A 57,671-nucleotide genomic window follows, 5' to 3' on the forward strand; every position below is an offset into this window, starting at 1 on the left:
ATGAATGTGGGAGGTGTTCGGATAAAGTCGATAATCAAGGTTTGACTAGTCATTTAAGAACGTCCCCAATGACTAGTTCCGTTTGCGGGGGAGGCGTGGGACAATACCGAGCGAACGTGATGGGGCATCTGGAAAAGGGGTCGCGATGAACAAGTTGAGGACGCTTGCCGACGTGTTGCGCCAGGCTGGCTTTGCGCGCATCACCGGCCTGTTCCTTATCTTCTACCTGCTGTGCTCGACGGCCGTCTGGCTGTCCGACCCTGCGACCCTTACGTTTGGCGATGGCCTCTGGTTTAGCTTTGAGACGGTCTCGACGATCGGCTTTGGCGATATCCCTGCCGAAACGCCGGTCGCCCGCGCTATCACCGTCGTTTTGAGCGTCATCAGCATCTTCTACATCGCCATGCTCACGGGCGTGGCGGTGAATTACTGCAATACGCTCATCAAGATGCGTCAAAAGGACACCATGGCGCGCTTTATGGACGATCTTGAGCACCTGGAAGAGCTCGACCGCGATGAGCTCGCCGACTTGTCGCGCCGCGTGCGCGAATATCGCCGACGCCAACGCTAGAACGGGCGCCGCGCGTCACGACGAGGGGGACCGAATATGAATATCACCGTGTATCTGGGCGCCAGCGTCGGTAACGACCCGGCGTTTCTGCCTGCGGTGTGCCAGCTCGGCGCATGGATTGGCTCCAACGGCCACGCGCTGGTATACGGCGGATCCAAGTTGGGGCTGATGGGCGCGCTTGCCGATAGCGTGCTCGATGCCGGTGGACGCGTGACCGGCGTGGAGCCAAGCTTTTTTATCGAGGCGGAGTATCAGCACGACGGTATCAATGACCTTATCGTGACGAGCGACATGGCCGAGCGTAAGGCCAAGATGATCGAGCTCGGTGATGCGTTTATCGCCTTTCCGGGCGGCACGGGCACGCTCGAGGAGATTGCCGAGGTCATGTCGGCCGTGTCGTTGGGACATCTGAGCGCGCCGTGCATTCTGTACAACCTGAACGGTTACTACAACGACCTCAAGGCGCTGCTCGAGCACATGATCGATAAAGGCCTATCGAGCTCGCAACGTCAGGCCGGCATCTACTTTGCCGACGACCTGCACCAAATTGTATCGATTATCGACAACTAGGCCTTGGGGCCATCGCGTGTGCGGCGCCCAACGGTGCCGTTTGAGGCGTAGATGGCTGGCCCGTCCGCGCTGTGCCCGTCCTACAATAAAACGTATCTTTGTCGATTTAGACCACGGGAGGCCCCGATGGATAACCTTGCAAAACCCAAAAACCGTGCGCTGTTTTTAGTGAGCGTAGCCGTGACCGGTGCGTTTGCAGGCGCCGCGGTCTGGCTGTTTTTCTTTGCGATGGAGCACGGCATCGACTATCTATGGACCGAGATCCCGCATATGCTGGGCGTCGCTTCGCCCGAGCTCGCGAGCGGTCCGTTCGGTTTTTTGCCCTACCCGTTTTTCGTCTGCCTCCTGGGCGGCCTGCTGATCGGTCTGTACGAAAAGATGACAGGCACCAAGACCGATGACCTCAACCAGGTGATGGCTAAGGTTAAGCAAGACGGACGCTACCCGTACGACAACCTCGGCAAGCTTTCGCTCGCGGCGTTGCTGCCCCTGCTGTTTGGCGGAAGTATTGGACCGGAGGCCGGCCTGACCGGCGTTATCGCGGGCCTGTGCAGCTGGGTCGGCGACCGCATGCGTCGCTTTGGCGCCGAGTTCAGGCAGCTCACGCTGCTGGGTACCCAGGCAGCGCTGGCGGCGCTCTTTACCGCGCCCGTGTTTGGCTTTGTGGCGCCGCTCGCCGGTAGCGCCGACGGCCAGGGCGCTGGCGAGGACTCCGCGTCCGATGAGATCACCATCAAGCTGCCCAAGGCGCAAAAGACCGTGGTCTACGGCATCGCGATTGCCGGCGGTCTGGGCACCTATCTGCTGCTCGGCCAGCTTATGGGCGGCGGCATGGGCATGCCCAGGTTCGAGGCCGCCCAGGTGGGTAACCTGGAACTTGTCTGGCTCATTCCGCTGGCGTTGGTCGGCACCGTATGCGGTTGGCTGTACTTTGTCTCTGAGCATGCAAGCGAGGCACTGTCCCATGCAATAGGGGAGCGCCCGGTCGTCAAGGCCATGCTGGCCGGCCTGGCGCTCGCCATCTGTGGCACGGTCCTGCCCTACACCATGTTTGCCGGCGAGACCCAGGCCGATGTGCTCATGGAAACCTATCTGACCATTCCCGCTGGCGTGCTTATCGCGACCGGTCTTGTTAAGGCCATGCTGACGCCCGCCCTCATCAACCTTGGTTGGCGCGGCGGCCACTTCTTCCCGGTTATCTTCTCGGGTGTGAGCCTGGGCTATGGCCTTGCCATCCTCACCGGCGCAGATCCGGTCTTTTGCGTCGCCGTCTGCACCGCCTCGACGATGGGCGCCGTCATGCGTCAGCCCGTCATGGTCGTGGGCCTGCTGCTCATGTGCTTCCCGCTCAAGGGCATCGTCTGCATGATCATCGCCGCTGTTATCGCCGCCGGCATTCCGCTTCCCAAGCCGCTGCGCAAGTAGTACGGTGGCGCACGCCGGGGACATGCCGTTTGCCATGGATTTGCGGATGGGCGATTGCGACCGATTGCGGCCCGCGTGGGTCGAGATTTGCTTGCCTACAGGTCGCGTGCCCGATAGACCTTGGTGCTGACGGTGCAGCTGATTGCACATAGCGTGAGGGCCAGTACGGCAATTCCTGCGCACAGGCAGCCGAGGACGGCGGGATCGGGATTCGCCCCAGCAATCGACATGAGCCAGTTGCTGATGGGGTTGGAGGAGCTCAGCGTGGCCATGGCAAGGCATCCGAGCAGGGCAAACAGGCCGACGGAAAGGCGCAGCGCCTCCATGTGTCCAAATCGAAAGAACAGCGGCTGTGCCAGAAACACCATCATGAGGGAGATGAGCATCGATGCGGCGGAGGCTATTGTGGTCTCAAAGACGATCTGTCCCGTCGAGGGCATGCCCGTGTGATCGAAGAACGGAAGAGTGATGGTGCTCAAAAGCACGGTCGCGCACGCCATGATGGCCGAGAAGGCAACAATGCAGAGGTAACGTGCGCAGATGATGTCTTTGCGCGAGAGGGGCAGCGTTGCCCGATAGCGCTCCCATCCGTTTTGATTGTCGTAGCCGGCCAGCGAGCTCATGACCATGATGGGCGACATGGCACTGACCGCGCAGGCGCCGGCACTCATGCCAGAGTCACCGTCCGATGCGTTGGCGAGGGTCAGTACGACGAAGATGAACAGGCCGACGCCCGCGATGCTCGGGACAAGCGTGCGGACGATGGCAAGCTCAGACATAAAGGCGCGTTTCATTTCGAAACCCCTTTCAGTATGAGGCGAAGATAGTCATCAATGGTTGCCCGGTCGCAGGGAATCTCGGGGAAGGCCTCGAGCGCCTCGCGACGGTTGGGTACGAGCACGTCCACGCTATAGGCGTGGTGGGCGGCACGGGCACCTTCGACGCAAGCCATAAGCTCTGCGGCCTGTGCTTGGGTGCAGTGGGCGATGCCGGCTCGGTCGGTAATGTCCTCGCGCGGCAGGTCAAACACAATCGAGCCGTTATCGATGCAGATGACGCGGTCGGCAGTGCGATCGAGGTCGGATGTAATGTGGCTCGAGAGCAGCACGCTGTGCTGGCCGTCGGCGACAAAGGCAAGCAACTCGTCGAGCAGTTCCTCGCGCGCCATGGGATCGAGGCCCGCGGTGGCTTCGTCCAAAACGAGCAGCTTGGCATTGTGGCTGAGCGCACAGGCGAGCTGCAGCTTCATGCCCATGCCGCGGGAGAGGTCCTTGACCTTCGTCTTGGGATCGAGGCCAAATCGGTCGATGAATCCGGCGAACGTTTCGCAGCTCCACGTGGGGTATGCCGGGCCTACGAGCTTCTCGACCTGGCCCACCTTGAGCGTGGAGGGGAAGGGGCACGTGTCCAGGACAAGGCCGACGCGGGAGCGCAGGTGGCGCTGCGTCTCGTCGGGCGCGTTGGCGTCGCAGCGCTGTCCAAGCAGATGCACCTCGCCGGCATCGGGCTTTATAAGCCCAAGCGCGGCGCGAATGGTCGTCGTCTTGCCGGCGCCATTTGCGCCCACAAAGCCAACGATCTGGCCGGGCTCCACGGCAAGCGTGACGTCGCGCAGTGAAAAGCGGTCGCTCACGCGGCGCGATACACCTTTGAGTTCTAGCAACTTTTGCATGGTATAGCCTTTCTTGCAGATGGCTACTGCATGGTTTCGGGGGCTACGAGGTCGAGCATCTCGTGCAGCTTGTCGCGCGTGACGCCCAAGGCTTCGGCTTGGCTCGCCGCTTTCGCAAGCAGCTCTTCGATATGGCAGAGCTGATTTTCGCGCAAGAGTTCTTGGTTGCCCTCGGCGACAAAACAGCCCTTGCCCTGCACGGTGCAGATAAAGCCGAGTTGCTCCAGGTCGGCGTAGGCGCGCTTGGTGGTGATGACACTCACGCCAAGATCGCTCGCGAGTGCACGGATGCTGGGGAGTTTGGCTCCCGAAGCGAGCGCGCCCGAAAGGATCTGAGCTTTGACTTGCGAGGCTATTTGCTCGTAGATGGGCTTGTCGCTCGAATTGGATAGGATGATGTCCACAGCGGCTCCTTAGCTGTTGGGCTACACGTGTATATAACCGGTAAGCACAGTATATATACACTATGTACAGTTACGCAAGAGACAAATTCGGATTGGGCCGGCTACCCAGGCCCCAACTGATGAATTTGTCCTGATAGGCGCCCTAGAGCGGGATTTCGCGGCTACAATAGTGCGGTTACATCGACGTAATGCACTCAATGCAAGAAAGGATCCGCATGGCAAGCCTGTCGGATGAAATCTCGTCGCGCCGCACATTCGCGATCATCAGCCACCCGGACGCCGGTAAGACCACGCTTACCGAGAAGCTGCTGCTCTATACCGGCAGCATCCAGACTGCCGGTTCGGTCAAGGGCAAGAGCTCGGCCAAGCACGCCGTCTCGGACTGGATGGACATCGAGAAGGAGCGCGGCATTTCCGTTACCTCCTCGGTGCTGCAGTTCACCTATAATGGCGCCTGCGTCAACATCCTCGATACCCCCGGCCACCAGGACTTCTCGGAGGATACCTACCGTACCCTTATGGCCGCCGACGCCGCAGTCATGGTCATCGACGGCGCTAAGGGCGTCGAGGCCCAGACCAAAAAGCTCTTTAAGGTCTGTACGCTGCGCCACATTCCCATCTTCACCTTTGTGAATAAGCTCGACCACGAGGCTCGCGATCCGTTTGAGCTCATGGAAGAGATCGAGAACGTCCTGGGTATCAATACGTATCCCATGAACTGGCCGATTGGCAGCGGCCGCAACTTCCGCGGCGTGTTCGACCGTCAGACCCGTCGCGTCATTGCCTTTGAGGGCGACGGTCACGCCAATGCCACCAAGAAGGTCGCCGAGGTCGAGGCCGAGCTGGGCGATCCTTCCATGGATGAGCTTATTGGCGAGGAGAACCACAAGAACCTGATGGACGACATCGAGCTGCTCGATGGCGCCGGCGACGAGCTCGACTTGGATGCTGTGGCCTGCGGCAAGCTGAGCCCGGCGTTCTTTGGCTCGGCGCTCACCAACTTTGGTGTGGAGCCCTTCCTCAAGGAGTTCCTGCGCCTGGCCCCGACGCCGCGCGCCTATACCGATACGCTCACCAGTGAGCCGGTCGATCCCTGCCGCGACGACTTTAGCGGCTTTGTGTTTAAGATCCAGGCCAATATGGACAAGAACCACCGAGACCGTATCGCCTTTGTGCGCATTTGCTCGGGCAAGTTCGAGCGTGGCATGGACGCCTTCCACGTGCAGGGCAACCGTAAACTCAAGCTTGCTACGGGCACGTCGATGATGGCCGATGACCGCGCCATCGTGGACGAGGCGTACGCGGGCGATATCGTGGGCCTGTTCGATCCGGGTATCTTTAGCATCGGCGACACCGTGTGCTCCGGCAAGCGCCACGTGCAGTATCCGCAGATCCCGACGTTCGCCCCCGAGATGTTCGCTCGCATTACGCAGGTCGACACGCTCAAGCGCAAGCAGTTTGTGAAGGGTATGGAGGAGCTTGCCCAGGAGGGTGCCATCCAGATTTTCCGCGAGCTGGGTGCCGGCATGGAGAGCGTCATCGTGGGCGTGGTCGGCGTACTGCAGTTTGAGGTGCTCGAGCGCCGTCTTAAGGCCGAGTACCGTGTTGAGGTTCGTCGCCAGCCGCTGCCCTATACGGACATTCGCTGGATCCAGAACGACCCCGACACCATCGATATCCCGGGCCTTTCGCTTACGCGCGACACGCTGCGCGTCGAGGACATGCGCGGCGGTAAGCTGCTGCTGTTCACGAGCCCGTGGAACGTGGACTGGGCAACCGACCACAACCCCGACCTTATCCTGTCGGAGTTTGGCAACGTAGCCTTTTAACGCATCGGCGCGGTGGCCCTGCGGGGCTGCCGCGCCGGTTGCTTGCCTGCCGCCGCGTGAGCGGCTATCATACCCACCGTCGCCTCAAGACCGTGGCGGCCGAGCAGTTCGGGTCCGATATCCTGCTCGTTAAACCTAAAACCAAAGGAGTACATAATGATCAAGAAGGTCATGGAGGACTACAAGGTCCTGTTGCGGAGCATTCCCGCGGCAACGGTTTCGCTGTTTTTCGTGAGCGTCATCATGATGAACCTGCTGGCCAACAAAGAGCTTATCAGCCTGCCATATCTGGCGCTCGACTGCGGCTTTGTGGTGAGCTGGGTCTCGTTTTTGTGCCAGGACATGATCTGCAAGCGTTTTGGCGCCAAGGCATCCATCAAAATCTCTATCCTCGCGCTGGCGGTCAACCTGGCCGTAAGCCTGTGCTTTTGGCTGTGCTCGCTCACGCCCGGCATGTGGGGCGCCTACTATGACACGGGCATGATCGAGGTCAACACCGCCCTTAACGCCACCATCGGCGGCACCTGGTACGTGGTGTTGGGCTCTTCGCTGGCAATGCTCGTTTCTGCCGTGGTGAACTCCACGCTCAACCAGTCGCTCGGCCGTATGCTCAAAAAGAATAACTTTGCGAGCTTTGCCTTCCGTTCCTATGTGTCCACGGGTGTTGGCCAGTTTATCGACAACCTGGTCTTTGCCATTGTGGTGAGCCACACGTTCTTTGGCTGGACCTGGGTGCAGGTTCTTATGTGCTCGCTGACGGGTGCCGTCGCCGAGCTGCTGTGCGAGGTCTTCCTGAGCCCCGTGGGCTACAAGGTCGTGCGCGGCTGGGAGCGCGAGAACGTGGGCGCCGAGTACCTCGAGCGTCACGCGGCTGCCTAAGGAGCCAATATGCAGGTATTGATCACGGGCGCTTCGGGCGGCATCGGGGCCGCGTGCGTTCAGCGCTTTTTGGACGACGGCCACGAAGTCGTGGGCTTTGATCTGCTGCCGGCGGCGATCGAACACGAGCGCTACCGCCATCTGATCGTTGATGTCCGCGAGCCGGACTCGTTTCCAGTTAACCTTGAACCCCAGGTAATCGTAAACGTCGCCGGTACGCAGGATTCGGCCGACGACATTGCCGCCAACCTGCGTGGCACCATCAACGTGACCGAGCGCTATGCCTTTGTGGGGGAGGGGCTTGCCGCCAAGCCGGCGCCGGCCATTACATCCGTGGTCAATGTGGGGTCGGCGAGCGGGCATACGGGATCGGAGTTTCCCGCCTATGCCGCCAGCAAGGGCGGCGTTATCGCCTACACCAAGAACCTTGCAAACCGTCTGGCGCCGCAGGCTATCGCCAACAGTGTGGACCCGGGCGGCGTTATCACGCCGCTCAACCGTTGCGTGATGGAAGACGAGCGCCTGTGGAATCAGATTATGGAGCTCACACCGCTCAAGCGCTGGGCTACTGCCCAAGAGATCGCCGAGTGGATCTACTTTGTGGGCGTGACCAACCGGTTTATGACCGGGCAGAGCCTGCTGATCGATGGCGGCGAGGCCGGCCGCACCCAGTTTATCTGGCCTGAATAACAAAACGCGCCCGATGGCAAGGTTACCTCGGGCGCGTTTTGCATCATTAATTGCTAACTTTAGCTGGGTATTATCTCTGTAAAGTGCCTTTGAGCTGGTAGACTAAACCCCGAAATATGAAAAGGGGGCATATTGGGGCTGTTCGGTTCACACGAGAAGCGCGACGCGGACCGAGCGCGTCGACTGTTTGAAGAGGCGCTTGCGCAGCAAGGGCCCAACGTTGCGCTGGTCTTGCGTGCCAGCGACTGTCTTCCGCTCTATATCACCCCAAATTTTGAACGCGTCTTTGGCGTATCGCCCGAGCGTATTGGCGACGACATCGAGACGCTGTACCGTTTTATTCCCGATAGCGACCGTGTTCGCATACAGCGACAGGTGAGGGACTGGGACCACGCGACTCCGCTGAACCTTCTGTGCTCCTACCATGCGCCCCATGGAGAAAAAACGCAGCTCAGCATTAGGTTTACGATTGCGCTCATTCAAGACGGCACGCAGTACCTGGTTTCTGCAGTCGATGTGACGACCGAAAACGAGCGTATCGCCAAAGCGGAGTCCGAGCGCGATCGCGCCGTCGAGACCGCCAACGCGCGCACGGACTATATGAACCAGATGAGCCACGAGATCCGCACGCCGCTCAATGGCATCGAGGGCATGATTTCGCTTGCCCGCGAGCATCATGCAGATGAGCCTCGCCTGATGGACGACTTGTCTCGCGCCTCGCAGCTTTCGGCCTACTTGCTTTCGCTTATCAACGATATGCTCGATATGAGCCGCCTCAACAGCGGGCGCGTGCGCCTTGACGATGCGCCGTTTGACATGCGTCTGTTTGCCGATGAGATCGAGCGCATGTTTAGCTCGCAGGCAGCCGACAAAGGGCTTACGTACTCGGTCAATCTGGAGGACTGCGAAAACGTTTTTGTCGTGGGCGACCGCATGCGCCTGTCGCAGATCGTCATCAACTTTATATCCAACGCGGTCAAGTTTACCGAGCAGGGCGGCAGCGTTACCGTAACCCTGCGCGAGATGTACCAGGCAGACGGCGGCGTGAGCTATATGCTGCGCGTGCGCGACACGGGCAAGGGTATGGATCCTCGCTACGTCAGCAAAATCTTTAAGCCGTTTGAGCAGGAGGACCGCACCATCGCGCGCCGCTACGGCGGAACGGGCCTGGGCATGGCCATTACGAGCGCGCTCGTCGACCTGATGGGCGGCGAGATCGTCGTCGATACTGCACCCGGTCGCGGCTCAACGTTTTCGGCCTACATCCCGCTGCGCCTGGCCACGTCCGAGCAGGTTGAGGACCTTAAACTCAAAGGGCAGACGCTCGAGACGGCTCCCGATTCCCTTGGTTCGTCGTTTACCTATCAGTTTGAGGGCAAGCGATTCCTGTTGGCCGAGGATAACGAAATCAATGCCATGATCGTGATTGAGTTGCTGGCAAGACGAGGCGCGGCGGTCGAGCGTGCCGAGAACGGCCAAGCGGTCGTTGAGCGATTCCGGAGCATGCCCGCGGGTACGTACGATGCGATCCTTATGGATATTCAGATGCCCGTGCTCAACGGTTGGGAAGCGGCGGAGCAGATTCGAGGGCTTAATCATGAGGACGCCGGCGCCATTCCCATCATTGCGCTTTCCGCCAATGACTACACCGAGGACGTTGAGCGCTCGCGCAGCGTGGGCATGAACGGACATGTGGGCAAGCCCATTGATCTGAACGTTTTGAAAGCACAGCTGGCGGCCGCGACGGCCGAGGCAGCTTACCGAGGAAATGAGTAACCGTGATCGTCGAACAGTCAAGCAGCATCATCAACGAAGTGAGCCGCGCCCTGCTGGGCAAGCGCGATGTGATCGAGAAGGCCCTCATGGCTATCTACGCTGGCGGTCATATCCTGTTAGAGGATGTGCCCGGTACCGGCAAGACGACGCTGGCCCTGGCGCTTTCGCGCGCGCTGGGTCTGGACTTTAAGCGTGTGCAATTTACGCCCGATACGCTGCCCTCGGACATTACGGGCTTTACGATGTTCGACCGCGACTCCGGTACGTTTCGCTTTGTGTGGGGCGCCGTCAACTGCAACATGCTGCTGGGCGACGAGATTAACCGTACCAGCGCTAAGACGCAGTCGGCCCTGCTCGAGGTTATGGAAGAGCGCGCGGTGACTATCGACGGGCAGACGCATCAGGTCCCGCGTCCCTTTGTGTGTATCGCAACCGAGAACCCGGTGGGCTCGGCGGGCACGCAACCGCTGCCCGATAGCCAGCTCGATCGCTTTATGGTTCGTCTGTCCGTTGGCTATCCGTCGCGCCAGGACCAGATCGATATCCTCAAGGCCCGTCGCTATGTCAACCCGCTCGACGACATTAAGCCCATGGTTGCCTGCGATGATCTGCTCGATATCCAAAACTACCTGGGCGGCGTACAGGTTGCCGACACGGTGCTGGATTATATCGTCCGCCTGTGCGAGGAGACCCGTAATGACCAGCTCGTTGAGCTGGGCGTGAGCCCCCGCGGCATTATCGCGCTCACCCGCATGGCGCGCGCCTGCGCATTGATTCGTGAGCGCGACTATGTGGTGCCCGAGGACGTGCGCGAGGTATTTAAGGCTGTTTGCGCCCACCGTCTCGTTTTACGCCCCCAGGCGCGTATTGAATCGATTGGCGCCGCCGACGTCCTCGACCGCATCCTCGCTGCCGTTCCCGCCCCGTCTATGGGTCAGGTTCGCGGACGCTCGTAGCGGATCGTTTACCTTTTGCGTCCTACGTTACGCCCATGATTGCCAACAAGATTACCTATATCGTGTCCGTCGCGCTCCTGCTCGCCACGTTTGTGTTTACTGCCAATGCGGCCGCGCTCGCTGCTGCCGCGGCGTTGATCGCCATGCCCGTGATTACGGTGGCGGCGTGCCGTTCGAGCGTTGCCTTGCTCAAGCTCGGCTTTGAGCTTCCCCGGTCGTGTATTGTAAACGCGCCTCTTGCATTGCGCATCACGTTGGATCGCCCGCTTATGTTTCGCGGTCGCGTTGAGTTGTCGTTTTCGGTATACAACCAGCTGACGGGAACGCGGACGGTCTGTCCCGTAAGCCTTGCCCCTGCGATGGGTCGGCCCGCCACCTTTGAGCTCGAGCTCGATTCGACCGTCTGCGGTGCGCACACGATTACCCTTGACACCGCGCGCCTGGTCGATGAGATGGGCTTTATGTCGCTCGCTCTCGAGGACGCCGACTTCCACGGGTTGTTTACGGTCTATCCCGAGATACTCGATATTCAGGTTGATCCTCATCAGAGTTCTTCTGCCGGTTTAGAGGGTACGAGCTATGACCCCCATCGAAGCGGCCAAGACGCCTCCGAGGTCTTTGACGTGAGGCCCTATCACGAGGGCGATGCTGTTAAGTCGATCCACTGGAAGCTGTCGACACGCTTTGACGACGTGCTGGTGCGTGAGGCTTCGCGCCCCCAAGACCACGCTATTGGCGTCTTGTTTGGTGCGTTTGCGTGCCATTTTGAGCAGTCGAGCCGCTCAGAGGTTCTTTCTGCGGTGCTGGGTTTCACCGCGTCGATATCGCTGGCGCTTATGCGTCAGGGGTACCATCACGTGGTCGTGGCCGCCCCCGAAGGCCCCCTGTCCGCCTATCCCGTCGATGATCGACGTAGTTTTAATAAGATGCTTGACGCCTTGACGGCAACGCCGCTTGGCCCTGCCCATCCAACATCAAATGAGCAGTATGCCAGGCTTATGGCGGCAAAGGGCATTAGTAAAACGGTGCTGGTGACGGCGGGCGTCGATGAGCAGGTCTATATCGATTTGGGCCGTCTGACCGATCTGTCGGTGCTCCATGTGTCGGATTCGGTCGAGTCGTATAGCATCGAGCGCGGCGCCAACTACATCATCACCCATTGCCCGGTATCGAGCGACTCGGCCCGTATGAAGAGTCTGGAGCTCTAACATGGACTTTGTGACTCTTACCTCGACGGAGCGCGTCGCTTCGAATAGCCGCGTTGTTGCCGTGTTCCTGTCGGTGGCTCCCGCGGTTTTACTGTCTGCGGGCTTCTGCTGCACAATTGCTCGGTGTCTGAGTGCAACGTGCATGGGGGTAATGTTTGCCGTTGCCGTTGGCGTGGCTGTTGCGCTGAGCGTTTTGGATGTTTCGCTGGCGTCGAAAAAGACCTCCTTCTGGATTGTCTTGGCTGCGGCGTCCGTAGCGCTTTTATGCGCGCTCTTGATTCCTTCGGCACGCTGGGGCTTCTATGCGTGCGTCAATACCGTTATCGCTCGCATCAACTCAATCTGTGAGCTGTATATTCCATTGGTGGCAGACGCCGGTCTGCTGTGCGAAGCCGTGTCGCTGGCGGTGCTCGCCGGCATATTTGCCGGCTCACTCGCCTGGCTTTTTTCCAACTTGAGCGTTTCGTGGCCCACGCTCTTAATCGTCGCTATCTGCGGTGCAGGTTCCATGACGCTGCAGCTCGGTGATTCTGCGATGCCTATGGCGCTGGGCGTTGCGGGCTGGCTTGTCCAGCGCCGTGCTCGCGAGTTGCGGGGCTCTACGGTGGGTTTACCCCAGGTTCTCATTGGTCTTGGCGGCCTGTGTGCCGCATGCGGCGCTCTCTTTGCACTGACGGTCGCCCTTGTGCAGCCTCTTCCTGCGCTGTCCGACATGTCGGCGTCTGCCGTCAAGGCGGTTCAGAGCGTTCGATTTGGGGACGACACGCTGCCCGAGGGCGACCTTTTGCAGGCGACGCACATGAACGAGGGCGAGTCCACGACGCTGTCGCTTACTGCCAGCAAGACGCTCGCTGACGATCTGCTCATGAAAGGTTTTGTGGGCACGACCTTTAATGGCATGTCTTGGGGGCGCGGCGACTGGATGTCCTACGAGGGCGAATGGTCCGGCATGCGTGAGTGGCTGCGTCAGAACGGTTTGACGGTAGCCGAGCAACGCGCCGCGTTTGACACCGAGGCCGAGCGCGAGGGTGGCGAGCCTGTCGAGGCGGTTGAGATTTCGGTCGATGCGTCGGGCGCCAACCGCAGATACACCTATGCTCCCTATACGCTGCGCTCGCTGGGCGGTACCGGTGCAATGTTGACCGCCTCGACGATTCTAAGCATGGACTTTTTGCCGTCTAAGGCGTATCGCATGACCGTCGATAACGTGCCGGTGGATGACGTCATCGCAGATTCGAGCTGGCTGGCGTCCTCCAAGAGCGACTATGCAAAAAGCGAGCGGGTGTACGCCGCTTTTGTTCGCGATAATTACTTGGACGTTCGCGAAGAGGAGCGGGATGCCATCGATGCATACCTGTTCTCGAGCGACAGCTGGGATGCTGGGGCGACTGTTTCGGATACAGCCGTGATCAGTCGCGTGCGCACGATGTTGGCTTCGCTTGCGGGACAGACGGATAACCCGCCAGCCTATACCGGGGCGACGTCGTTTGTCGCGTGGTTCTTGGGCACGGCGCACGAGGGCAACTCTGCTTACTTTGCCACGGCGGCGACGCTCGCGTTTCGATCTCAGGGAATTCCCGCGCGCTATGTCGAAGGCTATCGGGCAGCAGATGATCAGCTGGCCGCTGCTGTTGGGGCAGGCGTGGCGCTCAACTTGACGGCTGCCGATGCGCACGCGTGGACCGAGATCTACCTTGACGGTCAGGGATGGACGCCCGTGGAGGTCACCCCTGGATACTATAGCCAGACGCTCGATGCCGATAAGATTATCGATGTGGGCGAGGCATGGAGCAACGGCGCCAACGATAAGACGCTCGATGCGGGCTCGGTCGCAGGACAGGCCGAGGATAAGCATCGCGAGGATGTGCCGGTAATGCATAACATTCCCGATGTGGCCAAAGTTGGGGTCGGTTTGATCGGCACGGCGATTGCCGCCCTGCTCGCTCTGTTTGTTCGCAGGTTTGTCTTGCGCGTTCGGCGCACGCGGGCTATCGAGAGCGATGAGCAGGATATATGCGTGCCGGCACTCTACGGCTATCTTGCCCTTGTGATGAACCAAAGCGGTCTCGACGCCTTTGACGAGACCAAGCCGCTCGATTGCCTGGACACCTTTGCCGCGGTGTTCCCCCAGATCGACCCGTGGGAATACCGCCGAGCGATTCAACTCCATCAAGCCTATGCGTTTGGTGGGCGCCAGCTTAAGCCAAACGAGTTGCGCACGCTCCGACGTTTTACCGAACGCCTGCATCGGAGCATGCCGGCTCCGCAAACTGTTATTGAACGCTTCCGCCGCTACATGCTGCACGCGTTGTAGAGGGAGTAGGTCTACGTGTTTTCTAAGTATCCTCAACATATGGCTTCGCACAAGAACGCGGCGTCGGCCAAACTAAAAGGCCCGCGGAATGCGCCCGCGCGCGTTCAGCATGCCGCCAAAAATATGTATCGCGCCAAGCCTTTGGCTGCAACGCGCGTTGTGGCGGCGGCGGTTTCGGTTGCTGCGGTCGGCGTATTTGGCGCGGTCGCCTTTGAGTTGGCTCAGAGTAATCTGAGCTTCGATCCTTCGGGGTATATCGCTGCATACAGTCACGGTGACGCGGAGTCCGGCGAGGCGTATCGGATCAGTCCGCTCTCGACGGATGCCGAGGCAAATCGTCATGACGAGGATAGCGACAGCCGGGATACGAGCGCACGTGAGCAGCAGGCGCGGCTCGATAATGCGCAGGGACAGGTAAATCTGACGGGGCAAAGCGGCACGACCGCCTACAACGTTACCGGCAGCGCCGATGGAACGGGCGTAGGAGTTGCGGGTGGTTCGGGCAGCGGCGCGGGCGGCGCTGGCGGCTCGGGAGGCGGGCAAAACGTTCCCGTTATCAATGCGGGCGGAGCATCTGGCGGCAATGCCGGCGGCGGTGCGGGCGGAAACGGTTCGGGCGGTAACGGCGGTAGTGGCGGCTCGGCCACCTCGACGGCCAATTCCTACAAGTATCTTCTTGCGGACCCCGCGCCCCAAAAGGGTGCCCCCATGGGAGATACAACGTTCTTTACGCAGTTTAACGGTGCGGCCGGATTCATCGATCCCGTTAACGTGCAGATTTCACCCATGGAGGATGCAATCTACGATGGGCAGATGCTCGACGCCTGGACGCTGTTCTGCGCCATGGATGTCCACTGGAGTGACGACAAGGGCCTCTACTATCTTGCCTGCACCAAGGACGAGTTCGCCACGTTTCCGTATCTCCGCATCGACTCGTGGACCAATGCAGCGGGCGAGCAGAATCCGGCGCTGTGCTCGAGCCAGCCGCTCACGGTAAGCGTCTCGCTGCGCTTGTCGCAGGATACGGCGTGGACGACACGAACCGTTACCATCCAGCCGGCGCAGTCGCGCCTGTTTGTGGTCGGCCAGCCCGATTCGATGGGCCAGCGTAGTGTGATTTGGAGCACGCTGAGCTCCAAGGAGAACCTGCTGGGTGTCAACACACAAGAAGCCTTTATGAAGCAGGCGGGCCATGTCGATTCGGAGGGCTACCTTAATGCCTTGTTGCTGGGGTGGCGCGAGAACGAGGCGGCCGTCCCGTATTTCTACACGCTGACACCCGGTCGCCATGTGGTGGTTCCCGGCGACGTCGTGTCCATCGGCCCCGCCTACAAGGTGCGTTTTCAGGGTTATGCCCTCGACGAGGACTATCGCTTTGACGACGACCCTACCAGCCTCAATAACTCACGCCTGCAGACGCTTGTCGATGTGGATGAGTCGGTCGTGTCGGTCGATGGCGGGGGCGAGACGCTCAGCGTTCCGCAGGGTGTGCAGGCGGTCGACGCCTATACCGACAGTCGTCAGCGTGAAGTCTTTACGTGGCAGATCAACAATCTAGAGCTACCGTCCTCGGTGTACTACGTCAACGTCAATGCGGGCTTTCAAGTGCTCGATGCCTACCGTGTTGCGTCGGATAACCCCGTCTATGCCGCAACGGATGAGGGTATCTTGACCTCTCGCGATGGCAAGGAGTATCTGGGCGTTCCCTACCATACGCGCGAGCTCGATGTTCCCGCCGATATTACCCATGTCGTCATTCCCAATCGCAATAAGCTCGATCGTATTGTTCTGCACGCATCCAAAGAGGGCGAGTTGCCCCAGATTGACGTGAGTAAGCTGCAGGACTGTACCCTGGTCGTTGACGATGCCGCACTGCTCGATTTTATTACCGAGCACGCGGACGAACTAGAGAATGCCTACGGCGTATACGTGTCGCCCGCGACCAACCCCAGTGTCCAGCTCACGTACTCACAGGGGCTGGTGTACAACATTAATTCGCAGCTCGAAAGCGACCTGTGCTATGTGCTCGATACGGGTTCCAATATTGCCCTGGTGCAGATTTCCAACACCATCAAGAAGGGTGCCTTTGCGGGCAACACGTCGGTTGACACGCTGGTACTCATGCCGTGGTTTGACGATAAGGTGACGCTCGAGGACGGTAGCCTTGCGGGCGGTTCCGTGCGGACCATCGTGTGCGCAACCGACGAGCAGGTCGCGTATGTCGAGCAGCATAAGGCTGCTGCCGGTGCACCCGATGCGCGCGTGATTAAGATGAGCCTGTCTCAAGATGGGTACTTGTATTATGCCAACGCTGGCAAGACGATTTTGCTGTCCGCTGCAGGCGATGAGGATGGCAACCTGTCCGCGACCTTTGACGGCACCTTGCTTACGGATGGCGGCAAGCAGCTCCAAGTAGATTCCATCGCACCGTATGCTTTCTCGGGCGATGCGGAGCTCAGGTTTGTCAATCTGGGCGAGAAGACGAGTGCCATCGGCCGTAACGCGTTTGAGAACTGCCAAAACCTTCAAGGTGTGTTTATCGGCACGCCTGATAGCATCGAGGTGGGGGCCGATGCCTTTAAGGGCTGTACGGGCCTGGGCTTTGTGGCGTCGCGTGCTAAAAAGGCTGTCTTTGCCACGACCGAGAATCCCAATCCGGCCGGCTGCACCTGGTATGCGCCCGATGGCGAGCTGCAGGGCTACGACAGCCGCTTTGTCACTGTCGACGGCATTTACGATTTTGCTTGCGATGCCCAAAGCGACGACGCGCCCCTTCTCTACGGCTATTACGATGGCGACGAGGAAGGCAAGCCAAGCATCCTGCTCGGTGCGCCCTCGATGCTCAACGGTACGATTGAGCTGCTGCCGAGTACGATTGAGATCTTTGGCGGCTATTCCTTGTCTGGCGCCAAGGACCTGCCTGGTGCCTTTGAGGGGACCGGAGGCGCGTGGGATGTCGATTGGGCTTCGGCTCCCAAGCTGGCATATATCGATCGCTATGCCTTCAGGAATTCCGGCATCTCCGGCGACCTGAACATCGATCTTCCCGATAACGATATCTACGTCGGCGTGTCGGCGTTCGAAGGCTGTACGAATCTTGTCTCGGCGTCTGTGCACGCGGCAACGATCGAAATCAGCGATCAGGCATTCATGGACTGCCCGAGGCTCGCGAGTGCATCGTTTGTGGCGGATACCAATGGCGACTACGACGCAGCTACGGGTTCGGGCTCTCGAAACTACCTGGCGTCATCGGTGTTTGGCAATGATGCCGCCTTTACGAACTTGACCGTCGGTACCGGTATCGCGACGCTGGGCTATCCATCGCCGGGTGTGGGTTTCTTCTTGGACGGCGCAACCGATGTCCAAGAGGAGGCCAGCCGCATTCACCTGTCGTTGCCCAGCGGCATGGAGCAGGACTACCTCAATGCATGGGTCTACGGACTCATTGGCTACGACGACTACGACACGTATTATGGCGTTGTGGAATTTGGCATGCTTTCCGATTGGTTCATGGGGGAGGGTCCGGAGCCGACGGCCGATGCGGTTAGGGCGCAGATGGCTCAGAACCTATTGGAGCCCGAGAATCGCCTGCGAACCATGATGGGGCTGCCGTTGGTCGAGGCTTCTACGGTTATCCAGGCGGACGGCGATGCGTTCGAGAGCGATGAATGGAAGATCGAGGACAACGGTGACGGTACTGCCACGCTGGTCTCGGCGCCGTCCGATATCGAGCGTACCGATCTGGCGAGCGTGTTGACGGGGCCGACCGTAATCGACTCGAATGCCTTCTCGCACTGCTCGAACCTCATCGAGATTGAGCTGTGCGATAAGGTGGTCGGCATCCAGAGCGGTGCGTTTGCGGGCTGCAGCGGCGTGACGGTGACGCTGCCTACTGGCTGTCTGCTGCCGGAGTTGCTGGGCGGGATGGAGAGCATGCCGTTCTCGTTTGGCGGCAACGTGGCGCTCAATATTGCCGAGGCCGATCGCGAGCCGCTGCTCAAGACGTGGCCTCGTCAGATGGTGGGAGTTGCCACGGATGACGAGGAAGCCGACTACGTTGAGAGCAAGTGGTTCGGCAACGTCAACATGGATACGTTTGAGTCGCCGACGTTCGATGTGCTCAATAAGGCTGTAAATGAGCCCATCATGGAGTGTGAGAATTGCCTGCGCTCGCTGATGGGCATGGAGGCCATAAGCGATATCGGCGAGCTCGGCGACCCCATTGATATCAATAAGTATCCGCAATATTGGATCGCCGGCTAGGCAGGTTATGAAGCGAGGCAGCCCCAGTCGATGGGGCTGCTGCCGTTTTGCTCGAGCAATTCATTGGCTGTCGAGAAGGGACGCGACCCCATAAAAGCGGGGAGTTCTGCCGTGGCACGGTTGGCCGAAAGCGGCGAGGGGTGCGTGGAGGCCAGGCAGAACTTGCCGGTTGCCTCGCCTGCGCCGGTTGCGGCGAGCTTGTCCTCAACCATCTGCTGGGCAAAGCGACCCCATGCCAAAAAGACGACCGGCTGGGGCAGCTGGCAGCAGCGTTCGATAACGTAGTCGGTGAGCGTGCTCCAGCCCAGCTTGGCGTGCGAGTTCGCGGCATGTTCGCGCACGGTGAGCGTCGTGTTGAGAAGCAGGACGCCCTGTTGTGCCCAGGGGGTTAGGTCTCCCGTGGCGGGAATGGGGCAGCCCAGATCGGCGTTGAGTTCCTTATAGATGTTGCGCAGGCTCGGCGGCAACTTGGTTTGCGTCGCAGGCACCGAGAACGACAGCCCCATGGCCTGGTTGGGCCCGTGATAGGGGTCTTGGCCCAGGATGACGGCCTTGACCTGGTCGGCCGGCGTGTAGGCGAGGGCATTGAGGATGTCGTCTTGTGCCGGGTAGATGGTCTGCTCGGCACGCAGAAGGGCGATGCACTCGAGCAGCTGGTTCGTAGCGTTACGTACCGGCTGCGGTGCATCGCCCAACCAAGTTGCTATGTTGCGGTCGCGAGTTGCAGCGTCCATGGAACTCCTTTAGGGCAGATGCTTTGTCGGCATCTATTGTAAAGGCGTCAGAGACCTTTATGCCGCGGCTGTATGAGGAGTGGGGTCTACGAGACGTGCTCGGGCGCTGCCGCCATATGAGCATGCCCATGTGCGCGAAGGCGCGGAAGCTCGGCAGTTGCCACCATGACGCCGGTGAGGATGAGGGCAGCGCCAAGGAAGGCGATGGGGCTCAGGACCTCGCCGACCAGGAAAAACGAGAAGACGGCGGAGCAGACCGGCTCGAGCGAGAAGGCGAAGCCAGTGGTTTCGGCGGGTACGTGGGGCTGCACGAGCGTCTGGGTGATAAAGCCGTAGGCAGAGCAGATGAGTGCGAGCGCAACGATAACGACGATCTCGCTCGGCGTGCTGGGAAGCGTGAAGCCGCCAAAGGTAAATGCGGCGATACCCGAGAACAAGCCGCCGAAGCCCAGCTGCCAAACGCCCAGAGCCAGCGGATCGACTTCTTCGACAAAGCGCTTGGCGATGATAATGTGGCCGGCATAGATAAAGGCCGAGAGCAGCATGATGATCGCGCCGGGATTCAGGCTGGTAAAGTCGGCGCCCGAGAGCAGCAACATGCCGCAGGTGACGATGGCGGTGCCGATGAGCACCTTGCGCTCGGGGGCGCGACGCAGCAGGGCCGCGTTGGCAAACGGTACGATCACGACCGTCAGGCTCTGCAAAAAGCCAGCGGTGGAGGCGGAGGTGAGGCTGGAGCCCAGGCACATGCAGGTGATCTCGGTTGCCATGATGGCGCCGATGATGGCGGCGCGGACCATCAGGTCACGGTTGATGCGCACCGCGTGCTTGTGGAAGAGCAACAGGCAGGCCGCAAAGGCGATGATGCAGCGCAGCGCGACGATGCTCGTGGCGTTCATGCTGTCCATGCCGATCTTCATGAGGGGGTACGAAAAGCCCCATGCGACGGGAACGGAAAATGAGAGCGCGATTGCTTTTTTGCGATCCATGGGACTCCTTTTGTTACAGAACGGTTTCGCAAAAAGGATTCTGCTCCCAGATATGGATGTAGTAAAGCGAATGTATCTTCAGTATGATTAAGAAATACTAATGTTGGAAGAAAAAGCCCTGGCAAAACGTTTTACGGCTACATCGATGTGGAGGCACGATGGCATCGCGGTATCAGATTGTATGTATGGTGGTCGATTGCGGCAGCCTGAAACGTGCCGCCGACGAGCTGGGCTATACGCAAAGCGCGGTGAGCCAGGCCGTCAAGGCACTCGAGCGCGAGCTGGGCACCACGATTATCGAGCGTGGCAAGCAGGGCGTCTCACTGACGCGCGACGGCAAACAGTATCTGCCGTATCTGCGCCAGATCGTTACGGCCGAGGCCGAGCTTGAGGGCAAGCGCCAGGAGTTGCTGGGGCTTTCGTCGACCGACATTCGCATTGCGACGTTTACCAACGTGAGTCGTACTGTGTTGCCGCGTGTGATCCGCGACTTTGGGGCCCTGCATCCGGGCGTGCGCTTTACCCTCAAGCAGGGCGATTACACGCGCAATGCCCAGTGGGTGCACGATGGCATGGTCGACTTTTGCTTTACAGCGCGTGGATTTACCGAGGGGCTCGAGAAACGCGTGGTCTATCACGACGAGCTGGCGGCGCTGTTGCCAGCCGTCCATCCACTGGCGGCAAAGGAAAAGGTGACGCTTGCCGACCTGGCGTCCGAACCGTTTGTGCTGCTGGATGAGGGCGAACAGAGTCTGGTGCTCGATGCGTTTGCCGCGCACGGGCTATCGCCGCATGTGACGAGTGAGGTCACCGATGACTACACCATTATGGCGATGGTGGAGGAGGGCCTCGGTGTGAGCATGCTCTACCGCCGTACCGTCGAGGGCATGCGGGCCGATATTTGTGTGCGCCCCATCGTGCATGCTCCCTCGCGCGACGTCGTGGCGGCTTGGCGCAGCTGGGACACCATGCCTATCGCCACGAGGCGCTTTATCGACTATATGAGCTCGCATATTGTCAATTAATGACTGGCGTGGCGTTGAGTGTGGTGATTAGCGGGCTGTCGCTTTGGCTTGCGCCAGACGGTAGGTGCGTGCCGGATGGCAGAGCAATACCGCCACGACCATAAAGAACGCTGTGGTGCCCAGGCTGATGGGGTAGACTATCATGATGTTCGCAAAGGTGCGGAAGTGCGGGAACACGCAGAATACCCAGTAGAAGCGGATGCCGCAGACACAGATCATGGTGATGAGGGCGGGCATGAGCGAGATGCCAAAGCCGCGCAGGTAGCCGGACATATTCTCGTAGAACATGCTAAAGGCGTATGCCGGGAAGATCGAGCACACACGGATATAGCCGATCGAGACGATGTTGGGGTCGCTGTTGAACAGCGCCAGAATCTCGCGCCCCAGACCGACGATGATGACGATGGTGGTGAGTGCAACGATGCCGCCTTCGACCAGGCAGACCTTGAGCGTCTTGGTGCAGCGGTCGATCTGGCGCGCGCCGTGGTTTTGTCCCACAAAGGTAGTGCAAGCCTGACTAAAGCTGTTGAGCAGGTTGTAACACACATACTCCAGGCTCATGGCAGCGCTGGATGCCGCCATGACCTCGGTGCCCAAGCTGTTGATGGCGGACTGGATGATGATGTTAGCGACGGCAAAGACGGCGCTTTGGATGCCGGCGGGCAGGCCGATCTTAACGATGCGCTTGAGGGCGACGGGGTCTAAGCCTAAGTCGCGTGGGGTGACGCGGACGACGGAATCGGTCTTGAGCAGACGGATAAAGAGCGTGACTGCGCTGACGGTATAGGCGATGGCGGTGGCGATGGCGACACCCGCGACGCCCCAGTGGAGCACGGGGACAAAGATGAGGTCCAGGCCAATGTTGAGGACGGTGGACACGGCAAGCGCCTGCAGCGGCATGCGGGTGATGCCGACGGAGCGGAAGATTGCGGCCTCAAAGTTGTAGAGCAAGATCGAGGGCATGCTGAGCAAAAAGACGCGCAGGTAGAGCGATGCGAGCGGCATGGTTTCGTCAGGGACGTTGAGCGCGGCGAGCATGGGCTCGGCAAAGATCTCGCCCAGTGCGATGACGACAAAGCCCACGAGTGCCATCATAATCGAGGTATGGACGGCGCGTTTGACCATGTTCTGATCGTTGCGGCCGATAGCGTTGGCGATGACCACGTTGGAGCCAAGCGACATGCCAATAAAAAGGTTGAGCATAAGACTGGTAAGCGGAACATTGGAGCCGACCGCCGCCATGGCGAGGGTTCCCTGGTCGCCCGAGAAGTTACCGATGATGACCGTGGCGATGAGGTTCGACAGCTGCTCCAAGATGCTCGTGGCGGCCACGGGGAAGGCGAACAGGGGAATATTGCGCCATAGCGAGCCGGTGGTCATGTCAATGTGCTTAGATGCGGTGTCTGCCATACGCTCTCAATCTCTAATATGCTCATTCGTGCTTATTTGCGCAGACGATGATACTCCTAAGCGCGGGTAGTCTTTTTGGGACGGGGCTGTTTTAGCTATCCCGGCAGGCAATCGGCCAAAACGTCCCCAATGACTAGGTGGGGGAGGCGTGCGACAATGGTGGGCGTTGTGTTGTTCGCGCTAAGGAGTTGCCATGTTGTTGTGTCCTGTTTGCCATGAGCCTTTGGTGGACGACGAGCGCGGTGCTGCATGCGCGGGCGGACATCGGTTTGACCGTGCGCGCGAGGGCTATCTGTATCTGCTGCGCTCGTCCAAGAGCGGCGACTCCATGGGCGATCCCAAGTCGCAGGCACGCAGTCGTCGCGACTTTTTGAACCGCGGTTACTATGCGCCGTTGCGCGATGCGATGGTCGAGCTGGTGCGCGAGCAGGCGCCTGGGTGTGCGGCATCTACCGGCACCCCCATGACCTTGCTCGATATTTGCTGTGGCGAGGGCTACTACACCAGCGCCATGGGTGCGGTGCCGGGCGTGGATGCTTATGGGTTCGACCTGGGCAAAGAGATGGTGCGTCTGGCCGCCAAGCGCGGCGATGCGACCTACTTCGTGGCCAACATGAAGGACATCCCCGTGGCCGATGGCACCTTCGATATGGTGACCGAGCTCTTTGCCCCCTTTAACGAGCGCGAGTTTGCCCGCGTGCTGGCGCCCGAGGGCTCGCTCTACACCGTGGTGCCGGGCGCCCGTCATCTCTTTGGGCTCAAGGAGGTGCTCTACGACACGCCGTACCTTAACGACGAGAAGCTGCCGAAGACAACCGAGCTCGAGTTGGTGGGAACGCAGCGGGTGTCTGCGAACATTACGCTCCAGATGCAGGCCGACATCGAGGCGGTGTTCCAGATGACGCCGTACTACTACCGCACGCGCCCTGCCGACAAAGAGCGCCTGGCAAACCTGGACACCCTTCAGACCGATATCGACTTCATCATCGCCGAGTACCGCCACTAACCTACCAAAAAGGGACAGGTTTATTATGGCAGGTTTTATCTGGGCAAACGTAAAGGGCCGACCGCGTCGTTGCGCGATCGGCCCTTTGTTAGCTGCTTGGATGTAGGGGTCAGTGGAAGGCAAGTGCCTACAGGCGATCCTTGTTCTCGGCTTTAACGGTGTGCGCCTGCTGAACAAAGAACAGGTCGTAGACCACGATGACAAAGGCGCCAAAGTTGATGGCGTCGCCGCCAAACGCGGGAAGCGTGAGCACGGCCTGCGCAATCGTGGCGATTGCGGCGACGATGCCGAGCTTAAACGCGCCATCCACCTGCGAAGGCTTGTTGGCGCCCTTGATGCCCGCAACACCTGCGGCAAGATCGACAAGACCCTTGATGACAAGTACGGCCGCGGCGAGCATGGCGTTCGGCCCGTACGTGGAATCGAGACTGCCTCGGGCGATGCCGACGCCGGCGATGACGAGGCTGGCGATGCCCAAAACAAAGTAAATGAGGGCAAGGATTTTGAGTGTCTTGCGAGCGTAGCTCATGGCTGGATCCTTTCGATACGAGTACGGCCGATCTGGCGTACCCCCTGTGCTGCACATATGGTGAAGCACATTGTAGTTCAACGCGGCGGCGCATGCGTCTGAAAGCGCTTTAGGCCTGCGCACCTCAACCTTTCAAAAAGGAAAGCTGGACGTAAGTCAAATCGATGGCAGCTCATGTGCGGCGCTGCGATGATGAGGATGTAACAAGGAGTTGGTCTAAGGAGGAGCCATGATGTACGGAACAGGGCAGGCGCGCGAGCCGCAATCGTTGGGAAGGCGCATGAGCGATTCTGTGATCGCTGCCGTGTGCACGGGATTGATGGCGGTGCTTTGCATTGGGATGCTGTGGGCCATGTCGCATGTGGGACAATAGCGGACGATTGGGTGCCGACACATGCGGCGCTCACGTATCCGCTTTGCTTGCTAAGGAGTACCCATGGGCGTCGTCGATCCCTTTTCTGTTGCTCGGGCCGCGGGGCTTGAGCTGATCGGGAAGCCCGAGGGCCTCACGCTCACCGACGATGCGATGGAGCTGCGTGCCGATTTTGCCCGTATGCTCCCACGGCTCAAGCAGGGTCGTCTGCAGCAAGAGCTGTTGGTGAAGGCTGCACGCACAAAAGGTATCGAGAACCCCTGGGCGATTGACGCCACGGCAGGCTTTGGCGAGGATTCGCTGCTGTTGGCCGCTGTGGGCTTTACCGTCGATTTGTATGAACAGGATTGCGTGATCGCGGCGCTCCTTCAGGATGCCCTGGATCGCGCGGCAGATGATCCGGCGCTTGCGGCTGCCGTGGCGCGCATGCACTTACATGCGGGCGAGGACAGTGTTGCCGGCCTTCGCCATGCGGCTGAGCTGGTCGAGCGTGGTGAGCTCGCGGCTCCCGATGTGGTGTATCTGGATCCCATGTTTCCCGAGCGCACCAAGAGTGCGGCGGTCAAAAAGAAGTTCCAACTCCTGCACCATTTGGAGCAGCCGTGCGCCGATGAGGAGACGCTGGTTAAAGCTGCGCTTGCAGTGCGGCCGCGCAAGGTTGTTATCAAGCGGCCGGTGAAGGGGCCGCTGCTTGCCGGCGTTAAGCCGAGCTATCAGCTTGCGGGCAAGGCTGTCCGCTACGATGTCTTGGTGCCGCCGCGCCCGTAGCCTGCGTGCGATGGCCGGCGATGTGTCGGTGCCGTGCCGCTGCGTGAGCGTCGCGCCGATGCGGCGCCTATTTCCAAGGGTGCGACGTCAGGTGCCACCCGCCGCAGTATTCACATTTGTAGCAGGCCAAGCCACGTCGTCCACGGTTTTCGCAGTCGGCCATAACGGCCTCGGCCTCGGCGCGTGTGTCGTAACGGTTTTTGCGCTCGCACGACTTGTAGCGCCAGGCCTCATCGCGCTCGGCATCCAGGGCGTCGCGGCGCTCGTCCTCGCGCGCAAACAGGTCGCTTATTTCGCCGCCGGTGGCAGCGCCCAAAAACTCGCTTTTGGCCTTTGACCAGGCGGCTCGCTTTTTGCTTCCCATCTGCTTCGTGCCCTTTCCAAACGCTGGTATCATTGCTCAATCAAAGTGATACCAATAAACGTGAGGTCGCCGCGCGATGATCAGAAAAACCCTCGAGACCGACATTCCCGCCGTCATGGCTATCTATGACGCCGCCCGCGCCTTTATGCGCGCGCATGGCAACGCCACACAGTGGCCCGAGGGCACGCCTTCGGCCGAGCAGCTGGCTGCCGATATCGCCGCCGGTGGCAGCTATGTGTGCGAAGTCGACGGTCGCGCGGTGGCGACGTTTGCCTTTTTGCCGGGCCCGGACGAGTGCTATGACGTCATCGAGGACGGTCAGTGGCGTAGCGACACTCCGTACGCCGTACTGCACCGCGTGGCGTCCGACGGCACCGTGCACGGTATCGCGGCCGCGATGTTTGCCTTTGCCAAGGCGCGCGCTGACCACCTGCGTATCGACACGCACGCGGACAATCTGCCTATGCAGGGCGCGAGCATGAAAGCGGGGTTCGAGCGCGCCGGCGTTGTGTATGTGTCGGACGGCACGTTGCGTGTTGCGTTCGACTGGCTGCGCGAGGCATAAGAGCGAGGACGCGTATCAACAATCCATGTACATGAAAATGGCCCCGGGTGGGGCCATTTTTGGCCGCTGCGCTGTTAGGGGAGGTGCCGGCTTTCGTAAGGCGCGAACCTACGAAAATCGCCGCGCGGCAACGCGGGGCGATGAGCTCGGTCGGGGGATAGGGCCCGCTTCGCCCGCCGGCCCGTAAATTGTATCATCCAGTGTGGAACGAGAATGCCCGTCGCCGTGCGCGACGGGCTTGCAATAAGAGGAGAGCCATGTCGAAGCAAGCGGTCGTTGGAATCTTGGCGCATGTCGATGCCGGCAAGACTACGCTGGCCGAGGCTATGCTGTTCAACGCAGGTCGCATTCGCAAGCGCGGCCGTGTGGACGACGGCGACTCGCACCTGGATACCAACGCTATCGAACGCGAGCGCGGCATCACGATTTTCTCGTCGCAGGCCGTGCTCGACCACGGAGATGCCCACGTCATGCTTGTGGACGCCCCCGGTCACGTGGATTTTTCGGCTGAGGCAGAGCGCACATTGCGCGCGCTCGACTACGCGATTTTGGTTGTGGGCGCCAACGACGGCGTGCAGGGACACACCGAAACCCTGTGGCGCCTGCTCGCGCGCTATGACATCCCGACGTTCATCTTTATCAACAAAATCGATCTGGAGAATCCCGGCCGCGATGTTTTGCTGGCACAACTTGGGCAGCGTCTTTCCGAGGGCTGCCTCGATGCGAACGAACTGCTGGCGGGCGGCGCCGCTTGGGAGGACGCTGCCGCGTTGGACGAGGCAGCCCTCGAGGAGTTTCTTGAGACGGGTGAGCTTTCCATCGCAACGCTGTCGCGCATGGTTGTCGAGCGCAGGCTCTTTCCCTGCTTTGCCGGCTCGGCGCTCAAGGACCAGGGCGTGGGCGAGCTGCTGGATGGCATGTGCACGCTGATGCGTGAACAGGCGTGGGCCCCGGAGTTCGCCGCGCGCGTCTATCGCGTCAGCCGAGGTGTTCGTGGCGAGCGCTTGGCTTGGGTTAAAGTGACCGGTGGCACACTGCATGCCAAACAGATGATTGACGGACGTTCCGGCGCCGAGGCATGGGAGCAAAAGGTCGATCAGGTGCGCATCTATAACGGAGAGAAGTACGAGCTTGCCCAGGAAGTTGCCGCTGGCGGTATTTGTGCCGTGACGGGTCTTGCGCACGTTCGCCCGGGGGATGCCTTGGGTGCGGAGCCCGGGTGCGATGCGCCCGTCATTGCGCCGGTCCTCACCTATACGGTGCTACCGGGCGAACACGATGTCCACGCGGTGTTCAAAGCGCTGACCGAGTTGGCAGACGAAGACCCCATGCTCGGCGTAAGCTGGAATACGCATCTTGAGCAGATCCATTTGCAGTTGATGGGCGCCGTGCAGCTCGAGGTCGTGCAGCTGGTATTGGCCGATCGCTTTGGCCTTTCGATTGGGTTTGAGCCCGGCGGCATTCTCTATAAGGAGACTATCTCGCAGCCGGTCGAGGGTGTGGGCCATTTTGAACCGCTGCGTCATTACGCCGAGGTGCACCTGCGCCTGGAGCCGCTGCCGGCGGGCTCAGGCGTGCAATTTGGTACCGCTACCTCGACTGACGAGCTCGATCTGAACTGGCAGCGCCTGGTGCTCACCAACGCCATGGAGCGCGATCACCTGGGCGTGTTGACCGGCTCGCCCATCACCGATGTGCGCATTACGCTCACGGGCGGCCGTGCGCATGCCAAGCACACTGAGGGCGGTGACTTTCGTCAGGCCACGTACCGCGCGATTCGCCAGGGTTTGATGCGGGCACGCGAGGCGGGTGCGGCGGTACTGTTGGAGCCGTGGTACCACTTTGAGCTCGAGGTGCCGGGGGAGTGCGTGGGCAGGGCGCTCTCGGACGTCACGCGCATGGGCGCCGAGTACGAGCCGCCGGCGATGGCGGGTGACCGGGCGAAGCTCGTGGGTCGCGTACCGGCATCCGAGGTACAGGATTATGCGCTGGAGGTGGCTGCCTACACGAGCGGCCGCGGGCATTTGTACCTTGAGTTTGCCGGTTATGCGGCTTGCCATGATGCCGAGCGCGTCATCGAGGCGGCCGCCTATGAGCCCGAGGCCGATCTGCCCAACACGCCCGACTCGGTCTTTTGCGCCCACGGCGCCGGCTACACGGTCAAATGGTACGACGTACCCGCCGCGGCGCACGTAAAGATCGATCCCACCACCTTCCGCCCCTGGCGAGCAGCAGACGCCGAGTTTTTCGGCCATAGGTGATAGAAGGGCGGCCTCTTTGTCACCTGCTGTTGGTATAACTCGGTATAAGTTGGTATAACTATAGGCAGCGTTTGCCAATCCGAGGAGGCCGACATGAATCCAAATCCCTTTAAGCCAACGGCTGGTAAGCGGCCTCCGATACTCATCGGTCGCGAGTCGGTCATCGAAGATTTTGAGGAGGGGCTCGATAACGGTGCCGGAGCGCCGGGCATACTCATGCTCATTACAGGAAACCGCGGCTGTGGCAAAACAGTTCTCCTGCGGGAGCTGCAACGTCTGGCCAGTGAGCGCGGATGGGCGGTTGTCTCCGATTCCGCTTCGCTTGGTTTATGCGACCGCTTGGCCGACGCACTCCGCTCGAATAAGCCCGTTGTGACGTCAATGGAGTTTGGCCCATCGTTTGGACGGATGTCGGTTGAGGCGGCGCGGGCAAAAGGCGAGACGTTGCGAGGGCTGGTCAACGAACGTCTCAAGAAACTCGGCCCAAGCAAGGGTATTCTGTTTGCGATTGACGAGGCTCAATCGGCGTCTATTGAGGAGCTGGCGGCCCTCGCCGTTCTTTATCAGCAGGTGCTGGGAGATCAGGATGCTACGGGCTTGCCCGATGGCGACCAGCGTGGTCTTGCGCTGGTCTTTGCCGGCTTGCCCAGCATGGTTGACGATCTGCTCGAAGAGCCGAGCGTGACGTTTTTGCGGCGCGCCCAGCAGCGTACGTTGGGGGCGATTTCTTTGCCCCGGGTGCGCGATTCATATATCCAGACGGTCGAATGTGCTGGTCTTTGCATTGATGCGGGGACGGCGGACCTTGCGGCGCACAAGAGCATGGGACATCCCTATATGGTTCAGCTGGTGGGATATTACATGTGGCGGTCTGCTGTCCGGCGTGGCTCGCAGGTCATTGAAGGGTGCGATGTCGAGGTTGGTCATGCGGATGCCGTCTCTGAGTTCTACGAAGCGGTTGACGCGCCTCTGTATTACGGGCTGCGCACCCCACAGCGCCTCTTTATCGAGGCTATGGCGGTTGACGAGGGCAAGCTGACGCGCATGGCGGATATCATTGAGCGCTGCGACCGCACCCAGAGCTGGGCGAGTAAATATCGCGCAAGCTTAATTCGCGAGCGCGTCATCGAGGCCGCCGGATACGGTCTCGTCCGGTTTAGCGTGCCTATGCTGGGCAAGTACATTCGCGATCGTGTTTTATGGCACGAGTGATGTGACAAAGGGACTGTCCCTTTGTCACATTCCTTTGTCACATTCGATTAACAGGAAGGGGAGCGATGACGGTGTCGCAACAACCAAGTGCTATCGAGGTGCGCGGTGCGCGCGTCCATAACCTCAAAGACATCGATATCGATATTCCGCTGGGAAAGCTCGTGGGTATTGCCGGCGTCTCGGGCTCGGGCAAGAGCTCGCTGGCGTTGGGGGTGCTCTATGCCGAGGGCTCGCGTCGTTACCTGGAGGCGCTCAGCACCTATACCCGCCGTCGGCTGACGCAGGCAGAGCACGCTCAGGTGGACGAGGTGCTGCACGTGCCGGCGGCACTCGCATTGCATCAGCGCCCCAGTGTACCGGGCGTGCGCTCGACTTTTGGCACCATGACCGAGCTCAACAACAGTCTGCGTCTGCTCTTTAGCCGCTGCGCCCATCACGTGTGCCCGCATTGCGGGGCGCGTGTGGAGCCGAGCCTTAACGTGGCCGCGGGCCTGTCGCTCGCGTGTCAGACATGCGGGCGCGAGTTCTATGCGCCGGGTGCCGAGGACCTTGCCTTTAACAGTGGCGGCGCGTGCCCTACCTGCGGCGGTACCGGCGTTATGCGCGAAGTGGACGAGGCGAGCCTGGTGCCCGACGAGTCAAAGACCATCGACGAGGGCGCGGTGCTTCCCTGGGGCACGCTCATGTGGGATCTGATGAAACAGGTGGCCGGCGAGATGGGCGTGCGCACCGACGTGCCGTTTAACCAGCTCACGCCCCAAGAGCGCGATATCGTGTTCCATGGCCCGGCGGTTAAGAAGCACATTCTCTACGTTCCCAAAAACGGCGAGGGCGCCACGCCGCTCGACTTTACCTATTACAACGCCGTCTATACTGTCGAGAATGCGCTCGCCAAGGTTAAGGACGATAAGGGGCTCAAGCGCGTTGCACGCTTTTTGCGCGAAGGACCGTGTCGTGACTGCGGCGGTACGCGTCTTGCCGAGGCCGCGCGCCAGCCCCAGGTGCGCGGCATCAATCTGGCGCAGGCGGCGGCCATGACGCTGGGCGAGGCGATTGAGTGGGTGCGTGGGGTGCCCGCATCCTTGCCGACCGAGATGCGGCCCATGGCCGGGGACATCTGCGATTCGTTTTTGAGCACGGCCCGTCGCCTGATCGACCTGGGTCTCGACTACCTTTCGCTCGACCGCGCCGGTGCCACGCTGTCGACGGGCGAGCGCCAGCGCGTGCAGCTTGCCCGCGTGGTGCGCAACCGATCGACGGGCGTGCTGTATGTGCTGGACGAGCCTTCGATCGGCTTGCATCCTGCCAATGTCGACGGTCTGGTGGGCGTGATGCGCGATCTGGTGGTCGACGGCAATACCGTGGTTGTCGTCGACCACGACACGCGCGTGCTGGCAGAAGCCGACTATCTGGTCGAGATGGGCCCCGTTGCGGGAGCAGGCGGCGGCCATGTAATCGCCGCCGGTACGGTAGACGAGGTCGAACAATCGCAGGGCAGCCGCATCGCGCCGTTCTTGCGCTCGGACCCCAAGCGTCTGCGCCCGCAGGTGGCTGACGACGAAATGTTCGACCTAGGCCATATCCGCATGGCGACCGATGCCATCCATACCGTCAAACCACTCGAAGTCGATATCCCGCGCGGCCGCCTTGTCGCGGTGACGGGTGTTTCGGGTTCGGGCAAGACGACACTGGTGCTCGAGACGCTCATCCCGGCGCTCAAGGCACAGGCGGCCGGCGAGCGCCTGCCAAGGCACGTGCGTTGGGTCGATGCCGAGGGCATCGCGCGCGCCAACCTGATTGACGCCACGCCCATCGGCGCCAACGTACGCTCGACGGTAGCGACCTATGCCGACATCCATGATGAGCTGCGCCGCGCCTTCGCCCGTACGCCCGAGGCCAAGGCGGCGGGGTATAAGGCGGGTGCCTTTAGCTACAACACCGGTGCCTTGCGATGCCCCACGTGCGATGGCACGGGCTCGATATCGCTTGACGTGCAGTTTTTGCCCGATGTCGAGATTGTCTGTCCTGCATGTCGCGGCTCGCGTTATGCAGACGCAGCCTCGCATATTCATCGCGAGGGCAAGGACGGCAGTCTGCTCACGTTGCCGCAGCTCATGGACATGAGTGTGGACGAGGCCCTCGATGCCACACTGGGACTCAAGAAAGTTCAGACGCGTCTGCAGACCCTGCACGACCTGGGGCTGGGCTATCTCACACTCGGCGAGCCCACGCCGGCGCTCTCGGGCGGCGAGGCGCAGCGACTTAAGCTTGCGAGCGAGATGGGCCGCGTGCAGGACGATGCCGTATTCGTGTTCGACGAGCCCACCATCGGCCTGCATCCGCTCGATGTTCAGGTACTGCTGAGCGTGTTTGACGGCCTTGTTGCCAAGGGCGCCACGGTCATCGTGATCGAACACGACCTCGACCTTATCCGTAACGCCGATTACGTAATCGACATGGGCCCGGGCGGCGGTGACGCAGGCGGGCAAATCGTGTGCACCGGCACGCCGGATGACACTGCGGCCTGCTCCGCAAGCGTCACTGGCCGCTACCTCTAGCAGAATGTGACAAAGGGACAGTCCCTTTGTCACATGCCGGCAAGGCCTGTCAGCATCACGCTTTTCTTTTCTAGCCAATTCTAGTTAAAAGCAGTTAATTACCGTTAAAAGCTAGCATGTTGTCGACGTAGCACTTGAACAGCTTGTGCCTGAGGACCAAAATGACTTCAGCCCATTCGCGAAATTTGCACGCCCTATAGTGAGTGGGCTCTCGCTTGAGCCGATGCTGCCAAGAGGCGGCCGATAGGGGCAATTATGGACAATCGAATCTTTGGGTATGCGCGTGTCTCTTCCGCGGACCAGAACTTGGATTGTCAGTTAGACGCACTGGGAAGGTTTCCCGTTCAACAGGGTCAGATTTACGCTGACAAGGCAAGCGGTAAGAACTTTAGACGTCCCCAGTACCAGCGTCTTCTTCGCAGGTTGCGCGAGGGTGACGTTCTCGTGATCAAAAGTATCGACCGATTGGGTCGCGATTATCGTGAAGTCCTCGATGAATGGCGACGCATCACGGTGGATAGGCGTGCTGCCATCGTGGTGCTTGATATGCCGTTACTCGATACGCGCGAGCAACCCGATGGCATCACGGGAACGTTCATGGCGGATCTGGTCCTTCAAATCTTGAGCTACGTGGCGCAGCTGGAGCGCGAGAACATCAAGCAGCGCCAGGCAGAGGGTATCGCGTCGGCGCGCCTGCGTGGCGTGAGATTTGGGAGGCCGGCGCTCGAACGTCCGGATGGCTATAACGATGTCATCAAATCATTTGAAGGGGGTGAAGTTACGAGGCGAGAGGCCGCAACGCTCCTGAACGTCAGCGCATCGACGTTCGATCGTTGGAGACGGGCGGACACGAACTGATATGACCGTTCGCCGTCTGTCCGTCCTCTTTAACTAGACATTTTGAAGAGGGGAGTTTATCGCACAGAGCCCACTCCTTCCCTCGATGTTTATCCAGTTCACGCCCTGGAACCAAATAGTGCCACCGCGTTGCCAATTCGTCTGCTTTTTGACGAGGGGTTATGAGCTGTAACGTCAATCGAAGGGAAATAGCCATGAAACGAAATGCTACTAAAAAGCAGCCCATGATGGGCTTGCTTGTTCTGCTCATCTGTTCTCTGGGGTTCATTTCGGCCTGTTCACAGAATGATGCAAACGCTGCAAAGTCGAAATATGTCGACGATAAGGCAATGAATGTTATCGCCGCCGGGTTTGAGAGAAGGTCCGACGTCATTGAATCTAATGCAAACGATGATGATCCTCATTCAATCGAGAATATCCAGGAAGCTATTGAGGCTGAAATCAAGAACGACAAGGAACTCAAGAACGCTAGGTTTAAAGATTCCAAGATGCAACAGGACGTAATCACGTATCTGAATCTGCTTGATGACCAGCTTAAGGTTACCGAGGACTACTCGCAATCGTCTGCGGATTATTACGAAGAGTGGAATAAAGTCTACGATAAGCGGTCTGCGCAACTCAAGAAGCTTGTTGATAATTACGGGCTGGAAGTAGGGGAAAAATATAAGGATGATTTCAACGACTTAATTAAGAATGGAAAGTCCGTAGCAGAGAAGACCCGCTATGAGGATGCCATCAACAGTTTGATTCAAGGAGCAAATTTCGAAAAATCGGATGACGGTTACGGTCTGTATACGTATACGGCGGTAGTTGAGAACACCTCTGGTATATCGTTCTCTAACGTCAGCCTGACACTTGCTCTCTATGATGCAGATGACATCAAAGCGGAGGAGACCTATGCGGACACCTCTTCGTGGGCGCCGGGTGAGAAAGTCAAGTTCGAGGCAATGTCCGATGTTGACGCTGCGCGCGTTGTCGCATCTGTTTCCAGCTACGATGTAAATAAATAAGTTCTGCACGGAAGGGGCGGGTTAATCGGCAATGAATGGTTGACCTGCCCGTTTTATGCCAATTATTGAACAACAAGTGCTGCGAACGAATGAGTATATTTCGGATTGCAAACAACTGCCCTCGTTTAAAGACATGCTGAAAACGACAATTTAGGCATGAGGTATAACCTACGGCAGTTTCTTAAATAGCAGGGATTTTGAAAGGAATAGGGGATGGATGAGTTGGAGGAAGGCATGGGGGCGCTGAAAGCGAAACTCGGGAGAATTCTGACGAAACCCAAGGTATTCATCGCGGGCTTGGCGCTTGGCGGGCTGATTGTAGCTGTACTTTTTATTAGCATCTTTAATAACGGCAAAGCTGCGGGTGCAAAAGAAGCGACCCCCAATACGCTCTCCCCGTCGGTTGTGTTTGAACGTATTGCTTCCCAGAATGAGATGGTTTCTGCATCGCAGAACTATACGATTGTCGATAAGGTGACAGATACCAAGAGGTTCTTCGATTGGTTTGATATCCCGTTTACAGAAAACAGTTTTTGGTATCGCTATGTTGGAACCATTAAGGCGGGCGTGAATCTCGAGACGGCAGAGATACATACAAACAAGAAGAAGCTGACCATTACGATGGATGAGCCTTACGTAATTTCAAACACGCCGGATATGAAGAAATCGGGCGCTCTCGAGGAGCGCAACAACATCCTCAATCCCATTGAGGTCAAAGACGTCACGGCGTTTGAAGCGCAGTGTAAGGAGCGGAGTGAAAGCGAGGCCATCAAGGATGGCGACCTGCTCGAAGAGGCACGGGTGAACGCCGAAGCAAATATCCGCGCGATGTTCAACTCGGCATTTGGCGATGAATATACGGTTGATTTCGACTATCGGAAATAGGAGGTCACAATGGAGGATAAAGACGATCTGGCTGTTGTCGAAAGGGAGGAGCCGCCGCGACATAAGCAGAGTTTTGATATCCGTAAGGCCGCTGCCGGGTTGGTTGATGGCGCCGGAAGCGCGATGGCGGGCGCGGTTGCAACCGTACAGAAAGTTGCCGATGGTGCAATGCGTGCTGCAACTCCGCTGGTCGATGACGCCTTGGCAGCTATTGCTGATGCGGCCGATGGTGCGGCAGGTACTGCTGCGGATATCGGTGACGCGGTCAACGATTGGGCATACCAGCAGCAGCTTAATAGATACAGGCCGGTAACCAAGGAGACCTATCAGAGTCCTTCATTCCATTTGCCGAACATGATTCGAATTGTTGACGGAAATGAGCGTCGGGGCATCGACGCCTGTAGAGATGCTATTGGTTGGCTGGATACTGTTAAGGGCACGCAGATTTTCAATCTGTACCGCGAGGCAATCGGGGATAGCGAATTGTCTTTCTATCCTAAACCATCTCTTTACTCCACATATTACATAGATGCTTTTGATCGGTCTCGCTTTGTTGACCTTGACTCTTATTTCGCAACCATGCAACAAGACAAGATGGCCGAGTTGAGACGGATTGCGTTCATGCTTGGCGCGAAGCGCTGCAAGCTGGAGGTGACGGAGTACGAGGAAACTCGGCGAGGCCGCCAGGTTAAGGGAAATGCCAAGGCGGGAAAGAGGGGCTCGGTTCGAATCGACGGTTCCTTGAGCGATTCAACGAGAAGTGAGAAGAAAATTCTGTTTACACAGGAATTTGAGGGCGACATGGTTCCACAGCGCCCTGAGCTCCATTGGTATGCCCATGACTCAGATGTTCTCTTGTTAATTGAGACGAGATGTGGTGGAGAGGATAAAAACAAGGCGAAGAGCTATCGGGTCGAATTGAAAAGTGAAACGACCATGACCATGTCTGTATCACTTGCTATGGCTATCGACGAGGCATGCAGCAAACTGAACATAAGGGCGAATTCGAGCCTGACAAGCCAAGCTAAGCGAGAGCTCCGGCAATCGTTTGTATTTGAAGTTGAATTCTGATGTGTGGGGACCATTTGCTGCGGGGTTCCTGTCCTTTACGGGGTGGAAGCGTATAAACCCATACGGTGCAACTCAGTAAAAGCTAGTAATATACTGGCAATTTTTCTAGTTAAAAGCGTTTAAAACCGGTTAATTCCATTTAAATTAGTAGTTGCGATATGTGACAAAGGGGCTGTCCCTTTGTCACATTCCTGGAAAGCCTGTTTGGCGCAGGGCTTCGTAGAGGACGATGGCGGCGCTGTTGGAGAGGTTGAGTGCGCTGATGCGGTAGTCGTCCGGATTGACGAAGTTGCCGCAGATGTCCTGTTGAAGGATGGCCTCGTGGCTGTCCTCGGTATGCCCGAGCGATTCCTCGTGGGCTTCCCAAACCTCGGCGTTATCGAGCGAGTCGCAATCGCGCAGCATAGGGATGCGCTCGCAGCGCTCAGGCGCCGCGGCGAGCAGCTCTTCGGGAATCCCCGAGCTCTCGCTGCCAAAGACCAGATAGTCACCGTCGCGGTAGGTGCTTTGCGCATAGGTTCGGCGCGCCTTTTTGGTCAGCAGGTGCAGGCGCTCGTTGGCGGGGGAGAGACCGTTGCGTGCAAGGAAATCTTTCCAGCCGGCATATGTCGTCACGTCCAAGTTTTGCCAGTAGCCCAGACCGGCGCGACGCACCGTCTTGTCGTCGAGCGAAAAGCCCAGCGGCTCCACCAGGTGCAAGCGGGTACCGGTGACCACGCAGGTACGGCCGATATTGCCCGTATTGGCCGGAATCTCGGGCGCGTACAGCACGATATTGAACATGAATCTCCTTGGCTCAGAATGAAAAACCACCACGAAGGGGACAGGCACCTTCGTGGTGGTTTGGCGGTTACGTGGGCAGAAAACGCCCGCTTCGATAGCCTAGGCGCGGTGCCAGTCGGTCAGGCAGGCATCGAGGGCGGCGATGAGCGCGTCCTTGTCCATGTGACGGCCGATGATGCACAGGCTCGTCATGCGGTCGCCCGTCTCGTCGTCCCAAATCTGCATGATCTCGGGGTTCTCGTCGATAATCTTCTGCTTTTCGCCCTCGGGCGCAGAATCGACAAACAGACCGTTCTCCATCAGGCGCATCTGGTGGCCGGCCTGCTCAAACATGTAGCACATGTCCGGATCGCCGGTCTGCCACAGCGGACCCTTGACGCGAATGACCTCATCGGGCCACTCCTGCTCAACAAAATCGGTGAACTTCTGCAGGTCGAACGGCTTGCGGCGCGAGTACACAAAGGTCTCGATGTCGTACTCGAGCACCTCGGGGTCGTCGTGCTCCTCGGGATGCTCCATGGCCTCGATCCAGGCGGCGGAGTTGTAGGCGCGCATAAAGTCGAAGCGGTCGGTGTCGAGCAGCTCCTCCATGGGGACCTCGCCGTTTTGGGCCTCGATAATCACGGCGTCCTTCTGCAGGCTGCGCACAATGGCCTTAAGCTCTGCGATTTGCTCGGGGGTGACGGTGTCAGTCTTATTAAGAATCAGCGTGGAGCAAAACTCGATCTGCTGGATGAGCAGGCTCTCGATGTCGTCCTCGTCGATATCCTCGGCTAGCAGATCGCGACCGCCGTTGAACTCGTCGTACATGCGGGCGCAGTCGACCACGGCCACGATGTTGTCGAGCGCGAGCTTGGGCTCGCCGCCCACCTTGGCCTCGTCGCAGAAGCTCGAGATGGTGTAGGCGATGGGGATAGGCTCGCAAATACCCGAGGCCTCGATGATGATGTAGTCGAACTTGCCCGAATCGGCGATGCCCTGCAGCTGGTTGGCCAGGTCGTCCGAAAGCGTGCAGCAGATGCAGCCGTTGGTGAGCGGGATGAGGTCGTCGGTCTCGGAAAGGCCGCCGTCGGCGATAAGGCTGGCGTCGACGTTGATCTCGCCGATATCGTTGACGATCACGGCGGCGCGGATGCCGCCGTCGTTGGCGAGGATGTGGTTGAGCAGCGTGGTCTTGCCGGCACCGAGGTAGCCGGTAAGCATGATGATCTTCACGGGTTTGTTGGGCATGTGCCCTCCTTTGTTAGACATGGCTTACAGTTGAATCTTATGCCAAACGCCAGCTCTTATACCCACGCGCCGACAAATAACACAGGCTACTCCCAGGCTCCCCACACATCGGGACAATAGCCGACGGTGGCCTTCTTACCGTTGCGCACGATGGGCTCGGCCAGAACCTGCTGGTTCTCGAGCAGTTTATCGAAGCGTTGGCTGGGGGTGAGGTGCTGGATGAGTGCGAGCGTCTCCTCGTCCTTGGCTTTGGGGTTGAGCAGCTTGTCGATGCCGCCAACCGCCTGCATCACGCTCGTGAGCTCGCCCTTGCTCATCTCCTTTTCCTTAAGGTCAATAAACTGCACCTTAATGCGGCGCTCCTTAAAAAAACGCTGGGCCTTCTTGGTATCGAAGGACTTCTTAGTCCCGAAAATTTGAATATTCATATCTATGTTCCGCCGTTCTACCTGATGAAGTTGGTCCTAGCGCGATCGGCCTGGGGCGCTTCGATGCCGGCGGACTTTCCCGCCTCGATGCAACGCAGCAGCCAGGCCATGTTTTTGCCGATGTTTCGCATGGTGGCAAGGCCTTCGGCGTCCTGGGCGGCCTCGCCCGGCATGGCACCAAAGACGTTGTTCCAGTAGGTGGATGCCACCACGGGCATCTGGTTGATGGTGAAGTACTTGTTGAGCACGTCGAAGGTGGTCGACGTGCCACCGCGGCGGGCAACGGCGACAGCGGCGCCCGGCTTGTGCGCAAAGGCCTTGCTGCCAGCATAGAATGCACGGTCGAGGGCAGAGAGGATACGTCCGCTGGGGTGCGCGTAGTAGACGGGCGAACCAAAGACAAAGCCGTCTGCCTGCTCGGCGGCGGCAATCAACTCGTTGACCATGTCGTCGTCAAAGGTGCAGCGGCAATCGAGTTTGCCGCACTGGCCGCAACCGATGCAATCGCGAATGGGCTTAGCGCTTAGCTGAAACACCTCGGTATCGATACCCTCGGCGTTGAGCTGCTCGACGCCCTCGGCGAGTGCGCGGGCGGTGTTGCCGTTTGCCTTGGGGCTGCCATTGACCAAAAGAACCTTCATCACAAACTCCCTCTGCTGTCGGTGACTTCTGCGGAGGATTATCGCACGAGCGGGCAGATGGCGTGGGGCGCGATTCCAGCGGCCGCCCATCATGCGCCCCGTCTCGATTGGTAGCTTCATCCGAGTGTTTCTCGGGGCCGGGAAGCCGGCCCCGAGGGCCAACGGCGGGCGCGCTCACCAGGTACGAGAGGGACACGGTCCAGAGGATGTTGGGGCGCGGGGCCTCATGCAAGCCGATTGTGAGGAGCCTGGGAAGGTCGCCTTCGATGGCGAACTCTGAGGTCTTAGAAGGCGGGCTGCTGTGCGGCTTGAGGAATGACCTCGGCGGGCAGGAAGTGGCAGCGTGGCAGAATTGGCAGTTCGACAAATACGGAGATCGAGAACTCCGCAGAGGTTTCCCCGGAGGCCAATTGCTTTTCACGCTGCCGTCGCTTGCGGGTGTTTTCAAGCGGGTGAAGCTGGCGGGTCGTCGACTCCTTCATGTCCCGCACGATGTAGTTCATAGTGCGGTAAAGTTGCATGCACAGTTTTATCGCGCAGATGAATTCATGATAGGTGAATCTGATCTGTGCCCCCGTCCTGCGGTATGTGACGTAGTCCGGCCTCGCCTCGTTTATATTTCGACCTTAAGGCGAGTGTCGCATGGTTAAAACGTATTGGGAATACGTTTGTAAAAGAGCAAGCCAAAGGGTACAAATTCTCCGATTTCTTTCATATCGTCCTTTTTCTAAAAACAGATAAAGATGAGGCGAAAGATTGTCCTATAATAAAAAGAACAAATTGAGTTTTAGGGTGGGCTTATATAACGGTTTTCATGATTGGGGAATCTGCCATCTACTTTAGGTCCGAGGAAGCCGTCAATGTCTTTAATATGTAGGACTCAAACTTACAGCTTTTGAATCCATTACATATCCATTACAAATAATTAGAAATAAACGAGAATTGCTAGGTTCATAATTGCAATTAAGTATTTCGTAAGCACGAAAGAGAGCGGATTCTATATGAATTATCTTAGCTCGGCCTCAGTTGATGTGACCTATCGATGCAATTTGCGATGTCGGCATTGTTTTGATTTCGGCGGGGAATGTGCCTATGAGGAAATGAATGATGACGAACTGATCAGCGTTTTTCGACAGCTTGCCTTGATTGATCTTTCGTCGATTTGCATTTGTGGCGGAGAGCCCATTCTTAGGTTTGATTTGATTCGTCGCGCCGTGAGGTTAGTTAAGGAGCTTAATCGAGGCACTCTCGTGTCAATGGTCAGCAATGGCATTCTTTGGACAGAAGAAATTGCTGACGCCCTAAAAAGAGATGGACTGGATTTAGTGCAGTTTAGCCTCGATGGGCTTTCAGATGCGTCTTATGACCATGTGAGGTTGAGTAACGGTAAGCTCCATCGAGTACTGGATGCGATTAAGATCGCACGAAGACACGGAATAAGGGTCGCAGTTGCTTCTCTTCCCCATGCTATGAATATAAGGGAATACCCTTCAATAATTAGTTTTTGTGAAAAAGAAGGTGTGAGTGATTTTAGAGCACAGCCTTTGATGCCGCTCGGACGAGGTGAGCTGAATTATAAGGATCTGTGCCTAACGCCCGAGCAAAATGATGCGCTTGCTGCATATTTGAGCGCGCGCAATGCTGTTTCTCAAATGCAGATTACCTGGGGTGACCCCGTAGATCATTTGTATATGTATAGGGAGACAGGGAGAATTCCGCAAATATGCGTCAATGCGTATGGGGAGCTCTCGGTGTCTCCTTACCTGCCGATTACCATTTGGAATCTAAATCGAAATACTCTGCAGGACTATATTGATCTCGAAATAGATAGATATGCGTTACGGCACCCAATTGTCGAGAAGTGCCTAGCTCGTATAGAGGAGCTCTCGGACTTCACAAGTATCCAACAGGGGCTTCCTGTTCTTTTCAAAGAAAGGAACATAGATATATCTCAAGAATTGGAGGATGCTGCACGTGTGCACGGGGGTAAGTTGCGTAAAAGCAGTCAGGGCTAAAGAGAGCGACTGCAAAGAGGTTTTGTCTTTTGTTTATAGAGCCAATGAAAGCATGGATCAATATGTCGTGCTTGACCCATTCTCAACTATACAAAATGGAAAGATGAGAGGACGTCTAATTAGGCAGACTCTATTTGATGGGCGTTATCAGGTTTGCCTGATCAGGGCTGATTCCATCGAACCTTGCGGAATGCTGATTACGGCTAAGGGCGCTGCACTAAGAGGCAGGTCTAGCAGTTTGGTTTTATTTATATTGGAAAGGGGGATTCAAATTGCGGAGTTGCGCTGGGAAGGTTCGGAAACGCCATGTCGAGTAGCCGCTATCACTAAGGATGGCTGCGAATCTGGGCTCGAGCAGTTTGGGTTTAAATGGTCGGTGGCGGTAGAACTTGCGAACGGAAGCATGAATTACTATTTCCTAGAGGTAGGGTAAGGAAATATGAAGAAAAGAGAGATGCTGGGTGCTGTTCCGAGAATGCGGTATGCCGTACGCGTAAGGCACACTCAGACCGGTAGCGTTTTGACCGCGAACAGCTACTATATTCGTCTCAATGAAGATGCACTCGCTATCGTTAATTTGATAGATGGAGGGCGGTGCATTGAAGATATCGCTAACGAAATTTGCACCAATAAGAAGTTGTCCGGCAGCGATAGGTCAATCGTTGCCGATAAAGTTCTAAATACAATTTTGAAAATATGGAAAACAGGCTTATTTCTCGAGGGCGATTTAGACGATCTTGCACCTAGGTTTCTGTATCAGCGTAACAATATCATGTATATTCCCTACTACGCGAAAACCGCTTCACTGAGATGTTCGTATCTGTCTCCGATTGTTGATGGGTCTATAGTTCAAACGGTCAATGACATCTCGGATAACTTCGGCTCATCATCAGTTGTATTGGAGCTTCAGGACAACCAGCAAGAGTGTATGACGCAAATTGCTTTTGTAAGAACGATTGTTGAAGATGCCTACTTCCTATATTCAATATTTGGCGCAATTCCAAACTTGCAGCAATGGCAGGGAATTCGAGACTACATGTCGGTCCTTGAGCTTGTTTTTAAGAGCGAAACGACTCAAGAGGATTTGAAAAGTGATGGAATGCGAGATCTGAATTACCTGATCTATTCGGTGAGCGAAACAGATCGGTGTCTTTTGCCGCCCACTCTCTTGAAGGGAGTGATACCTAATGAGTTAATGGAAGGTGATATGGAGATTAGAGAATTGCAGATTGATCTGTAGTTTTGGAGACTATTGCCAAGTTAGAAAGAAGGTAAAAAATGGATTTTGATCCGCGGGTTGGTCCAGTTAACTTAAATGGTGGCAGTCAAGATCCGGAGCCAGCGGTGGGAGTTGCTATATTCCCGGCTGCAGTTTGGGCAGTTGCAGTTTATGACATCGTAGTTGGTGTTAACTACGGTGCAGTCGTTAATGCTGCTGCAGCGGCTATGGTTTATACGAAGGCGGTTGCTATCGAGTAATTCACACTTGGTTTGATTCGATTGTGAATGCGCAACTAGGACGGAAAGCAAAGGAAGTTCTATGGAAACAGGGGATGCTGTCTGCTTGATGACTTCGATTGCCCTGATTATCCTTTCAATCCAATACAGAAGAGGAAGATGGCTCTGCTCAATTGCTGGATATGATGTCACAAAAAGGGAGAGCGGGATTGATATACGCCCTTACGCAAAGTTGATTTCTTCTGTGACGTTATGGATGGGGCTGCTGTTTTTTTTGTTGGCGGTAGAGGACTGGGTACGCGATTGGAATACCAGTGTTTTTGAAGTTTTGGTTCTACTTCTGTTCAGCTTGGCCTCTTTGTCGTTCGTGCGGCTAGTTAGGTTTGTGTTTATGAGACGATAGCCAGCGGAAGCGGGATGGACGACAAAATGGACCAATACAGTCAATTGTCAAAAGAATTTGATAGGGTTGGCTTAACAGATTTACTCGAGGGCATATCCGTGGCGGGGGATAGGTTTTATGTTGTTGAGCGCTTATTTGCATCGGGTAAAGTAAACCAAGAATATCGAGGACTAGTGAGGCTTCTGTATCTTGGAGAGCCTGTAGCGCAAGCTGAAATGAAGCCATTTGTTGAGCTGATTAAACTATTAGTGGACGCTGGCATCGTTGTTTTAGAGGACGGGATTGTCCACTCAACGGGTCTGGTTTTAAATCGATATAGAGGTGTCTGGATTGTCGCGGATGCTCCACGGCCAAACCCTAAAAGATATTTCGGTCCAGATTCATTAGGACTTGCCAGGCGGCTGTCTCCTCAGCTCGGGAAGAAGGGGCTTGATTTGTGTGCGGGCTCTGGGATTCAGTCGCTGATCATGGCAGCGGGTGGCATGTCGGTTACATCGGTGGAGATAAACGCCGAAACTTGTGCAACTAACATGCTTAATTCCAAGTTGAATGGGCTGGACGGTGCGATAAAAACGGTTCAAGGAAATTTGTATGAGAAGCTCGAACCTGATAGTAAATACGACTATATTGTTGCAAATCCTCCGCTGGTCCCCATTCCCAATGGACTTGAATATCCTTTTGTCGGAGATGGGGGATTTGATGGATGCCGAGTTAGCAACGAGATTATCGAAAAGCTCCCAGATTATTTAAGCGATGATGGTACCGCGTTGATGGTGGGAATGATGGCTTGTGCTGATAAGGACAGTCTGGATGCAGTCTCAATAGTGCAAGACATAATGAGCAGCGAGTTGTCGGGAACGATGTCTTTGCTGGGATATGACGAGGTCTATCCATGCTCTTCGTTTGTTGAGGGTGTTGCATGGAGTGCGTATTTGGCTAATCCAACAAGGTGGACATCAGTAGATGAGGCAATTGATGATGTTTACGAACTCTATCGAAATGACCATACTGCAGGCGTTTATTACTATGTGTTACGGCTGCGAAAGGACAGTTCTCTGGATAGAGGGTTGAATATAATTGACAACTCAAATAAAAGGCCCTGTTCAGAGGCGTGGTTGATATAATGATGCATTTCAAATGGCGGAGAGACGAGTGCGCGTTGTTCTGGCATGTGGTCAAAACAACGATGTCATGCCACGGTGCAAAGATGCTGATGGTCATGGTTCTGGTGAGCTATGCTCTGACATCACTGTCGCCGTATTTGAACGGACAGTTTGTTGATATGCTCGTTTACGGTCAGGACATGCATTCAATTTACATTTTAGCCTTTGCTATAGCATTATTGGGGATCATTTCGGCGGCCTTCTCTTACTTTGCAAAGATGCTCCAGACGTCAGTCCTGAACCTCTCGTATTTCAGTTTTTTAAAAGAAATCGTATCAGACTTTCAACATTTGCCACTTACGGACATAGAGTCGACTTCCCCGTTGTACTCTGCTCAGAAAATAAACTCGGACACCTCTTCAATAACATCGTTTGTTGTCATAAACATGATTCCATTGTTTATGAATGCGATTACAATGATCGCGGTTTTTCTGCTAATCGCTTCTCTCGATTTATCGATATGCACCGTCGGCATAACGCTTCTTGGGGCGTATTGCATTATGGTGCTTATGCTTCAACCCTCACTGCTTGCCGCTTCATTTCAAAAGAAAGAGGAAGATGGGTTCCTGTTCAGCTCCATAGCATCACGTATCGCACGGACGTTCGAGATTAAGCTGCTAGCCGGTTATGACAGCAGCTTCGAACATGTAGAAAAACAGTTTGATGTTGCGTACTATCCTTCAGTTCTCGCACTCGCGAAAGTACAAAGTATAGTTAGTTCTAGCGATCGTATGGCGGCGGCAGGATTTCAAGCCGTTTTGTTGCTGGTTTCGGGAGCAAGAATAGCCACAGGAGCTATGACAATTGGGGAATTTACCATGATAAATTCTTATTATTCCCTATTGATGAGCTGTGGCAAGTACTATATCGGCGTCTTTCAGTCTTTGCAGGAAACGAGGGCATCAATAGCTAGGCTGAATGAAATAAAGGCGCGAAAACGGGATTACCGAAATTGCCTTGCGGTTAATAATGTGGGCCGCATACAGGTCCTAGATTTAGACTTCAGTTTAATTCGCGATGAAGAGCTGGTTGATATAACTTGCGGGGCGAATCTTCAATTTGACGTGGGCAGAACGTATGTAATTACAGGTCCTAATGGTGTTGGAAAAAGCACACTATTAAAGCTGCTTCTGGGTTTTTACGAGCACGCAAATGACAATATCGAGTACGATTGCACAAAGTTGACCGCTATCAATCTTGACCGAGTTAGGTCGGAGTGTTTCTCTGCTATGCAGCAAACGGCTTTCGTCCCCGGTGACACAGTTGAAGACTATTTGCATGAATACGGCATCAGCTATGAGTTAATGGCGTCGTTTCTCAAGGAATGCGGTTTCGAACCAATTGATAAAATAAGATGGGAAAAATGTTCTAATCTATCTGGAGGAGAGCTGCAAAGGTTGCGTTTGGCTATGGCGTTATGCCGAAAAGCGGATTTTGTAATTCTCGATGAGCCGACCAATGATCTTGACGGATCGGCATGTGGCTGCCTGATAGAGTACATTAAACAAAATAAGCGAGGTCAGGCCTTTTTGATCGTTTCGCATGATTCTAGATTGCTCGATGTCGCCGATCATATTTTGGTAATGAGCGGTGAGGGGGCTATTGAATTAGCCAAATAATGGATTCCTGGTTGTGCTGGAATGATATTGGGGCGTATATTTGGTTGCTTTTTAAGGCGGGCATAATAATCGGGTGATCAACTCTTTCTCGTTCCATATGAATTTAGCGCCTCCCGAACGAACGTAATGGGCGGCTCCGGAACCCCCGCTGTCCTGGCCTAGGGGAAACGGAATAGACGGACCGACCGTTCGACTTTGCCTGGGAAAAGATGTCGGGCGGTGGGCGGAGTATGGCCACCGGACTCATCGAAACGCATCTGCGCCATTCTTTCAACTGGGAAAACGGTGCCCCGGGCCCCGGGAGGGACTGCGGGGACGTTCGGCTAACTGCGGGTACGACCTATTTGCCCAATGTGTTCGGTTGAGATCGAAAATTAACCATCATGCGCCCCATAACGCTAGTCCAGCTTGGTGCCCGGTACCTGCGGCGCCTCTTTAATCAGCGCATTGAGTTCGTTCAAAATGGAAACGGGCTGTCGGTCGACGGCGTCCAGATGAAGCGTCGCCACGCGAAGGGGCGGCTGATATTCAAATGAGCCAAGGAGCACGGGCGATCCCAAGAACCGTTCGATTTCGTCTGCAACCGCGTCGGTCTCTTCGGGATCAAGCTCGTCAAAGAGCGCCACGAACATCGGTCCGGTCGAGCGGAACAGACGACCCTTGCCGCGCGAGCAATCCATGAGGCAGGCGGCGCTTTCTGCCAAAACGCGGTCGCCTGCATCAAAGCCAAAGCGGGCATTGACCTGTGCGATTTCGTCGATTTTAATGGCGATCAAGCCCGCGTTTCGTGCCACGCGACGCATCTCGCCAATGGCGTTGACCAGGGCGTGGATATCGCCCAGACCGGTCACGGAATCGGTCGTATCTGCCAAGCTTCGGTTGGTGACAATGCCCACATACATGTTGGGCTCGGTATCGGTGCCGTCCAGGCGGTAACCCGTGCAGTCGCAAAGCGCGTATTTTCCGGCGGTATTCATGACGCGATACTGCATGCAGTGGAAGTGCCACGTGCCGTTTACCACCATATCGAGCTCGGCACGTACGTTGTCGCGGTCCTCGGGGTGAACACGGGCAAGCCATATATCGAGCGAGTTGTAGGGATGCTGGGAGGGTAGGTCAAAATCGCGCACGGCATTAACCGACCATTGCGATTCGCCGGTGTCGAGGTTAATGATGAACGGATAGCGTGTCTCGGAGCTCATGGAGATCGCTTGGAACACTCGGTCGTTGCAGGGGGGTGTTCCTATAGTTTTGTCAACTGGGAAATGCTCTCCGTGCGACCGAATCGCGGCATGCTGACGCCAAGCCATTAGGCCGGTGGGCTTCAGTCTGCTCGGTGCGTTTCGGCTAGGCTGCGTAAGGCACCCTGTCTCGCATGACCGCGTAGATGACCTTCAGTCTCTTTCGCGCCAGCGCCTTGAGCGCCTTGCCGTGCGACATGCCCCGCTCCCGGCACCTGGTGTAGTAGTCGCCCCATCTCCCCTCTGTCCGGGTAAGGCAGTTACATGAGAATATGAGCAGGTTCTTCAGCCTCTTGTTGCCTTGGCGCGATGCCGTCACCGAGGAGATCGAGGTTCCCGACTGGCGGTTGCGCGGCGCCAGGCCGCAGTACGACGCGAGCCTGTCGTGACTGGGGAAGTCTTCGATGTCGATGGAGATCGCAAGCTCGGAAGCGGTTTTGGGCCCGATGCCCGGCACCGTCAGGAGGCATCGGTAGGTATCGTCGCCCTCGAGCAGGGCGGAGATCTCCGCCGTGATCGCCTCGATCTCCGCCGAGTTCTCGGATATCCTGCGCGCGAGCAGTTTCACCGCCCGGTCCTCGGCGGCGACGACCGACGCATCCGGCCTTGTCGAGGAGGTTGTCGAGCGGACGAGGGCCTCGATCTTACCGCGCGCCGCCCCACGCGTGAGCGCCGCCGCCCTGCGGGGCCCGGCGTCGGCTACCGACCAGGCCCCGCCGAGGGATGCCATGAGCCTCAGCTGGGGCCCGTCGGACAGGTCGACCAGTGCCTCGAAGGCGGGGCACGATTCCAGCAGGATGCTGCGCAGCCGGTTCTTATTCCTAGTGTTCTCGCAGGTCAGGAAGTTCCTCTGGGCGGCCAGCGCCCTCGCCGCCGCAATCGTCGGACCCGGGTCTCCGACCGGCAGGAGCGCGTCGGGGATGCCAAGCGCCGTCTTCGCGATGACCATCGCGTCTCGCTCGTCGGTCTTGGCGTCGCCGGCGAAGAGCCTGGCGGCCCCGTGCGCCGCGAGTCCCGGCAGGTACGCCGCCGACATCCCGGCCGCCCTGGCGCGGGCGAGCGCGAGGGCGCCTATGTTGCGCGACTGGTCGACGACCACGAGCGCATCGGGGAAGCGGCCGAACAGCGAGTCCAGGTCGTCCTCCCTGTTCGCGACGGGGGTGCTCAACAGCACCTCGCCATCTCGAGTCGCGACGCATGCCCAGTGGGACGATTTCCCGACATCGAGCCCGATGACGGCTTCCGGCATTCTAATTGGTGCCACGGTGGTATCCTCCAATCGGTAGGCCGATCGGAACCCCTCCCCGCGACACCCACATTACCTGGCCGTGGCGCTTGCGCCCGGCAGTTTCCTATCAGTCGTCCGGAGCGGCGAGCGCCCCCGGTGGCAACACCCCCCGGGCCCTCTACGGGGCAGGGGCAGACGGCCATCCGGAGGCGCCCGATCGGCGGCCCCTCGGGGCTTGCCCGTATCGTAGGCAATGCGCCGAATGCTCGCCATCGAAATTTATCGATGGCCTATTTCAGACTGTAATGGGTTGTTCGGTGATCGGGCGTTGCAGCGCATCGCCTTCTTCCGGTTGTTGCACACGGTACATGAGCTTGTAGCGATACATTTTGCGGTCGGCGTCCTTTGTCATCTGGCGACGCGTATCGCCTGCAAGTGGGTCGACGCGCGAGCAGCCAAAGCTAAAGCTGGCGATCATGGGCGCCTTGCCGTCCGATGTTGCCTCGATAAGATTGGCACGCGTCCGCTCCAGGCGCTGCTCGAGCTCGGCTTCGTCTGTCGTGGGGGATATAAGTACAAATTCGTCTCCACCGATACGGAACAGCAACTCATCGTGCTCCATTGTCTCGGTGAGTGCGCGGCAGATGCTCAGAATGTAGCGATTGCCCTCGGCGTGGCCAAACTTATCGTTGCAATGCTTAAGGCGGTCGATATCGATATAGGCGCAGGTGAAGGGGGTGCCTTTGCGCCAGAGCTGATCGACATGGCGGTCGAGTCCGCCACGGTTGCCAAGATTGGTGAGCGAGTCGATATAGGCGCCGTGCTCAAGCAGCTCGCGTTCTTGTTGCAGGATGGCGAGCGTTTTCTGCAGTTGCTCACCGATGGCACGCAACTCCGGGGGCAGCGCGGCAACATCGAGCTCGGTGGTTGAGGCCCCGTTCGCAAGTCGCTGAAGATGAGCGATGATTGATTGCTCGCCCAGGCGATACGACTCGTTCATGATGGATGACCTCCTTGGATGGAACAATGGTTTGTATCTTACTCCCAATTCGGTTTAGATTGGGGTATTAGTTAGCTCATGGGAACAAACGTCCTCTTCGGCGGTGGCGTTTGCGTGCGAGCGTATTAGTTGTTGTCGCCACCATCGAGCAATGCCTCAAAATCCTCCGCCTGCATGGGGCGGTAGTAGAGGAATCCCTGAGCGTAGCGGGCGCCCATGTGGCGCAGCATGTTTGCCTGCTTGTCCGTCTCGACGCCTTCGATCACAACGGGCAGATGGAGTGACTGCGCCATCTCGAGCATTGATGAGATGATTTGCACGCTGCGGCCCTCATCGCCGTTATCGGGCACAAACGTGCGATCGAGCTTGATGACGTCGACGTTGACGTTCTTGAGCATCGCGAGCGTGGACTGGCCGGTGCCAAAATCGTCCATATAGGTCGAGAAGCCGCGGGTGTGCAGGTCGGCCGTTAGTTTATCCACGGCCTCGGACTCTCCCGTATAAGCCGTCTCGGTGATCTCGATGCGCATGAGCTCGGGCGGCAGGTTGTATTGGGCGGCGAGCGCTCCCATATGCTCGGCAACGTCGCAGGCAAGGATATCCACGCGCGACACATTAAGCGAGATCGGAACCACGCGAAGCCCCCGATTGATGCGCTCGCGCAGCCACAAGGCAACGACCTGCCAAACGTATTTGTCGAGCGTCACCACAAAACCGCTTTCTTCGAGAGCGGGGATAAAGGTGGCGGGCGAAATGAGGGAGCCATCCTTGTCGATCCAGCGCGTGAGCGCTTCGGCGCCAATGATCTCGCCGGTTTCCATGTCGACCTGGGGCTGCAGGTAGTAGGTAATACGGCCGTTGGAGAGCGCGTACTGGAATTCGGTCAGCGTGCGGTGGAACGAGACTTCGCGCTCATACTCCTCGGGGCGGAAAATGGCAATGCGCTCCTTAAAGTCGTTTTTTGCGCGTCGATTGGTAAACATGGCCTTGGCCTGTGCATCGATGGTGATTTCCTCGTTGGAGTCGATAGGGCAAACGCCCATGGACGGCCAGAAGCCTACGCCGTCATCGTGCTTGGCCACGGTCTCGCGAATGCGACTATAGATTTGATGGACGGTGTCGTGCTCAAAGGGGATGAGTATGCAAAAGTCGTCTTGGCCCCAGTACCCTGCGACGCCCATGTCGGCATTCTCGATGTCTTTGAGGACTGTACCTACGTCGGCGAGCACGCGGTCGCCCTCGGCCTGTCCGCGCCATTCGTTGAACAGTCGCATGTGCCCCATGTCGACGGTGGCGATACACCAAGCGCCGTCGCGCCTTGTCTGGAGAAATGCGTTGGCGCGCCGCATAAACTCGCTGGGTCGACAGAGGCCCGTGAGCATATCGATGCGCTCGGCGATGGCGCTTTTGCGCTCTATCTCGGGTATGGGGAGGCTGTCGTTGGGGACAAGTCCGCCGGCCGTGCGAAGGCGACGGTCGAGTTCGCCTAAAACGGCGGTCGCTTGATTGGTTAGGCGCTCGTAAAAGGCCGGAACGACTAGACAGACGGGGGTAATGGTATCGCCCGCGATTCGAACGGGAGCGAAAACGGCCTCTTTTAGATGACGGACCAGTTGCTCGAATGCCTCGTGGTCCAAATCGTTGCTGAGCACGACAAACTGGACGCTTCGTGAGCGGTAGACGCGACTCCTGCCACGGGTGATCGACAACATGCGGCCTGCGTATTCGGCGAGCATGTTGTCGACAGCCTCGGCTCCGTAAAGCTCGTTGAGCTTTGTCGTGCCGCGAACGCGCACCGCTATAAGCCCCGTCTCGCAACAGTCGCGACGGCAGGCATCGATAGCGTTGAGCAACATGCGCTGCGTTCCAAGGCCCGTGGCGGCGTCGACGGTCTCGGCAAGCGAGTGGTTGACGAGCTCGCCAACATAGAGCGAGGGGACATTTCCGTCGCCGTCGATACGAAACCCGCGAGCACGGCAGAGAACGTAGTCGCCGGCGGCGTTGCGTACGCGGTATTGCATGACGCGACGGTGCTTGGAGCCGTTATAGATCTGGTCGATATCGTCGCTATAGGCCTCGAGGTCATCGGGATGGACGCGCGTTTTCCAGTAATCGTGGCAGTTGTCTATATGCTCCGAAGGAAGGCCAAGGTCGCGCATAGCGCCTTGTGACCAAAGGGTGCGATGTTTGTCCAGGTTCTCGATAAAGAAATAGCGGCCTTCGTTGAGCATCGAAAGGGCGTCGAAAATGCGATCGCTTACTTCGAAATCGTCGGCGTGGACTTGCGTGATATTGCGTCGATCAAGGTGCACGGCATGGCGCAGCTTGTAGTCGTACATGCGATGGTCGGCATCGAGCGTCATGCGATTGGAGGCTTCGCCCAGGGCGGGGTCGGCGTGTGACACTCCGTAGCTAAACGAGTGAGGCATCTCGGAATCGTTATTTTTGAGCAGGACCTCTCGACAGTGCTCCAGACGTTCGGCAAGGTCATCCTCGGTCGCGATTGTGGACAGGATGGCAAACTCGTCGCCTCCCAGGCGAAATGCCGCCTCGTCCACCTTCATATACAGCTTGAGATAGAGGCTCACCTGCAAGATATAGCGGTTGCCCTCGTCGTGTCCAAAGATGTCGTTGCAGTGCTTAAGGTTATCGATGTCGATAAACGCCATGGTTACGGGCAATTCCTGCTCCCAGATTTCCTCGAGGGAACGGGTAAAGCCGCCGCGGTTGCCAAGACCGGTGAGCTCGTCGGTAAAGGCAGTCCTGATCAGATCGTCCTGACGCTCGAGAAGGTCACGGATGGTCTTTTCGAGCGTCTCGGTGTAATTGCTGGCGATATCCATGCTGTAAGCGGCTTCCTGAGGTCGGGGTGTATTGCGTCGGGCGAGCTCGTTGTACACACGCGTTGCTGCTCAACGCTTTGCGTGTATCCAGGCCCCCGCCTTGCTGCGTCGCTGGTTTAATATGTCGGTCCGTGTTCGCTGTTGATAACTATTGAGTAGTATAAACAACAATAGAGGATTGTATATGGGTGCCCCTGCCGCGGGCGGCTATTATTCGCCAATCGGTAGCGTGACGATGCGATGCTCGATATAAATGCGACTGAGTCGATATATGTTGGCGGGTATACTTGTTCCGCTTTAAAACACGGGAACGGAGATGGTCGCATGGCACAGCCAGACACGACGCGCACGGTGGGGCTTGCGCTCGAGGGAGGCGGCTACCGCGGTATGTATACGGCGGGCGTGCTCGACGTATGGATGGAGCACGGCTTAACCTGCGACCATATGGTGGGTGTCTCGGCGGGCGCGGCGTTTGGCTACAACTTTAAATCGCGCCAGATTGGCCGCGCCATTCGCTACAACAAGGCCTATTGCGCCGACAAGCGCTATGCGAGCGTGACGAGTTGGTTGCGAACCGGTGATATGTTCAATGCCGAGTTTGCCTATCATGAGGTACCCATCGAGCGCGATCCCATCGATCTGGAGGCATATCGCGCCTGCCCCATGCGGTTTACGTGCGTATGTACCGATCTTAAGACGGGGCAGGCCGTCTACCATGACCTGCCCTATGGCGACGAGCGCGATATCGAGTGGATCCGTGCGTCGTCGGCGATTCCCGTGGCGACGCGTCCTGTTGCCATCGAGGGTCGTAAGTACTTGGATGGCGGTGTTGCCGATTCCATTCCCAGCGCTTGGCTGTTTGCGCAGGGTTATGACCGCAACGTGGTGGTGCTGACGCAGCCGGCGGGCTTTGTAAAGCAGCCCAATAGCGTGATGCCTATGCTGCGTCGCGTGTATCGTCACTATCCGGAGTTTGTTGCGGCGCTTGAGCGTCGGCACGAGGTCTACAATGCCACGCTCGATGACCTGGCGCGTCGCGAAGCCGCTGGCGAGATCTTTGTGGTGCGGCCGAGCGAATCGGTGAAGGTGCCGTCGCTGTGCCGCGAGCCCGATGAACTCGAGCGCATCTACCAGATCGGCCGTCGCGATGCGGAGGCGACGTTGCCCGCGCTGGAAGCGTATCTGGCGGGGTAGAGCAACTTGCCGTGTGCTCGGCGGAAAGCGCGTCCCAGAATTTGCGCTCAAAACGGGATGCAGTTTCCCGGACGGCGGGTTTTGGAAACGGCATCCCAGAATCTGCGCCTAGAACGGGATGCGCTTTCCCATTGGCCCTCTATATGGAAAGCGCATCCCAGAATGGACGTCCAAACTGGGATGCGCTTTCCGCTGTTGAAGATATAGGGCTGCGGAGCAGCTGCTCGGCATGAGTCTATGCCTGCTGCCAGGTGTCGACGAGCTCCTTGGCTGCGGCGTGGGGGTCGTCGGCACTGCAGACGGCGCTCACCACGAAAAAGCCGTCGACGCCGGTTGCCTTGAGCTGCGGCAGGTCGGCTTTCTTGACGCCGCCGCCCACCACAATGGGCACGGGGCTTGCTGCATGGAGGGCAGCCAGGTCCTCAAAGCTCTTGGTGATGATGGAGCCGTCGGCCGCACGTCCGCAGTCGCGCTTGGTTTCGGTCTCGTGGAGCGGGCCTACGCCCAGGTAATCGACCAGGCTCATGTCGGCGGTCTTGACGTACTCGAGCATCTCCTCGCAGCGGGCCGAAAGACCCACGATGGCATCGGGGCCCAAAAGTTTGCGGCAGACCTCGACGGGGATGTCGCTCTGGCCAACATGCACGCCGTCGATGGCAATACCCTGCTCGCGTGCGGCAAGTACGCAGTCAAGGCGGTCGTCGATCAGCAGCGCGACCTGCCCGGTTTTGCCGGCCTGAGCGATGGCCTGCGCGGCATCGCCCGTCAGTGCGATGATCTCGCGGGCGCTTGCCACCTTGGAACGCACCTGAATGCAGGTAAAGCCGGCGTCGAGCGCCTGGGCCACCACATCGCCCACGGGGCGTCCGAGGGTGTTTTCGGGGCCGAGTACCAGATAGGCCGAGATATCAAGGTTGTCGCGGATGCTCACTGTGCTTCCTCCTGCTTTTTGATCTGCGCTTCCATGCGCTCGAGCTTGCCAGTCATGGTGTCGGTAAATCCGGGTCGAATATCGGCCTTGAGCACGACTTCGGTGCGGATGCCCTTGCTCGCCAACACAAAGGTTGCGTCGCGCACGACCTGCATGACTTCGTCCCAGTCACCCTCGATCTCGGTGAACATCGAGGTGGTGCGGTTGGGAAGGCCGCTCTCGCGAATGACGCGTACGACCTCGGCGACCTCGGCAGATAGCTCGTCGCCGGTGCCGCACGGGGCGATGGCTACGGCGACGAGCGTGTTCATACCGGCATTGGTTGCGGGCTCGGACATGCCTTATGCCTCCTCGAGCTCGAGTTGGTTATCGGCAATGTCCTGGGCGGTCGCGCGGTAGAGCTCGTCGATAAAGGCGACCTTAAAGCTTGCCGGGGCATCGGCAACGGCGGCGGCACGCGTGCCGGCAACGTTGTAGGCGGCGGTGCCGCAGATGGCCGCCGTAAACGGGTCGGCGGCGCAGACATACACGGCCAGCACGCCGCCCTGCGAGCAACCGCAGCCGGTGATTTTGGACATGAGCGGGCTGCCGCCGTGGGACTTGGCCACGGTCGTGCCGTCGGTAATCAGGTCGACTTCGCCCGAGACCACAACGGCGCCGCCGGTGTAGCGGGCGAGCGCCACGGCGGCGCCGCGGGCGGCGTCTACCGTGTCGGTGGTATCGACACCGCGCACGCGACTCAGATCGGCCGCTTCGCCCTCAAGGCCCCACAGGCCGGCGAGCGCGATAATCTCGGAGGCATTGCCGCGCACGATGGCGGGTTTGTACTGCTTGAGTTCGCCTACCAGCTGGGTGCGCAGACTGCCGATGCCCAGGCCCACCGGATCGAGCACCCAGGGCTTGCCGGCGTCGTGTGCCGCCTTGGCCGCGCGGGGAATCGTCTGCTCGTAGATGGGGAAGAGCGTTCCCATGTTCAGATAGATGGCGCCGCCGCCGGCAACGAGCGCCTCGCCCTCGTCGGGCAGATAGACCATGGCGGCCGATCCGCCCACGGCGAGCTGCGCGTTGGCGACAAAGTCAATCGTCACCGTGTTGGTGATGGAGCCCGCCATCGGATTGGTGGCGCGAATCTCCTCCACGGCCTTGACCACGTTTTGCTTGAGCTGTTTCGAATCGATCACTGCACATGCCTCCTTGGCATAGAAAAGGGGCGCTGTGCATAGACAGCGCCCCTAAAAAGGCGGCATGCTCCCTACGCCAGCATTAACTGACAGGTTCAAAGGATTGGGCCCCATGCCCTCTCAGCCTTGTGGTTTGCACCGCCGGCACTCCCGCATCGAATCTGTTGTTCCCTATACTAGCGCATCGGTACAATAGACGGGATTAAGAATGACCGAGGGGGCCTTATGATTAAACTTGTGCTGACCGATATGGACGATACGCTGATTCCGGCCGGGCATGACGGCGCCAGTGACTACGCCATTGAGGGTATTCGCGCCATGCAGACGGCTGGTCTGCACTTTGGCCCGGTTTCGGGTCGCCAGCCGTCCGCGATGGGTTGGATGTTCAAAACTCGTTCCGAGTGCTTTTCGACCGGTGCGTTCTGCAACGGCCAGGTCATGTTTGTCGACGGTCAGGCGGTCGCTTCGCGCGCGACCGACAACGATGCCCTGATGCGTCTGGCCGATTACCTCGAACAAGAGACCGACGATACCTATCTAAAGGTCTACAGCCTGGGTGACGACTTTTGGGATAACGATGCCTATTGCGTGACGAGCGACCCCGAGCGCGTGCGTCGCGCCATGGAGTCGGGCGGCAACGCATGGCTCAAGGGCGAAGAGGCCCCGTGCCGTCCTGTTGTCGATGATGCCCCGGTATACAAGGCGAATATCTGGAGCGCCCGCTCGCGCGAAGAGCTCGCTGAGCTGCGCGAGCGCGTTGCCGCTGAGGTGCCGGAGCTCTCGCTTGTGTTTCCCAACAACCGCGTGCGCCTATTCGATATTCTCCCGGCCGGTTGGGACAAGGGCTGCGCTGCGCTGGAGCTGGCGCGCGCTTTGGGCCTGACGCCCGATGAGGTGGCCGTATTTGGCGATTCCGATAACGATCTGCCCATGATCGATGCCGTTCCCAACTCCGTTGCAGTCGCCAATGCCAACGAGGCCGTCACGGCTGCCGCGCGCTGGCATATCGGCGCTGCGGCAGACGATGCGGTTGCCGGGGCTCTGCATCAGATTGCCGCCTGCGCCGCGACGGGGGAGATGCCGCCGTTTATGCGTCGGATGGACGCGACGGGTCTTGGCATCACGAACGTCTAGGGAGAAGGCTATGAAGCTTCAGCAGCTCAGATATGTCGTCAAAGTTGCCGAATGCGGCAGCATCACCGAGGCCTCGCGCCGGCTCTTTGTGTCGCAGCCTTCGATTACCGCGTCGATTCGCGATCTCGAAAACGAGATGGGTGTGCACATCTTTGAGCGCACCAACAAGGGCGTCATTGTGTCCGAGGAAGGCGAGACCTTCTTGGGCTACGCGCGCCAGGTGCTCGACCAGGCCGACCTGCTCGAGGGCAAGTACAAGGGCGCGTCCGAGCAGGTGCCGCACTTTAGTGTGAGCTGCCAGCATTATTCCTTTGCCGTTAATGCGTTTGTCGATGTGATCCGTGAGTTCGATGCCGCGCGCTACGACTTTACCCTGCGCGAGGAGCAGACTCACGAGATTATCGAGGACGTAGCGCATATGAAAAGTGAACTGGGCATCCTGTATCTGTCGGAGCATAACCGCGAGGTTATCGAGCGCATGCTGGCGGTCAACGAGCTCGTGTTCGAAGGGCTCTTCTGCGCCACGCCGCACGTTTTTGTGTGTGCCGACCATCCGTTGGCTGACCGCTCCAGCGTGACGCTCGAGGACTTGGAAGACTACCCGTTCCTGTCCTATGAGCAGGGCAGCTATAACTCGTTCTATTATTCCGAGGAACTGACCTCGACGTTTGAGCGCCGCAAGAATATCCGCGTGCGCGACCGTGCGACGTTGTTCAATTTGGCTATGGGCCTTAACGGTTACACGGTGTGTTCGGGTGTGATAAGCCATGAACTTAACGGCCCCGGTATTATCTCCATTCCGCTCGATGTAGACGAGTACATGGAGATCGGCATCATCACGCGCAAGAACACGACACTTACGCGCTACGGGCAGGCCTATATCGAAGCGATTCGTCAGCACATCTAGATTGCTGCGTTCCGCACGGGTCAAATATCTTTATGACAGTCCAAACTGATATAGGAAGCATCTATATCAAACTGTTATAAACGTATATTTTACGATA

The 57,671-nt window shown here is 58.0% G+C and carries 52 protein-coding genes and 1 riboswitch; of the genes, 32 read left to right on the forward strand and 20 right to left on the reverse strand.

The genetic code is table 11. The features are described from left to right. Positions 1-145 precede the first annotated feature (145 nt). The 3 genes from DW943_RS05045 (at position 146) to DW943_RS05055 (ending at position 2,566) form a co-directional block, all read left to right on the forward strand. Complete coding sequence (locus DW943_RS05045) at positions 146-571, forward strand: potassium channel family protein (protein WP_117862347.1); 426 nt, start codon at positions 146-148, stop codon at positions 569-571. A 36-nt stretch (positions 572-607) separates the two neighbouring features. Beyond that, positions 608-1,141 carry a TIGR00730 family Rossman fold protein gene (locus DW943_RS05050; RefSeq protein WP_117862348.1) on the forward strand — a complete coding sequence of 178 codons (534 nt, stop codon included), beginning with the start codon at positions 608-610 and terminating at the stop codon, positions 1,139-1,141. Between the two features lie 126 nt (positions 1,142-1,267). Next, positions 1,268-2,566 (forward strand): chloride channel protein, encoded by a 1,299-nt coding sequence (locus tag DW943_RS05055; RefSeq protein ID WP_117862349.1) that lies wholly within the window; start codon positions 1,268-1,270, stop codon positions 2,564-2,566. A 95-nt stretch (positions 2,567-2,661) separates the two neighbouring features. Here the strand turns inward: DW943_RS05055 and DW943_RS05060 are convergent, their stop codons facing one another. The 3 genes from DW943_RS05060 to DW943_RS05070 are packed head-to-tail and all read right to left on the reverse strand — an operon-like array spanning position 2,662 to position 4,642. Beyond that, complete coding sequence (locus DW943_RS05060) at positions 2,662-3,360, reverse strand: ABC-2 transporter permease (protein ID WP_117862350.1); 699 nt, start codon at positions 3,358-3,360, stop codon at positions 2,662-2,664. Further along, on the reverse strand, positions 3,357-4,238 hold the full coding sequence (locus DW943_RS05065) for an ABC transporter ATP-binding protein (protein WP_117862351.1): 882 nt from the start codon (positions 4,236-4,238) through the stop codon (positions 3,357-3,359). The genes DW943_RS05060 and DW943_RS05065 overlap by 4 nt, the downstream gene beginning before the upstream one ends. Positions 4,239-4,261: 23 nt before the next feature. Further along, positions 4,262-4,642, reverse strand: a complete 381-nt coding sequence (locus DW943_RS05070; protein WP_117862352.1) for a GntR family transcriptional regulator — start codon at positions 4,640-4,642, stop codon at positions 4,262-4,264. A gap of 215 nt (positions 4,643-4,857) precedes the next feature. Between DW943_RS05070 and DW943_RS05075 the strand changes: the two genes are divergently transcribed. The 8 genes from DW943_RS05075 (at position 4,858) to DW943_RS05110 (ending at position 18,557) form a co-directional block, all read left to right on the forward strand. Continuing rightward, positions 4,858-6,471 (forward strand): peptide chain release factor 3, encoded by a 1,614-nt coding sequence (locus DW943_RS05075; protein ID WP_055286676.1) that lies wholly within the window; start codon positions 4,858-4,860, stop codon positions 6,469-6,471. Positions 6,472-6,627: 156 nt separating this feature from the next. After that, positions 6,628-7,350: a VUT family protein gene (locus DW943_RS05080; RefSeq protein ID WP_233543602.1), complete on the forward strand. Its 723-nt coding sequence runs from the start codon at positions 6,628-6,630 to the stop codon at positions 7,348-7,350. Positions 7,351-7,359: 9 nt separating this feature from the next. Next, positions 7,360-8,040 (forward strand): SDR family NAD(P)-dependent oxidoreductase, encoded by a 681-nt coding sequence (locus DW943_RS05085; RefSeq protein ID WP_117862353.1) that lies wholly within the window; start codon positions 7,360-7,362, stop codon positions 8,038-8,040. Positions 8,041-8,172: 132 nt separating this feature from the next. Beyond that, a complete protein-coding gene (locus tag DW943_RS05090; RefSeq protein WP_117862354.1) occupies positions 8,173-9,816 on the forward strand; it encodes an ATP-binding protein in 1,644 nt (547 codons plus the stop codon). A 2-nt stretch (positions 9,817-9,818) separates the two neighbouring features. After that, on the forward strand, positions 9,819-10,772 hold the full coding sequence (locus DW943_RS05095; protein ID WP_117862355.1) for a MoxR family ATPase: 954 nt from the start codon (positions 9,819-9,821) through the stop codon (positions 10,770-10,772). A 35-nt stretch (positions 10,773-10,807) separates the two neighbouring features. Beyond that, complete coding sequence (locus tag DW943_RS05100) at positions 10,808-11,980, forward strand: DUF58 domain-containing protein (protein WP_117862356.1); 1,173 nt, start codon at positions 10,808-10,810, stop codon at positions 11,978-11,980. A gap of 142 nt (positions 11,981-12,122) precedes the next feature. Then, complete coding sequence (locus DW943_RS05105) at positions 12,123-14,294, forward strand: transglutaminase domain-containing protein (RefSeq protein ID WP_158566095.1); 2,172 nt, start codon at positions 12,123-12,125, stop codon at positions 14,292-14,294. A gap of 15 nt (positions 14,295-14,309) precedes the next feature. Then, positions 14,310-18,557 carry a leucine-rich repeat protein gene (locus DW943_RS05110; protein ID WP_117862358.1) on the forward strand — a complete coding sequence of 1,416 codons (4,248 nt, stop codon included), beginning with the start codon at positions 14,310-14,312 and terminating at the stop codon, positions 18,555-18,557. A gap of 5 nt (positions 18,558-18,562) precedes the next feature. Here DW943_RS05110 and DW943_RS05115 read toward each other — a convergent pair whose 3' ends face one another. Together DW943_RS05115 and DW943_RS05120 are read right to left on the reverse strand one after the other, a co-directional pair. Beyond that, positions 18,563-19,291: a uracil-DNA glycosylase gene (locus DW943_RS05115; RefSeq protein WP_117862359.1), complete on the reverse strand. Its 729-nt coding sequence runs from the start codon at positions 19,289-19,291 to the stop codon at positions 18,563-18,565. Between the two features lie 86 nt (positions 19,292-19,377). Continuing rightward, positions 19,378-20,280, reverse strand: coding sequence for a DMT family transporter (locus DW943_RS05120; RefSeq protein ID WP_117862360.1), 903 nt, complete (start codon positions 20,278-20,280; stop codon positions 19,378-19,380). A 158-nt stretch (positions 20,281-20,438) separates the two neighbouring features. Between DW943_RS05120 and DW943_RS05125 the strand changes: the two genes are divergently transcribed. Beyond that, positions 20,439-21,305, forward strand: coding sequence for a LysR family transcriptional regulator (locus DW943_RS05125; RefSeq protein ID WP_117862361.1), 867 nt, complete (start codon positions 20,439-20,441; stop codon positions 21,303-21,305). A gap of 27 nt (positions 21,306-21,332) precedes the next feature. Here the strand turns inward: DW943_RS05125 and DW943_RS05130 are convergent, their stop codons facing one another. Beyond that, positions 21,333-22,715 carry an MATE family efflux transporter gene (locus DW943_RS05130; protein ID WP_117862362.1) on the reverse strand — a complete coding sequence of 461 codons (1,383 nt, stop codon included), beginning with the start codon at positions 22,713-22,715 and terminating at the stop codon, positions 21,333-21,335. 193 nt (positions 22,716-22,908) lie between these two features. On the opposite strand from DW943_RS05130, the gene DW943_RS05135 reads away from it, so the two are divergent. Then, positions 22,909-23,721 carry a putative RNA methyltransferase gene (locus DW943_RS05135; protein ID WP_117862363.1) on the forward strand — a complete coding sequence of 271 codons (813 nt, stop codon included), beginning with the start codon at positions 22,909-22,911 and terminating at the stop codon, positions 23,719-23,721. A gap of 127 nt (positions 23,722-23,848) precedes the next feature. On the opposite strand, the gene DW943_RS05140 is transcribed toward DW943_RS05135, so the two are convergent. Continuing rightward, positions 23,849-24,250 carry a hypothetical protein gene (locus tag DW943_RS05140; RefSeq protein WP_117862364.1) on the reverse strand — a complete coding sequence of 134 codons (402 nt, stop codon included), beginning with the start codon at positions 24,248-24,250 and terminating at the stop codon, positions 23,849-23,851. A gap of 229 nt (positions 24,251-24,479) precedes the next feature. On the opposite strand from DW943_RS05140, the gene DW943_RS10460 reads away from it, so the two are divergent. Further along, positions 24,480-24,623, forward strand: coding sequence for a hypothetical protein (locus tag DW943_RS10460; RefSeq protein WP_158549061.1), 144 nt, complete (start codon positions 24,480-24,482; stop codon positions 24,621-24,623). A 63-nt stretch (positions 24,624-24,686) separates the two neighbouring features. Beyond that, a complete protein-coding gene (locus DW943_RS05145; RefSeq protein WP_117862365.1) occupies positions 24,687-25,391 on the forward strand; it encodes a class I SAM-dependent methyltransferase in 705 nt (234 codons plus the stop codon). Between the two features lie 67 nt (positions 25,392-25,458). Here DW943_RS05145 and DW943_RS05150 read toward each other — a convergent pair whose 3' ends face one another. Further along, complete coding sequence (locus DW943_RS05150; RefSeq protein WP_117862366.1) at positions 25,459-25,755, reverse strand: hypothetical protein; 297 nt, start codon at positions 25,753-25,755, stop codon at positions 25,459-25,461. A 76-nt stretch (positions 25,756-25,831) separates the two neighbouring features. Here DW943_RS05150 and DW943_RS05155 point away from each other — a divergent pair, with 76 nt between their 5' ends. From DW943_RS05155 to DW943_RS05190, 8 genes are all read left to right on the forward strand, one after another. Further along, a complete protein-coding gene (locus DW943_RS05155; RefSeq protein WP_117862367.1) occupies positions 25,832-26,320 on the forward strand; it encodes an N-acetyltransferase in 489 nt (162 codons plus the stop codon). A 257-nt stretch (positions 26,321-26,577) separates the two neighbouring features. Then, a complete protein-coding gene (locus tag DW943_RS05160) occupies positions 26,578-28,581 on the forward strand; it encodes a translation factor GTPase family protein (protein WP_117862368.1) in 2,004 nt (667 codons plus the stop codon). A 93-nt stretch (positions 28,582-28,674) separates the two neighbouring features. Further along, positions 28,675-29,793: an ATP-binding protein gene (locus DW943_RS05165; RefSeq protein WP_117862369.1), complete on the forward strand. Its 1,119-nt coding sequence runs from the start codon at positions 28,675-28,677 to the stop codon at positions 29,791-29,793. Positions 29,794-29,858: 65 nt separating this feature from the next. Further along, on the forward strand, positions 29,859-32,351 hold the full coding sequence (locus tag DW943_RS05170; protein WP_117862370.1) for an excinuclease ABC subunit UvrA: 2,493 nt from the start codon (positions 29,859-29,861) through the stop codon (positions 32,349-32,351). 255 nt (positions 32,352-32,606) lie between these two features. Next, complete coding sequence (locus tag DW943_RS05175) at positions 32,607-33,209, forward strand: recombinase family protein (RefSeq protein WP_117862371.1); 603 nt, start codon at positions 32,607-32,609, stop codon at positions 33,207-33,209. 161 nt (positions 33,210-33,370) lie between these two features. Next, on the forward strand, positions 33,371-34,219 hold the full coding sequence (locus DW943_RS05180) for an FxLYD domain-containing protein (protein WP_233543603.1): 849 nt from the start codon (positions 33,371-33,373) through the stop codon (positions 34,217-34,219). 213 nt (positions 34,220-34,432) lie between these two features. After that, positions 34,433-35,104: a DUF4230 domain-containing protein gene (locus DW943_RS05185; protein WP_117862373.1), complete on the forward strand. Its 672-nt coding sequence runs from the start codon at positions 34,433-34,435 to the stop codon at positions 35,102-35,104. Between the two features lie 9 nt (positions 35,105-35,113). Then, complete coding sequence (locus DW943_RS05190) at positions 35,114-36,175, forward strand: hypothetical protein (protein WP_117862374.1); 1,062 nt, start codon at positions 35,114-35,116, stop codon at positions 36,173-36,175. A gap of 183 nt (positions 36,176-36,358) precedes the next feature. Here DW943_RS05190 and DW943_RS05195 read toward each other — a convergent pair whose 3' ends face one another. The 5 genes from DW943_RS05195 to DW943_RS10355 all read right to left on the reverse strand — a co-directional run bounded on the left by DW943_RS05195 (position 36,359) and on the right by DW943_RS10355 (position 39,760). Further along, entirely contained in the window at positions 36,359-36,958 is a 600-nt protein-coding gene (locus tag DW943_RS05195; protein WP_117862375.1) for a tRNA (cytidine(34)-2'-O)-methyltransferase, read from the reverse strand. A 99-nt stretch (positions 36,959-37,057) separates the two neighbouring features. Beyond that, complete coding sequence (locus DW943_RS05200) at positions 37,058-38,188, reverse strand: GTP-binding protein (RefSeq protein WP_117862376.1); 1,131 nt, start codon at positions 38,186-38,188, stop codon at positions 37,058-37,060. A gap of 86 nt (positions 38,189-38,274) precedes the next feature. Further along, positions 38,275-38,616 carry an arsenate reductase family protein gene (locus DW943_RS05205; RefSeq protein WP_117746163.1) on the reverse strand — a complete coding sequence of 114 codons (342 nt, stop codon included), beginning with the start codon at positions 38,614-38,616 and terminating at the stop codon, positions 38,275-38,277. Positions 38,617-38,633: 17 nt separating this feature from the next. Beyond that, positions 38,634-39,257: a flavodoxin family protein gene (locus tag DW943_RS05210; RefSeq protein ID WP_117862377.1), complete on the reverse strand. Its 624-nt coding sequence runs from the start codon at positions 39,255-39,257 to the stop codon at positions 38,634-38,636. Positions 39,258-39,541: 284 nt separating this feature from the next. Then, a complete protein-coding gene (locus DW943_RS10355) occupies positions 39,542-39,760 on the reverse strand; it encodes a hypothetical protein (RefSeq protein ID WP_147348625.1) in 219 nt (72 codons plus the stop codon). Positions 39,761-40,258: 498 nt separating this feature from the next. Between DW943_RS10355 and DW943_RS05225 the strand changes: the two genes are divergently transcribed. The 6 genes from DW943_RS05225 to DW943_RS05250 all read left to right on the forward strand — a co-directional run bounded on the left by DW943_RS05225 (position 40,259) and on the right by DW943_RS05250 (position 45,915). After that, positions 40,259-41,272 (forward strand): radical SAM protein, encoded by a 1,014-nt coding sequence (locus tag DW943_RS05225; RefSeq protein ID WP_117862380.1) that lies wholly within the window; start codon positions 40,259-40,261, stop codon positions 41,270-41,272. A 439-nt stretch (positions 41,273-41,711) separates the two neighbouring features. Further along, positions 41,712-42,512 (forward strand): PqqD family protein, encoded by an 801-nt coding sequence (locus tag DW943_RS05235; RefSeq protein WP_117862382.1) that lies wholly within the window; start codon positions 41,712-41,714, stop codon positions 42,510-42,512. 38 nt (positions 42,513-42,550) lie between these two features. Beyond that, on the forward strand, positions 42,551-42,751 hold the full coding sequence (locus DW943_RS10360) for a hypothetical protein (protein ID WP_147348626.1): 201 nt from the start codon (positions 42,551-42,553) through the stop codon (positions 42,749-42,751). 61 nt (positions 42,752-42,812) lie between these two features. Continuing rightward, a complete protein-coding gene (locus DW943_RS10465; protein ID WP_117862383.1) occupies positions 42,813-43,133 on the forward strand; it encodes a hypothetical protein in 321 nt (106 codons plus the stop codon). 14 nt (positions 43,134-43,147) lie between these two features. Beyond that, on the forward strand, positions 43,148-44,257 hold the full coding sequence (locus DW943_RS05245; RefSeq protein WP_117862384.1) for a methyltransferase: 1,110 nt from the start codon (positions 43,148-43,150) through the stop codon (positions 44,255-44,257). Between the two features lie 83 nt (positions 44,258-44,340). Then, on the forward strand, positions 44,341-45,915 hold the full coding sequence (locus tag DW943_RS05250) for an ABC transporter ATP-binding protein (protein WP_158566097.1): 1,575 nt from the start codon (positions 44,341-44,343) through the stop codon (positions 45,913-45,915). A gap of 398 nt (positions 45,916-46,313) precedes the next feature. On the opposite strand, the gene DW943_RS05255 is transcribed toward DW943_RS05250, so the two are convergent. The 4 genes from DW943_RS05255 to DW943_RS05270 all read right to left on the reverse strand — a co-directional run bounded on the left by DW943_RS05255 (position 46,314) and on the right by DW943_RS05270 (position 52,227). Then, positions 46,314-47,117: a diguanylate cyclase domain-containing protein gene (locus tag DW943_RS05255; protein ID WP_117655635.1), complete on the reverse strand. Its 804-nt coding sequence runs from the start codon at positions 47,115-47,117 to the stop codon at positions 46,314-46,316. 145 nt (positions 47,118-47,262) lie between these two features. After that, complete coding sequence (locus DW943_RS05260) at positions 47,263-48,420, reverse strand: IS110 family transposase (RefSeq protein ID WP_231500848.1); 1,158 nt, start codon at positions 48,418-48,420, stop codon at positions 47,263-47,265. Positions 48,421-48,679: 259 nt separating this feature from the next. Beyond that, complete coding sequence (locus tag DW943_RS05265) at positions 48,680-49,384, reverse strand: GGDEF domain-containing protein (protein ID WP_117862387.1); 705 nt, start codon at positions 49,382-49,384, stop codon at positions 48,680-48,682. A gap of 125 nt (positions 49,385-49,509) precedes the next feature. Further along, entirely contained in the window at positions 49,510-52,227 is a 2,718-nt protein-coding gene (locus DW943_RS05270; RefSeq protein WP_117862388.1) for an EAL domain-containing protein, read from the reverse strand. A gap of 324 nt (positions 52,228-52,551) precedes the next feature. Between DW943_RS05270 and DW943_RS05275 the strand changes: the two genes are divergently transcribed. Continuing rightward, positions 52,552-53,421 (forward strand): patatin family protein, encoded by an 870-nt coding sequence (locus DW943_RS05275; RefSeq protein WP_117817273.1) that lies wholly within the window; start codon positions 52,552-52,554, stop codon positions 53,419-53,421. A gap of 235 nt (positions 53,422-53,656) precedes the next feature. On the opposite strand, the gene DW943_RS05280 is transcribed toward DW943_RS05275, so the two are convergent. Genes DW943_RS05280 through thiM form a run of 3 tightly spaced genes read right to left on the reverse strand, consistent with a single transcriptional unit; the run spans position 53,657 to position 55,533 of the window. Then, positions 53,657-54,352 (reverse strand): thiamine phosphate synthase, encoded by a 696-nt coding sequence (locus tag DW943_RS05280; protein ID WP_117862389.1) that lies wholly within the window; start codon positions 54,350-54,352, stop codon positions 53,657-53,659. Further along, positions 54,349-54,690, reverse strand: coding sequence for a thiamine-binding protein (locus DW943_RS05285; protein ID WP_233540710.1), 342 nt, complete (start codon positions 54,688-54,690; stop codon positions 54,349-54,351). The genes DW943_RS05280 and DW943_RS05285 overlap by 4 nt, the downstream gene beginning before the upstream one ends. Positions 54,691-54,693: 3 nt before the next feature. Next, positions 54,694-55,533 (reverse strand): hydroxyethylthiazole kinase, encoded by an 840-nt coding sequence (gene thiM / locus DW943_RS05290; protein ID WP_117862390.1) that lies wholly within the window; start codon positions 55,531-55,533, stop codon positions 54,694-54,696. A 51-nt stretch (positions 55,534-55,584) separates the two neighbouring features. Then, positions 55,585-55,695, reverse strand: a riboswitch (TPP riboswitch). A gap of 63 nt (positions 55,696-55,758) precedes the next feature. On the opposite strand from thiM, the gene DW943_RS05295 reads away from it, so the two are divergent. Then, positions 55,759-56,667: an HAD-IIB family hydrolase gene (locus tag DW943_RS05295; RefSeq protein WP_117862391.1), complete on the forward strand. Its 909-nt coding sequence runs from the start codon at positions 55,759-55,761 to the stop codon at positions 56,665-56,667. 10 nt (positions 56,668-56,677) lie between these two features. After that, a complete protein-coding gene (locus tag DW943_RS05300) occupies positions 56,678-57,574 on the forward strand; it encodes a LysR family transcriptional regulator (RefSeq protein WP_117862392.1) in 897 nt (298 codons plus the stop codon). Positions 57,575-57,671: the final 97 nt, after the last annotated feature.

It is taken from the genome of Collinsella sp. AM44-11, assembly GCF_003467145.1.
Taxonomy (GTDB): Bacteria; Actinomycetota; Coriobacteriia; order Coriobacteriales; family Coriobacteriaceae; genus Collinsella.

What these genes read in the sequence shown, in the direction of transcription:
- DW943_RS05045 (WP_117862347.1), top strand. Translation starts at nt 146, where the DNA reads ATGAACAAGTTGAGGACGCTTGCCGACGTGTTGCGCCAGGCTGGCTTT.
- DW943_RS05050 (WP_117862348.1), top strand. Translation starts at nt 608, where the DNA reads ATGAATATCACCGTGTATCTGGGCGCCAGCGTCGGTAACGACCCGGCG.
- DW943_RS05055 (WP_117862349.1), top strand. Translation starts at nt 1,268, where the DNA reads ATGGATAACCTTGCAAAACCCAAAAACCGTGCGCTGTTTTTAGTGAGC.
- DW943_RS05060 (WP_117862350.1), bottom strand. Translation starts at nt 3,360, where the DNA reads ATGAAACGCGCCTTTATGTCTGAGCTTGCCATCGTCCGCACGCTTGTC.
- DW943_RS05065 (WP_117862351.1), bottom strand. Translation starts at nt 4,238, where the DNA reads ATGCAAAAGTTGCTAGAACTCAAAGGTGTATCGCGCCGCGTGAGCGAC.
- DW943_RS05075 (WP_055286676.1), top strand. Translation starts at nt 4,858, where the DNA reads ATGGCAAGCCTGTCGGATGAAATCTCGTCGCGCCGCACATTCGCGATC.
- DW943_RS05080 (WP_233543602.1), top strand. Translation starts at nt 6,628, where the DNA reads ATGATCAAGAAGGTCATGGAGGACTACAAGGTCCTGTTGCGGAGCATT.
- DW943_RS05085 (WP_117862353.1), top strand. Translation starts at nt 7,360, where the DNA reads ATGCAGGTATTGATCACGGGCGCTTCGGGCGGCATCGGGGCCGCGTGC.
- DW943_RS05100 (WP_117862356.1), top strand. Translation starts at nt 10,808, where the DNA reads ATGATTGCCAACAAGATTACCTATATCGTGTCCGTCGCGCTCCTGCTC.
- DW943_RS05105 (WP_158566095.1), top strand. Translation starts at nt 12,123, where the DNA reads ATGGGGGTAATGTTTGCCGTTGCCGTTGGCGTGGCTGTTGCGCTGAGC.
- DW943_RS05115 (WP_117862359.1), bottom strand. Translation starts at nt 19,291, where the DNA reads ATGGACGCTGCAACTCGCGACCGCAACATAGCAACTTGGTTGGGCGAT.
- DW943_RS05120 (WP_117862360.1), bottom strand. Translation starts at nt 20,280, where the DNA reads ATGGATCGCAAAAAAGCAATCGCGCTCTCATTTTCCGTTCCCGTCGCA.
- DW943_RS05125 (WP_117862361.1), top strand. Translation starts at nt 20,439, where the DNA reads ATGGCATCGCGGTATCAGATTGTATGTATGGTGGTCGATTGCGGCAGC.
- DW943_RS05130 (WP_117862362.1), bottom strand. Translation starts at nt 22,715, where the DNA reads ATGGCAGACACCGCATCTAAGCACATTGACATGACCACCGGCTCGCTA.
- DW943_RS05135 (WP_117862363.1), top strand. Translation starts at nt 22,909, where the DNA reads ATGTTGTTGTGTCCTGTTTGCCATGAGCCTTTGGTGGACGACGAGCGC.
- DW943_RS05140 (WP_117862364.1), bottom strand. Translation starts at nt 24,250, where the DNA reads ATGAGCTACGCTCGCAAGACACTCAAAATCCTTGCCCTCATTTACTTT.
- DW943_RS10460 (WP_158549061.1), top strand. Translation starts at nt 24,480, where the DNA reads ATGATGTACGGAACAGGGCAGGCGCGCGAGCCGCAATCGTTGGGAAGG.
- DW943_RS05145 (WP_117862365.1), top strand. Translation starts at nt 24,687, where the DNA reads ATGGGCGTCGTCGATCCCTTTTCTGTTGCTCGGGCCGCGGGGCTTGAG.
- DW943_RS05150 (WP_117862366.1), bottom strand. Translation starts at nt 25,755, where the DNA reads ATGGGAAGCAAAAAGCGAGCCGCCTGGTCAAAGGCCAAAAGCGAGTTT.
- DW943_RS05155 (WP_117862367.1), top strand. Translation starts at nt 25,832, where the DNA reads ATGATCAGAAAAACCCTCGAGACCGACATTCCCGCCGTCATGGCTATC.
- DW943_RS05160 (WP_117862368.1), top strand. Translation starts at nt 26,578, where the DNA reads ATGTCGAAGCAAGCGGTCGTTGGAATCTTGGCGCATGTCGATGCCGGC.
- DW943_RS05165 (WP_117862369.1), top strand. Translation starts at nt 28,675, where the DNA reads ATGAATCCAAATCCCTTTAAGCCAACGGCTGGTAAGCGGCCTCCGATA.
- DW943_RS05170 (WP_117862370.1), top strand. Translation starts at nt 29,859, where the DNA reads ATGACGGTGTCGCAACAACCAAGTGCTATCGAGGTGCGCGGTGCGCGC.
- DW943_RS05175 (WP_117862371.1), top strand. Translation starts at nt 32,607, where the DNA reads ATGGACAATCGAATCTTTGGGTATGCGCGTGTCTCTTCCGCGGACCAG.
- DW943_RS05180 (WP_233543603.1), top strand. Translation starts at nt 33,371, where the DNA reads ATGAGCTGTAACGTCAATCGAAGGGAAATAGCCATGAAACGAAATGCT.
- DW943_RS05185 (WP_117862373.1), top strand. Translation starts at nt 34,433, where the DNA reads ATGGATGAGTTGGAGGAAGGCATGGGGGCGCTGAAAGCGAAACTCGGG.
- DW943_RS05190 (WP_117862374.1), top strand. Translation starts at nt 35,114, where the DNA reads ATGGAGGATAAAGACGATCTGGCTGTTGTCGAAAGGGAGGAGCCGCCG.
- DW943_RS05195 (WP_117862375.1), bottom strand. Translation starts at nt 36,958, where the DNA reads ATGTTCAATATCGTGCTGTACGCGCCCGAGATTCCGGCCAATACGGGC.
- DW943_RS05200 (WP_117862376.1), bottom strand. Translation starts at nt 38,188, where the DNA reads ATGCCCAACAAACCCGTGAAGATCATCATGCTTACCGGCTACCTCGGT.
- DW943_RS05205 (WP_117746163.1), bottom strand. Translation starts at nt 38,616, where the DNA reads ATGAATATTCAAATTTTCGGGACTAAGAAGTCCTTCGATACCAAGAAG.
- DW943_RS05210 (WP_117862377.1), bottom strand. Translation starts at nt 39,257, where the DNA reads ATGAAGGTTCTTTTGGTCAATGGCAGCCCCAAGGCAAACGGCAACACC.
- DW943_RS10355 (WP_147348625.1), bottom strand. Translation starts at nt 39,760, where the DNA reads ATGAACTACATCGTGCGGGACATGAAGGAGTCGACGACCCGCCAGCTT.
- DW943_RS05225 (WP_117862380.1), top strand. Translation starts at nt 40,259, where the DNA reads ATGAATTATCTTAGCTCGGCCTCAGTTGATGTGACCTATCGATGCAAT.
- DW943_RS05235 (WP_117862382.1), top strand. Translation starts at nt 41,712, where the DNA reads ATGAAGAAAAGAGAGATGCTGGGTGCTGTTCCGAGAATGCGGTATGCC.
- DW943_RS10360 (WP_147348626.1), top strand. Translation starts at nt 42,551, where the DNA reads ATGGATTTTGATCCGCGGGTTGGTCCAGTTAACTTAAATGGTGGCAGT.
- DW943_RS10465 (WP_117862383.1), top strand. Translation starts at nt 42,813, where the DNA reads ATGGAAACAGGGGATGCTGTCTGCTTGATGACTTCGATTGCCCTGATT.
- DW943_RS05245 (WP_117862384.1), top strand. Translation starts at nt 43,148, where the DNA reads ATGGACGACAAAATGGACCAATACAGTCAATTGTCAAAAGAATTTGAT.
- DW943_RS05250 (WP_158566097.1), top strand. Translation starts at nt 44,341, where the DNA reads ATGCTGATGGTCATGGTTCTGGTGAGCTATGCTCTGACATCACTGTCG.
- DW943_RS05255 (WP_117655635.1), bottom strand. Translation starts at nt 47,117, where the DNA reads ATGAGCTCCGAGACACGCTATCCGTTCATCATTAACCTCGACACCGGC.
- DW943_RS05265 (WP_117862387.1), bottom strand. Translation starts at nt 49,384, where the DNA reads ATGAACGAGTCGTATCGCCTGGGCGAGCAATCAATCATCGCTCATCTT.
- DW943_RS05270 (WP_117862388.1), bottom strand. Translation starts at nt 52,227, where the DNA reads ATGGATATCGCCAGCAATTACACCGAGACGCTCGAAAAGACCATCCGT.
- DW943_RS05275 (WP_117817273.1), top strand. Translation starts at nt 52,552, where the DNA reads ATGGCACAGCCAGACACGACGCGCACGGTGGGGCTTGCGCTCGAGGGA.
- DW943_RS05285 (WP_233540710.1), bottom strand. Translation starts at nt 54,690, where the DNA reads ATGTCCGAGCCCGCAACCAATGCCGGTATGAACACGCTCGTCGCCGTA.
- DW943_RS05295 (WP_117862391.1), top strand. Translation starts at nt 55,759, where the DNA reads ATGATTAAACTTGTGCTGACCGATATGGACGATACGCTGATTCCGGCC.
- DW943_RS05300 (WP_117862392.1), top strand. Translation starts at nt 56,678, where the DNA reads ATGAAGCTTCAGCAGCTCAGATATGTCGTCAAAGTTGCCGAATGCGGC.